The following is a 55866-nucleotide window of genomic DNA, read 5'->3' on the forward strand; positions in this document are numbered from 1 at the left end:
TTCGACCCCGAGGCACAGGCGATCAACGTGTCGGGGCTGGGTCTCTCGAGCGAGCTTGGCGAGGCCGAACTCGAGGGCAAGCTTCTTTTGACCGACCTGGTCAACGGCTGGCCGCAGGGCGTCGTCGCGCAGCTTCGCCTGAACCGCGCCGTTGTGCGCGACCAGCGCGTGTTCGACACGCCCGTGGAACTCCAGAGCGGCTATATCGACGCGAGGGTGAAGCTCGCGCCTTTCAAGCTCGACATCGGGCAAGCGGTGTTCTTTCACGATGCCACGCGGATCGAACTCTCGGGTGATATCGGGGCCACGAAGGACGAATGGGACCTGTCGCTCAACGTCCAGATCCCCGCGCTTGACGTGGCCGAGTTGAAGACCCTCTGGCCGAAGCCCCTTTCCCCAAATCCGCGCCGCTGGGTGTTCCAGAACGTCCGGAGCGGCGAGATTCGCGATGTTCAAGTGGCGCTGCGCGGCCCCTCTCTGGAAGACGCGCAAATGCTTCTGGGCGCGCGCCTGACCGATGCCGTCGTGAAGCCGATGCCGGCGCTTCCCAACGTGGTCGGGGCCTCCGGCTACCTGATGCTCGCCGAGCAACAGTTGACGATCCGCGCGAACGCCGGCCGCATGACTGCGCCCAATGGCGAACAGATCGACCTGTCCGGATCGACCTTCACCGTGCCCGACGTGCGCGACAAGCCCGGCGACGGGGTGGCGGACCTCGCCCTGCGGGGACCGCTTCAGGCCGGGCTGTCGCTTCTCGCGATGAAGCCTTTCGATGTGTTCAAGGACACGGACCTTGGTCCCGATCTGGCCGAAGGCCGGTTCGAGGCACAAGGACGGGTCGAATTTCCCATGCTGAAGGACCTGCCCTTCGAGCAGGTGAAATTCGAGGTGCGGGGCAAGGCCTTCGACGTGCGGTCAGAAAGGCTGGTCGAGGGCAGCGTGCTGACCGGGGCAGAGCTGGATTTCCGGGCCTCGCCGGACATGGTCGAAGTGTCCGGGCCCGGGCGACTGGGCGATGTGGCCGCCACTGCCACCTGGCGGCAATCCCTGCGGGCGGAGGACAAGGGGCAGGGGTCGACGGTGACGGGCACCGTGACCCTGAGCCAGGCGGCGGTAGAGGAATTCAACCTCGGGCTGTCGCCCGACATGCTGGGCGGCGAGGCGCCGGGTGCGTTTTCGCTTAGCCTCAAGCCCGACGAGGCCCCGCGTCTGACCTTGACCTCCAACCTGGAAGGCCTGAGCCTGTCGATCCCGGGCACCGGCTGGTCCAAGGGGCGTGGATCGCGCGGATCGCTCGAGGTCGAGGCCTTGCTGGGTCCACGTCCGACGGTCGAAACGCTCGCCATTTCGGCACCGGGGCTCACCGCCTCGGGCACGCTGACCACGCGGGAGGGCGGCGGTCTCGATCAGGCCCGTTTCGCACGTGTGCAGCTCGGAGGATGGCTCGATGCGCCGGTGACCCTGACCGGACGCGGCAACGGCATCGGCATCGCGGTCGAGGGGGGCACCGCGGACCTGCGCAAGGCCAGTTTTGGCAGCGGTCCGGCCGGCGGCGGTGGTGGCGGTGGGAGCTCGCAACCGCTTTCGATCCGCCTGAACAGCCTCACGGTCGCCGAAGGAATCGTCCTGAGCGACTTCCGGGGCAACTTCGATCTGAACGGCGGCCTGTCCGGCACCTTCCTTGCCAATGTAGAGGGCGGCGCACCGATCGAAGGGACCGTCGCCCAGACGCCCCAAGGCGCAGCCTATCGCATCAAGTCGGCGCAGGGGGGCGAGGTCTTGAACGGGATGGGCGTGTTCAACAAGGCGCGCAAAGGCAACCTCGAGGTCATTCTGGTCCCGACCGGGGTCTCGGGCACATTCGAGGGCACGCTGTCGCTGACGAGCACCTACCTCGTGGATGCGCCCGCCATGGCCGAGCTGCTGTCGGCGATTTCCATCGTGGGCCTGCTCGACCAGATGGACGGTCAGGGGATCTTCTTCTCCGAGGTGAAGGGCAAGTTCCAGCTCTCGCCCACGCGGCTCACGCTCTATTCGTCCTCGGCGGTCAGTTCCTCGCTCGGCCTGTCGATGGACGGCTACTACAATCTCGACCAGAAGACCCTCGACATGCAGGGGGTGCTGTCACCCTTCTACCTCATCAACTCCATCGGTCGTCTCGTCTCCGCGCGTGACGGCGAGGGGCTCGTGGGCTTCTCCTTCAACCTGACCGGGCCCGCGAGCGACATGAACGTGTCGGTAAATCCCCTGTCCATCCTGACCCCCGGTTTCCTGCGCGAGATCTTTCGCCGCCAGACGCCGCAACCCGACCAGACGTCACAACCCAATCAGTAGGTTCCCATGCCCCAGCACGACGACGGCACCCGGCTGTCGGATTACGATTTCGACCTTCCCGAAGACCTGATCGCGACCCGGCCTGCACGGCCCCGGTCGTCGGCGCGCCTTCTGGTGGCGACCGCCACTGCCATCCACGACCGGACCGTGACCGATCTTGTCGACTGGTTGCGCCCGGGCGACAGGCTCGTGCTCAACGACACCCGCGTCATTCCCGCGCGGCTCGAGGGCCTGCGCCGTCGGGGCGAGGCTGAGGCCCGGATCGAGGTCACGCTGCTCGAGCCCGATGCGGCACCGGGTGCCTGGCGTGCGCTGGTGAAACCCCTGCGCAAGGTCGCCGATGGCGAGGAGATCGTATTTGCCGCCGGGCTGTCGGCGCGGGTTCTGCGGCGCGAAGAGGGGCAGGCGGTGCTGGCCTTCAACCGGCAAGGGCCGGATTTCGACACCGCGCTTGTAGCCGCCGGTCGCATGCCGCTGCCGCCCTATATCGAGGCCAAGCGCAAGGCCGATGCCGAGGACCTGCGGGATTATCAGACGGTCTGGGCCCGGAACGCCGGAGCCGTCGCGGCGCCGACCGCTTCGCTTCATTTCGACGAGGATCTTCTGTCCGCGCTGGCCATTCGCGGCGTCGACACCACCCATGTGACCCTCCACGTCGGGGCCGGGACGTTCCTTCCCGTGAAGGTCGACGACGTCACTGACCACAAGATGCATTCCGAATGGGGCGAGGTGACCCCGGCCGCCGCCGCCGAGATCAACGCGACCAAGGCGGCAGGCGGGCGCGTGATACCGGTCGGCACCACCGCGCTGCGCCTGATCGAAAGCGCGTCAAAGGACGGCAGCATCGCACCCTGGCGGGGGCCCACCGATATCTTCATCCGGCCCGGCTATGCCTTCCAGATGGCCGACGGGCTGATGACCAACTTCCACCTGCCCAAGTCGACCCTGATGATGCTGGTCTCGGCCCTGATGGGGATCGACCGGATGCGCGCGGTTTATGACCATGCCATCGCGACGCGCTACCGCTTCTTCAGCTACGGCGACGCCTCGCTTCTTCTGCCGAACGAACCCTAATCCTTGCGGGCAAGCGGATGGTGCGTGAGGACAAGGTCTTTCAGCCGTTCGTCCAGAACATGGGTATAGATCTCGGTCGTCGAGATGTCGGCATGGCCCAGTAGCGTCTGGATAGCGCGAAGGTCCGCGCCGTTCGCCAGCAGATGTGTGGCGAAGGCATGGCGCAGGCGGTGCGGCGTGACTGAGGCGGGCGACACGCCGGCGGCCACGGCAATCTCCTTGATCAAGCCGTGAAAGCGGTGCCGGGTCAGGTGCCCCTCTTTCCCGGTCGAGGGAAACAGGAAACGCGAGGGCTTGCTGCCGGTCTCGACCCGGTGCCGGTCCTCGACCTCGTCGCGCACGGCGAGCCATTCCACAAGGGCGGCGCGGGCTGGTGGTGACAGCGGCACCATTCGTTCCTTGCCGCCTTTGCCAAGGACCAGAAGCATCCTCGTGTCGCCCCGCGCGGCATTGGCGGGCAGGGTGACGAGCTCGCTCACCCGCATCCCGGTGGCATAGAGCACTTCCATGAGGCAGGCGTTACGCAGGCGGTCCCCCGGCGTGCGTCCATGACTGCGCGCGGCGGTGAGCAGGGCGGTCACTTCCGCCTCCGACAGGGTCTTGGGGAGCGATTTCGACTTGCCGGGGCCCTTGATCCGCAGGGCGGGGTTGTCCGTCCGCCAGCCTTCCTCGAACGCGAAGCGAAAGAGTTGCTTGATCGCCGACAGCCGTCGCGCACGGGTCGACGCGGCGAGCCCCTGCGCCTCGCAATGGATGAGGTAGTCCTCGATCAACGCCCGGTCCGTCGTCTCAAGGTCCCGTTTCGCCGTCGCCACGAAGCCCGCGAAATCCTGCAGGTCGCGCCCATAGCCCAGGAGGGTGTTGCGGGCGGCATCGAGTTCTGCGGATTGCGCTTCGAGAAACGCCGAAATCCACCGATCCGACGACGCGCTCATCCGAGCCGCTCCAGGATAAGGACATCGAGCGCGGCGCGACGCGCCAGTTCCTCGAGCCCGATGCCGCGAAAGAACGCAATGGCCTGGGCCAGATCGGAAAAGTCGCCACGCATCCCGTTGTCGAAAAGCGCAAGCGCCTGGAGGATGGCCTCGCCCAGGCGGTCGGTTCGGGCCAGCCGGAGCAGGTCGTCCGGTGGCGCGGAGGTGAAACCTTCCGCCACCGCGCGGGCCGTTTCGTCATAGGGAGCGAGGCCGGCCACGTTGCCTTTGGCCACACCGAGGAGAAAACGCGTTTCGTCTGTCGCGCCCGATGCGGCAAGCGCCACCGTTTCGTAGTCGTCTGACAGGAGGCCCAGCTTCAGGGCGAGGTCGCTGCCCTCGGCCGGCAGATCCAGCGCCGCCAATTCCGCGCCGTGGATGCGCGCGATCACGGCGTCGGTCTCGACCACGGCGAGGCGGTCCCAGATCGCGGGCAGGGCGGCGGATATGGCCGCCTCGTCGCTTTCTGCCAGGGCGGTCTCGAGCGCCTGAACGGCAGCGACCCGGTCCCAGACGCCGCCCGAGGCCGAGGCCTTGCGCTCCATGTAGAGGCCATGCATCTGGTTGTCCGTCACAGCCCCGGTGCGGACGAGCCGTTCGCCGGCTTCGACCCGTGCCTTCCAGCCGATATTGGCCCTGAGATCCGCCTGCGCGAAAGCGACGGGCAGGCCCGAGGTGGGAACCGGTTCGCCCACCGCTTCGAGCATCCGAAAGGTCAGGGGGGTCAGGGGGCGCGGCACCGACAGGGGCGGTTCACCCTCGAAAAGGTCGGGGTCGAGGAACCGCGCGATGAGCGCGTCTTCCTCGTCGGTCGTCAGGTCAAGTGCCCGTGCGGTGCCCATGAGAAGCACCGCGCCGTCCCAGTCCCCCGCTCGCGCGAGGCAAAAGATGCGCGCGGGATACGTCGGGGACAGGTCGGTCCGCTCCTCCATCGCACGGCATACAGTATCCTCGTGGCCGATGAGGAGCGCGGTGTCGAACCAGCGGCGGGTGATCTCGGGTGTGATCGCCCCGGCGCGCGACAGAAGCTCATAGGCCGGATCGAGCGCCCCCATCTGAAGGAGCTTGTCGATGCGGGCCAGAAACAAAGTCTGGCCGGTGCCTCCCACGGGCGGATCGAGTTCGGCGAGGAGGAGTTCCTGAAGAAAGGCGGTGAGTGTGGGCGAAATCGCGGGACCTTCGGCGCTGATGAGCGCGGCAAGCGTCGTCGCCTCCGACTGCCCCCAGAGACCCACCGGCAGCCCGGTGATCGCGGGAGAGGTCAACCCGATCGCGTCTGCGCGGGGGACATCGGTCTGGTCCAGTCCTGTGACCGTCACATCGGGTGTCGTCGCGCCGCCGTCGACCGGAGGTTCGCCCCCGACGACTGCGCCAGTCTGGGTATCGGGGCGGGTGAGCGAATCCGACAACCAGTCGATCGCCGACATGGGTGCGTCCGTCTGCGCCCCGGCAGTCGGCGGCACCAGGGCGCCACCAATGAAGAACAAGGAAAGAAGAAGCCCTGTGGCCTTACTTGTGGCCCTAATTGCCATCCAGTGTCACCGTCAACGAATTCTGGCTCGCAGGCGGTGTGAGGTCGCCGACGAGCGCATATCCGGCTATCCCGATGGCTCCGACAACCACCACGAAGAGCACAAATTTGATAAGCCGCGCCAGCATGGTCCCTCGCTTTCAACTTCGACCGATCCGAACGTCTCGCGCGTTCGATTTCCGATCACGGGTTTTGCCCCGCGCGCACTTCATATATGGCATGTTCGGCAAGGTCACGCCACGGCGGTGTGACAATTTCGAGATCGGCAAGGCGCTGCCACTTTGGGCTACAAACTGAAAAAGCCGGTGACGGTCGTCGGCATGATGGGCGCGGGCAAGACAGCCGTGGGCAAATCTCTGGCCCAGCGGCTTGGCGTGCCCTTCGTCGACAGTGACGCCGAGATCGAGGCCGCCGCCGCCATGACCATCCCGGAGGTCTTCGAACGCGACGGCGAGATCTTCTTCCGCCAGCGCGAATCTGAAGTCATCGCGCGCCTTCTCGCGATGGGGCCCATGGTGCTCTCTACCGGGGGCGGGGCCTTTCTGGCGGAGCGCAACCGCGAAGAGATCTCGCGTGCCGGCGTGTCGCTCTGGCTCCGGGCCGACGTGGAACTCCTGTGGCAACGCGTGCGTCACAAATCAACGCGCCCCTTACTCAGGACGGCGGATCCCAAGCGGACACTGACCGATCTCTACGAGGCGCGGCGCGATATCTATGCCTTGGCCGATCTCGTGGTCGACAGTCACAAGAGCTATTCGATCACGACCATGACGGACCATGTAATCCGGGTCCTTCTGACCCGCCCCGATGTATTGGAGGAGCTGTGATGGAAACGGTTCACGTGGCGCTCGGCGACCGCGCCTATGACGTGCGGATCGGCGCCGGCCTTCTGGCGGACGCGGGCAAACATATGGTCGGACTCCTCAACCGCCCGCGGGTCTGGATCGTCACCGAGGAACGGGTCGCGGGCCTGCATCTTACCGCACTTCAGGCGGCGCTATCCGCCGCGGGGATCGAGAGCGATGCGCTGATCCTGCCGCCGGGCGAGGCGACGAAGGACTGGGCACATCTCACCCGGACCGTGGAATGGCTTCTCGCCCAGCGGGTCGAACGCAAGGATGTGGTGGTGGCCTTTGGCGGCGGCGTGATCGGCGACCTCGTGGGCTTCGCGGCTGCGATCCTTCGGCGCGGTGTGCGTTTCGTTCAGATGCCCACAAGCCTTCTGGCACAAGTGGACAGTTCCGTGGGTGGCAAGACCGGAATCAACTCGCCGCATGGCAAGAACCTGATCGGCGCCTTCCATCAACCCTCGCTCGTGCTGGCGGATATCGACGTGCTCGGCACGCTGGCGCCGCGCGATTTTCTGGCGGGCTACGGGGAAGTGGTGAAATATGGCGGGCTTGGCTCGCTCGACTTCTTCGAATGGCTGGAAACGAATGGCCCGGCCCTCGCCGCCGGAGACGTCGGGCTGCGCACCGAGGCGGTCCGGCGTTCGGTCCAGATGAAAGCCGATATCGTCGAGCGGGACGAGACCGAACAGGGCGACCGCGCGCTTCTCAACCTTGGCCACACTTTCGGCCACGCGCTCGAGGCCGCGACGGGATACTCCGACCGGCTCCTCCACGGCGAGGGCGTCGCCATCGGGTGCGCGCTGGCCTTCGAGACCTCGGCCCGGATGGGGCTCATGCCGCAGGAGTCGCCGTCGCGGTTCCGGGCGCATCTGGCCGAGATGGGGATGAAGCGCAACCTGTCGGACATTGCCGGTGATCTGCCGGACGCCGCCGGACTGATCGACCTCATGGGGCAGGACAAGAAGGTCGAGGCGGGCAAGATCAAGTTCGTTCTCGCGCGTGAGATCGGCGAGGCCTTCGTGTGCTCCGAAACGGACCTGGACGTCGTCCGGGACGTGCTCGACGAGGGGCTTTCCGGGCGCTGATGCGTCCGGGAGCCGTCCACTACTTCAGATGCTCCATCACGGTCTGCTGCGTCACGTAGCCGACCGTCTCTCCCGTGGCTGTCACGACGCCGACGCCGGAAGCCCGCTGCAAGAGCCGCAGGACCTGGCCCAGGGGCTGGCCCTCGCGCACATGGGCGACATTGCGCGCCATGACGTTTCCGACGAACTCGGCCCCACCCTGTTTCGCGTGGATGTCGAGCACATGTTTCTTCGTCACGAAGCCCACGATGCGCGACGTGGCGCTGTCGACGACGGGGAACTCCAGAACGTCATGGGAGTCGAAGGCGGCCTTGGCCTGATCGAGCGTGAGCGTGGGCGAGAGCGCGGTGAAATGGCTGCGCATCACGTCTTCGACCCGGGCGGTCCGGGCCAGATCGCGCAACCTGACATCCTGCGCCTCGGCCCGTGCCGCCATGAAGATGAAGACGGCGATGAGCGGATAGATGAAGCTGCCGATGTAAAGCCCGTAGATCCCGAACCCGATGGCGAGGGTCTGGCCGATGAGGGCCGCGATCCGGGTCGCGGTCACGCGTGTGGTCATCAGGGAAAGCACCGCGCGCAGCACGCGACCGCCGTCCATCGGGAAGGCGGGGATCATGTTGAAGCCGGCGAGGATCAGGTTCAAGAGCGCGATCTGCGCGGGAAGCTGCGCCAAGGTCATGCCGCCTCCGAGGGGCGCACCGTTGAAATCGGCGCTGCCCATGAGGAAGAGGATCCCGAAGATCACGACGTTCACGGCCGGGCCCGCCAGCGCGACGAGAATCTCCTGCACCGGGTTGTCCGGAATGCGTTGCAAGCGCGCGAGTCCCCCGATTGGGAGGAGCGTGATGTCCGGTGTCGGGATGCCGAAGGCCCGGGCGGTCAGGGCGTGACCGTATTCATGCGCGATCACGCAGGCGAAGAGCGCGAGCACATAGATGACGTTGATGACGGCCGCCGATGGACCGGCGGCCATCCAGGCGCTGCCGCCGATGAAGGCGAGCAGGAGGAGGAACGTGTAATGGACACGAAGCTCGGAGCCGAGAAGGCGACCTATCGGAAAAGACCAGCTCATGAGAAAGACATAAGTGCAGAGCAGGGCGCTTGCCAGCGCCCTGTCAGGTCTCGTCGGACCTTTTGCGCCACTCCGCCTCGTCAGAAGGGGATTTCGTCGTCGAAGCCGCCACCGGCCGGGGCGCGGTCGTTGCCACCGCCGGACCGGTCGTCATAGCCGCCGCGGTCGTCGTATCCGCCACGGTCGTCATAACCGCCGCCCGAGGACCCGCCCCCGTAGGTTCCGCCGCCGCCGCCTTCGCCGCGGCTGTCGAGGAGGGTCAGTTCACCACGGTAGGGGCGCAAGACCACTTCGGTGGAATAGCGGTCCTGACCGGACTGGTCCTGCCATTTGCGGGTTTCGAGCTGGCCCTCGATATAGACCTTGGACCCCTTGCGCAGATACTGCTCGGCAATGCGGCCGAGCGGTTCCGAAAAGATCGCGACGGAATGCCATTCCGTCTTTTCCCGGCGCTCGCCGGTATTACGGTCTTTCCAGTTCTCGGAGGTCGCAATGCGCAGGTTCACCACCTTGCCGCCGTTCTGGAACGTCCGCACTTCGGGGTCGCGCCCGAGATTGCCGACGATGATCACCTTGTTCACGGAACCAGCCATGGTGCCCCCCGAATCTGAAATTTCCGATTTCCTCGGTTACATCACCCGAGCGTGGTGAAGGAAAGGTTAAAGTGCCCCGGTCCGCGCGCGGTTTCGGTCCGACGCCCGGATGATCGGCGAGGGTGGCGAAAGGCGTGGAATTGGTCTAGTCTTCCCGGCGAACCTCTTCCACAAGGCGGAGACAGGGCGGTGAAGGACATTCTGGGGGGCGCTTTGGCGCTGACGCTCCTGACAGGCGCGCCGCTTATTGCGGACACGCTGTTTTCGTCGTCAAGCGGACGGGCGAATTTCGAGAACGCTTTGAAAGTGCTCGATAATCGGGCGGCGAGCCAATATCAGGGTTCGGTCCGCTACCAGCCCAACCCGCCCGCCCGCGATGCCGCGATCCCGCGCTACAACGGCAATTACAAGGGGACCTATCTGGCCGCCGCGAAAGAGGCGGCGCGCAAGCATGGTATCCCGGAAGACCTGTTCCTGCGACTCGTTCAGCAGGAATCGGGCTGGAATCCCTCGGCGAAGAGTCATGCGGGAGCCTTCGGCCTCGCGCAGCTCATGCCGGAAACCGCCGCGCGGCTGGGTGTGGATCCCGCCGACCCGCACCAGAACCTCGAAGGCGGCGCGCGCTACCTTCGTCAGCAATACAACCGGTTCCAAAGCTGGAAGCTTGCGCTGGCCGCCTATAACGCGGGTCCCGAGGCGGTTGCGAAATACGACGGCGTGCCGCCCTATGACGAGACGCAGGGCTACGTGAAGGCGATCCTCGGCGGTTGATCCGTCTCAGAGCTCGCGGTGGACGAAGTCTATGCCCCGGCGGCTGAACCCCATGAAAGACCAGGACGTCAGAAGCCGCGCGAAGAGCCCAAGCGAATAGCGCGGCAGGTTCTTGCAGTCATCCGGCAGGCGATCTCCGCCGACCCGGTCCCTGAGCATCACGCGCATTTCGGTCTTCGGTCGCTCCTCGGGCGGGAGCCGGTCGCGATAGATCGTGGCCCATCCACCCTTCGTGTAATCTAGGAACATGGGCGTGCCGCAACAGGTCGCAATGATACGGCGAGTCGCAGACTGTCTGGACAGCCGGTATTCGGCCAGATGCTCGGCCCCGCGCAGGCACCGGACGCGGTCCTTTCGCCAGACCACGTGATCGGTTCCGCCATCCTCATTCATGATGAGAATGCCGAAGCGATTTTCGAAGTGAAGTGCCGCAGTTTGACAATCAGAACAATAGCATGTGGTCGTGACGACCGGCGTTCCCCGCAAGTCCAGCACCACTTCCCCGCAACGGCATGTCGCCTGCACCGCGCTGTCTCCTCGTCCCTGAGCGGTGCCGATGTTACGGTCCGCTGTCCCAAGGCAAAGGTGTCGCGCGCAAAGCGCACGGCGTCAAGTAAAAGAGGGTGGTGGTCTCGGAAAACCCGTGGATCAGCCGCCGCGCCGGAACTGCGAGGGCGTGCGCCCGGTGTGCTGCTGGAACGCGCGGGTGAAATAGGCCGCGGAGGCGAAGCCGAGCGAGGAGGCGATGTCCTTGATCGGCATGTGAGTCTCGGTCAGCAGACGACGCGCTTCGTAATGCACGCGATCCGCGAGGATCGAAGAGGCCGGGCGACCGCAGGCCTTGTTGCAGACGCGGGACAAATGCGTGGGCGTGACACCAAGGTCCTTGGCGTAATCGCGCACCGTCTTGGCCGAATGGAAGTCCTGTTCCACCAGCGCGGTATAGGCGGCGGCCAGTCGGGAGGAGGCGTCCGCATCGGGTTCCTCGATGTCGAGCGACCGCATCTGCCGTTCGACCCAGACCGACAAGAGCCCGGCATGGCAAAGCATCGCGCGGTCGGAGGCGAGGTTGCCGCCCTCGAGCTCGGTCTGGAGATTGTCGATCAGGCGGTTGAGCTCGATATGCTGTTCGCTTTCGGGCAGGCGCATGTGCACGGTGTCTTCGGGTAGTTCGAGCTGCCGTTCGACGCCGACCGGAAAGACCACGATCATGCCCTGCACCGAGGAATTCATCTCGAATCCGTGCATCGTGCCGGCGGGAATGAAGATCGCATTGTGGGCGGTATAGCCCGCCGTCTTGCCGTTGACCGTGATTCGGCCCTGGCCACGGGTGAACCACAGAAGGACCGGCGCGCCATAGCTGCGCATCGCTTCAGTGCGCCAACGGCCACCATTCGCCAGTCGCGCAAGGGGAATCACACGAAACGGGGACGATAGCCTGTTGGTCTGATCCATGCGAAAATCTCTCCCATCCCTCGGAGGCTTCGACCGCTTGTCCTGGCTACTTACAGGCGAAATTTCCCTGTCGTTCACGGGGTGGACCGGGTGACCTCTCGTTCGTGTGAGGATACGGGTACCCGATTCCCGCTCACCTGTCGCCCCTAGCTATCCACAGGGTGCCGGTTTGCCTGTGGATAAGTCTGAGGCAATTTCCGTCTGTTTCCAAGAGGCCACAGTTTACCTTCAGACGTGTTCGCTCGGAATCGGGAAGTTGCACCATTTCGACATTCGGGCCCGGAACCAGGTCATTTGACGCTTTGCGTATTGTCGTGTTGCGACCACGGCGCTGTCGCGGGCATTTTCAAGCGTCATTTCACCCCTTAGATGGGCAATCAACTCCCGGGCACCGATCGCCTTGGACGAGGGGGCCGTGGGGGACCAGTCGGGCAGGTTCGCGCGGGCTTCCTCGAGCGCGCCCTGAGCGATCATGGCATCGAAGCGTCGGGTGATCCGGGAGAGGAGCCACTCTCTGTCTGGGAGAAGGCAGATCGGCGTCACGTCGTCCAATGGAAGAAGTGGCGCGGGCGTCGTGTCCTGCCAACTGGCCAGACCGTGTCCGGTCGTGCGCTGGACTTCCCAGGCACGGGCGACACGGGCCGGGTTCCGCTGGTCGATCCTTGCGAGGGTTTCCGGATCGAGGTCGTCGAGAAGAGCCTGAAGTCCGTTTCGGTCCAGAAGGGCTTCGCCTTCGGCCCTGATTTCGGCAGGGGTCTGCGGAATCTCCGCGAGGCCCTCGGTCAAGGCCGTCAGGTAAAGCCCAGTGCCCCCAACGATGATGGGGCGGTCAGGTCCGGCGAGGATCGGCGTGACATCCCGAAGCCAGTGTCCGACGGAATAGGCGGTGTCGCCGGACACATGTCCATAAAGCCTGTGCGGCGCGACCTCTTCCTCCGACAGGCTGGGGCGCGCCGTGAGGATGCGCCAATTGGCAAAGACCTGAAGCGCATCGGCGTTGACGACGACGCCGCCACCGTCGCGTGCGAGGGCAAGGGCGAGGGCGCTTTTTCCGCTCGCCGTCGGTCCGGCGATCAGGACCGGCCGGTCCGGCGGCACGTCCTTCAGAAGCGCGTCCAAGTCCATATCCGCGTGGCACCCCTCAGGTCCCGGCCATAGCGCATTGCGCCTCCGGGGTTTTTCCGACATTACAGGCGCGATCCATACATGAGCCCCGAGGACGACGCAAAGACATGACCGAGGCCACGCCGACCGCATCTTCATCTAAGACCAAATACAGCCGTGTCATGCTCAAGATCAGTGGCGAAGCGCTGATGGGCGACCAGGGATACGGGCTGCATCCACCCACCGTCGCGCGCATCGCGCAGGAGGTGAAATCGGTTCATGATCTGGGCGTCGAGATCTGCATGGTGATTGGCGGCGGCAACATCTTCCGGGGGCTTGCGGGTTCCGCGCAGGGGATGGAGCGGACCACGGCGGACTACATGGGCATGCTCGCGACGGTGATGAACGCACTCGCGATGCAGTCGGCGCTCGAAGCGCTCGGCGTCTTTACGCGGGTGATCAGCGCGATCCCGATGGATCAGGTCTGCGAACCCTATATTCGTCGCCGGGCCGTGCGCCATCTCGAGAAAAAGCGGGTCGTCATCTTCGCGGCCGGGACCGGGAACCCTTATTTTACAACCGACACGGCCGCGACGCTGCGCGCCAACGAAATGACCTGCGAGGCGATCTTCAAGGGCACCAAGGTCGACGGCGTCTACGACAAGGACCCGAAGAAATTCGACGATGCCAAGCGCTATGACACGGTGAGCTATGACGAGGCGCTCGCGAAACGTCTTGGTGTTATGGACGCCTCGGCCATTGCACTGGCACGGGACAACAACATGCCGATCATCGTCTTCAGCCTGGATGAGCCGGGCGGGTTCCGCACGATCCTCGCGGGCGAGGGGACCTATACGCTGGTCCATGGCGGCAAGACGGGCGCCTGATCCCGGGTCGCCGGGTCGGGAAAGCCGCGAAATGAGGGGGCGCCACCGCGTGCCCCCGAGACTATACAATAGCGCCGGATTAGGGATATACCGACGCAAACGAGCGGGCAGGGGACAGGTCCCCGCAAAAGCCCGGACAGCCAGGAGGTATGAGCCATGAGTGACGGTGATTTCGAGATTGACACCGATGACCTCGAACGGCGCATGGATGGGGCCATCTCGGCGCTACGCACGGAATTCGGGTCGCTTCGGACGGGGCGGGCCTCGGGCTCGATCCTCGAGCCGGTCATGGTCGAAGCCTATGGCCAGCGCACCCCGATCAACCAGGTCGGCACCGTGAACGTGCCGGAACCGCGCATGGTCACGATCAACGTCTGGGACCGTGGGCTCGTGGGTGCCGTGGAAAAGGCGATCCGGGAAAGCGGTCTGGGGATCAACCCCCAGACCAATGGCACCATCGTCATGCTGCCGATCCCGGAGTTGAACGAAGAACGCCGGCGCGAGCTGACCAAGGTGGCCGCGCAATACGCCGAGAGCGCCCGCGTCGCGATTCGCAACGTGCGCCGGGACGGCATGGAACAGCTCAAGAAGGCCAAGGCCGACGGCATGAGCGAAGACGACCACAAGGTCTGGTCCGAAGAGGTTCAGGAGCTGACCGACAAGTATATCAAGCTGGTCGACAAGTCGCTCGAGACGAAACAAGAAGAGATCATGCAGGTCTGAGGCCGGCATGACCCCGGGCATGGTCCGGGGCAGGACAACCGGGGGTCGCGTCGTGAACCAGCAAGGCAGCATCGAAGCGCGTGATGGGCTGCATGTGGCTTTCATCATGGACGGCAACGGCCGCTGGGCCAAAGCACGCCGCCGCCCGCGCCCCTTCGGCCATCAGGCCGGCGCAAAACGTGCGCGTGAAGTCGTGGCCGCCTGTCCCGATCTCGGCGTGAAATACGTCACGCTCTATGCCTTCTCGACCGAGAACTGGAAACGTTCCCGCGCGGAGATCACCGCGCTGATGGCGCTCTTTCGGCACTATATCCGCAAGACATCGCACGAGCTTCACGCCGAAGGCGCAAGGGTGCGGTTCATCGGCGACCGGGGGCCGCTCGACAAGAAGCTCGTCAAGCTCATTGGCGAACTCGAGGACCTCACCCGCGACAACGACCGTGTCCATGTGACCGTCGCCCTGAACTACGGCGGGCGCGACGAGATCCTGCGCGCGACGCGCAAGATGGCGGACGCGGTGAAGGCTGGAACGCTTGCCCCCGAGGACATCGGGGAGGATACCATGGCCTCTTATCTGGATACGGCGGGCATGCCCGACCCGGATCTCGTGGTGCGGACCTCCGGCGAAAGCCGGACCTCGAATTTCCTGACCTGGCAATCCGCCTATGCGGAATACGAATTCACCGAGACGCTCTGGCCGGACTTCGGGAAAGAGCAGTTCGCCCAGGCGCTCGACAAATTCGGCCTGCGCGAACGGCGTTACGGTGGCGTGAGCTGATGGCGGAGGCCGCCGCTTCGGCCAGCAAGTGGTCCGACCTTGGCACGCGCGTCCTGTCGGCCGGCGTGATTGTCGCGCTGGCGCTCGGTGCGCTTTATGGCGGCGCTCTGGCCTGGTCGGTCTTCGTCCTCGTCATTTATGTCTTGATGCTGCGCGAGCTGGCGAAGCTCTGCGAGCCCGAGATCACGACGCTTCGGCGCTGGTCCATCGCGCTGGTGCCCCTCGGGGTTCTGGTGATCGCGCTGCTCATGCAGAACAGCGGCGACGTCCGCGCCGAAGAGCTTTGGGACATCTACCGTCTCGGCATCCTGCGCGCGGCGTTGGTTGTGCTGGTGCCCATCGCGGTGGGGCTTCTGGTCTTGCGGGACGGGCACAGGATCTGGCTCGCCTACGGGATGCTCCTCGCGGCGGCCGCGCTCGCGCTCGATTTCGGCCACGCCGTGATCGGGCCCCGGTCGATCCTGATCCTCGTAGGAATCGTGGTCGTGTCCGATGTGCTTGGCTATTTCGCGGGCCGCATGTTTGGCGGACCCAAGTTCTGGCCCCGCATCAGCCCCAAGAAGACCTGGAGCGGGACCGTCGCCGGCTGGATCGGCGCGGGGATTCTTGGCGCCGTGTTCGGGCCCGAGGTCTGGCCGGTGAACGCCGGGGTGGCCGCCTTGGCCGCCGTGGTGCTGGCCTTTGCCGGGCAAATGGGCGATATCGCCGAAAGCTGGATGAAGCGCAGGGCAGGGGTGAAGGACAGTTCCACCCTCATTCCCGGTCACGGGGGCGTTCTGGATCGCCTCGATGCGCTGGTGGCAGTGGCGGCGCTTGCCGGTGTTGCCGGGTTTGTTGCGGGAATTTTCTGAGATGGCACGCAGGGTTTCGATCTTCGGCTCCACGGGGTCGATCGGGGTGTCGACCATCGACCTGATCGCGCGCGATCCGGACGCCTATCACGTCGTCGCCCTGACCGGAGGCCACAACGTCGCGAAACTGGCCGAACAGGCCAAGACGCTTCGGGCCGAGATTGCTGTGACCGCACATGAGGAAAACCTGCCCGCGCTGCGCGACGCGCTGGCCGGCAGCGGGATCGAGGCGGCCGCAGGCGAAGCGGCAATCGAAGAGGCCGCGCGTCGTCCGGCCGACTGGGTGATGTCGGCCATCGTTGGCGCGGCGGGGCTTCCGCCGGGTCTTGCGGCGCTGGAAAGCGGGGCCTGCCTCGCACTCGCCAACAAGGAAAGCCTCGTCACGGCGGGGCCCCTCATCCTCGCCACCGCGCAGAAGCACGGCAGCCGCATCCTGCCCGTGGACAGCGAACATTCCGCCGTCTTTCAGGCCCTTGTTGGCGAAGACCTGGCGGCGGTCGAACGGGTCGTCATCACGGCTTCCGGCGGGGCCTTTCGTGACTGGCCGATCGAGGACCTGCCGAACGCGACCCTCGCGCAGGCCTCGTCGCATCCGAACTGGGACATGGGACAGCGGATCACCATCGACTCCGCCTCGATGTTCAACAAGGCGCTCGAGCTGATCGAAACGCGTGAGTTCTTCGGCGTCGATCCGAAGATCATCGAGGTGATCGTTCATCCGCAAAGCCTCGTCCATGCGCTGGTCGGCTTCAACGACGGCGCGCTCATGGCGCACGTCGGCCCGCCCGACATGCGCCATGCCATCGGCTATGCGCTACACTGGCCAGAGCGCCGCAAGCTGCCGGTGGACCGCCTCGACCTCGCGCGGGCGGGCACCTTCGAGTTTCGCGCGCCCTGCGACGACCGTTATCCCGCGTTGCGACTGGCGCGCGACGTGATGGACCAGCACGGCATGTCGGGGGCGATCTTCAACGCCGCCAAGGAGGCCGCACTCGACGGCTTCATCGACCACAGGATCGGCTTCATGCGCATGGCTGAAGTCGTGGAAGAGGTTCTCACGGATTTGTCGGGTGACGCGGGCCTGATCAATGCCGCATTCACCCTTGATAACGTGCGCGCGGCCGACCAGATGGCACGCAGACGAGCAGTAGAGATTATTGGCGGGGCCTAACCCGCCAGAAGGAGCGACCTTGGACATGACCGGGCTCATCCCAGACTTCGGCAATCTGGCCTTCACGCTGTTGGCCTTTGTCGTCGCGCTGACGATCATCGTCTTCATCCATGAATACGGCCATTACATCGTCGGCAAATGGACGGGCATCAAGGCGGACGTCTTCTCCATCGGGATCGGTCCGGTCCTGTTCAAACGCACGGACAAGCACGGGACCCAGTGGCAGGTCGCGGCCTTCCCGGTGGGCGGATACGTCAAGTTCCGGGGCGACGCGAATGCCGCCTCTGCCGGCGCGGACGAAGACGCGATTCGCGGCCTTACGCCCGAGGAACGCCGCGCGACGATGCCCGGGGCCCCAGTCTGGGCGCGGGCGCTTACGGTGGCGGCGGGGCCAGTGTTCAACTTCGTGCTCTCGGTCCTGATCTTCTTCGGCATGGCCTATTACCAGGGGATCGCTACCGATCCGCTGACCGTGAAGCAGATGGTGCCGATCTCCGGCGTCGAAAACACGCTCGAGCCGGGTGACCAGATCCTGTCGATCGCGGGCCAGACCACGCCACCGCTCGAGGAGTTCGGGGCCTATGTCGAAACGCTCCCCGACGACAGTCCGCTCCACTATGTCGTTCTGCGGGACGGCGCGGAGGTCGAGGTCACGACCCTGCATCCCTATCCGGCCTTTGTCGGATCGGTCACGCCCCAGACGGCGGCCGCGGACGCGGGGCTGGAGAAGGGCGACCTGATACTCGCGGTCAACGGCACGCCGACGGCGACCTTCGAGGATCTGAGGGGGATCGTGGGCGAAGGGGATGGCGAGGCCCTGACGCTGACCATCGTTCGCGATGGTGAGCAGTCAGACGTCACCCTGACGCCGCGGCGCATGGACCTTCCGCTCCCGGAGGGCGGCTTCGAGACCCGCTGGCTCATTGGGATCGGTGGCGGGCTGATCTTCGAGCCGGCGACCCGTGCGCCCAGCATCGGCGAGGCGATCACCGGCGGCGTGTCCCAGGTGCAATACATCATCACCTCGTCGCTGTCGGGCCTGTGGCACATGATCACGGGTGCCATTTCGTCGTGCAATCTGCGTGGGCCGATCGGGATCGCGGAGACCTCGGGGGCCGCGGCAAGCCAGGGCATGCCGGACTTCATCTGGTTCATCGCCGTTTTGTCCACGGCGGTTGGACTTCTGAACCTGTTCCCCATCCCGGTGCTGGATGGCGGACATCTGGTCTTTCATGCCTACGAGGCCGTCGTGGGGCGCCCGCCCGGCGACCGCGCCATGCGCGTTCTGCTTGCGGCGGGACTGGCGATCATCCTGTCGATCATGGTGCTCGGGATCACGAACGACCTGTTCTGCCCCTGAGGAAAGGGGATGCCGCAATAATGCCCCACTTCAGGGCAGCTTTGGACACAGAACCGGGCGACGGTCGGCCCGGGATCTGGCGAGGTAGGCATCATGGAACGGATCGAGCAGGGTTACCGCGGTCTCCACCTGTTGGTGGACCTGAACTGGGACCGTATCCTCTATGTGGGAACGCTTGTCGCGGCGCTTGGCTGCGGCGCGCTTCTGGGTGGTTTCTTCCACTAGCGAGCGCAGCGCGCGCCGGCCATAAAAGAAAGTTCGCGAACGTGGCCTAGTTGCCACGCCGCAAGCCCCGGATTTTGCGTCAATAAATCATCTTGCCTCATGGGCCGCGTCACAGCGGCCCATTTGTGTTTCACATGCTTTGACAACCCATCGCGTAGCCGTTACTCACACAAGGGACTGGGATGTCAGAGCGGATGATAACAAGATGACGTATAACGAGCAGCGCAAAGCCCGGACGGCAAGCATGCGCAAATCCGTACTCAAGCCGGCTGCCACGGCGATTTTCTTCGGGATGACAGGACTGGCGGTCCTGGCGCCGGCGTCGGTTCAGGCGCAGTCCTACAATTTTCAATCCGTCCAGATCGTCGGCACCGACAAGGTCGAAGCCTCGACCGTGCTGTCCTACCTTGGCTTCGGCAAGGGGCAAACTGTCTCGGCCGGGCAACTCAACGACGCCTACCAGCGGCTCGCCGGCTCCGGTCTGTTCAACACCGTCGAGCTTCAGCCGCGCGGCAATACGCTGATCGTCCGGGTTCAGGAATACTCCGTCATCAGCCGTATCAACATCGAAGGCAACCGTCGCAAGGATGACGAGGACCTTCTGGCCCTGATCCAGTCGCAGCCGCGCCGGGTGTTCTCGCCCTCCGTGGCGGAACGCGATGCCCAGATCATCGCCGAAGCCTATGCTGCCGACGGTCGCATCGCCGCCGAGGTCACGCCGCGGATCATTCGCCGGGGCGGTGGCCGCGTCGACCTCGTTTTCGAAGTGATCGAGGGCAAGAACGCGGAGATCGAAAGCCTGACCTTCAACGGCAACCGCAGCTTCTCGGACGCGCGTCTGCGCCGGGTCCTCACCTCGAAACAGGCCGGGCTCCTGCGCACCTTCGTCCAGGTGGACACCTTCGATCCCGAACGGCTCGAGTTCGACCGTCAGGTGCTGGGCGATTTCTATCGCTCGCGCGGCTTTGTCGATTTCGAGGCACAGGCGCTGGTTGCCGAGCTTCCCGAAAGCCGCGATGGCTACAAGGTCACCTATCAGATCGTCGAAGGTCAGCAGTTCTCGCTGGGCCGGGTCAACACGATCTCGGAAGTCGACGGCGTCGATCCGGCCGAGTTCGAGCGTGTCGCGCGGCTTCGGACCGGTGCGGTCTATGACCCCACGGACATCGACAATGCCATCGCGCGGATGGAACGTCTCGCGATCCAGAAGGGCCTTAACTTCATCACCGTCGAGCCGCGTGTGACACGCAACGACCGGGAAGGCACGCTGGACATCGAACTCGCGATCACGCGCGGTCCCCGGGTCATCGTGGAGCGCATCGACATCGAGGGGAACCAGACCACGCTCGACCGCGTGGTGCGTTCGCAGTTCACTACTGTCGAAGGCGACCCCTTCAACCCGCGCGCCATCCGCAACGCGGCGGAACGCATCCGTGCGCTCGGCTATTTCTCGGACGTGCAGGTGGAAGCGCGCGAAGGCTCGGCCTCGGACCGTGTCGTCGTCGACGTGGATGTGGAAGAGCAGGGCACGGGGTCGCTGTCCTTCGGTGCGTCCTACTCGACCGCCACCGGCCTTGGGCTCAATGCGAGCTTCGTGGAAACGAACTTCCTTGGCCGCGGTCAGTATATCTCGGCCGAGTTCTCGGGCGGCGCCACGACCCGCAACTATTCGTTCAGCTTTGCCGAACCGAACCTGCTCGGGCGTGACCTGACGCTCGGGATCGACGCGTTCTATTACACCACGACCTCCTCGACGATCGCGATGTATGACACCGCGCAGTTCCAGGTTCTGCCCTATGTCGAGTTCCCGATTTCCGCATCGAGCCGCGTGAGCCTGCGGGTCGGGGCCGGCGGGTCCAACATCACCAACGTCGACCCGGCGTCCTCGGCCGTGCTCATGGCCGAAGCCGCGCGTGGCTGGCAGTACGGGGCACAGGCGGGGCTCACCTACAAGTTCGATACCGCCTACAACGCCATCGACCCGACCTCGCGCCTGTTCCTGCGCTTCGACGGGGATATCGGCGGGCTGGGGTCCGACAATACCTGGCTTCGTGCCACGGCACTGGCGCGGGCGCAGACCCGGGTCCTGAATGACGAAGTGACCCTCCGGGCCGAGGTCGAAGGCGGTGCGCTCTATTCGCTCTCAGGCGCGGGCAGCCGTGTCACCGATCGCTTCCAGCTTGGCACCGACAAGGTGCGAGGCTTCGCACCCTACGGCGTCGGGCCGCGCGATCTTCTGGCCGGCAACCAGGACGCGCTTGGCGGCAACTTCTACGCGGCCGCACGGGTCGAGGCACAGTTTCCGCTCGGACTTCCCGAGGAATACGGTATTTCGGGCGGCGTCTTCGCCGACGTCGGCAGCCTCTGGGGCCTCGACAACACGCTGGGCGGCGCGATCGACGACTCGGCCTATCTGCGGTCCTCGGTGGGCGCCTCGCTCTTCTGGGAAACGCCGATCGGCCCGCTGCGCTTCAACTACTCGGTCCCGGTCGTGAAACAGGGCTATGACCGCGAAAACCGCTTCGAGATCACGATCTCCACGTCGTTCTGACATGGTGATCCGGGATTGCCTGTGCGGGGGCCTTCTGGCCCTCGTTCTCGCGGTCGGCACACAGGCCGCATCCCCCGCCTTGTCCCAGTCGCTTGGCCAGGTCGTGAGCGCGGTCGTGGTGATCGACCGCGATGCGCTTTTCTCCGGCACGGCCTTTGGTCAGCGGGTGAACGAGGAACTGGACAGCGAACGTGCCTCGCTTGCCGAGGAAACCCGCAAGATCGAGACCGCGCTTGAACAGGAAGAACGCGCCCTGACGGAAGAGCGGGCGAACCTGACCCAGGAAGAGTTCCGCGCGAAAGCCGATGAATTTGACGAACGGGTTCAGGCACTACGGACCGACCGCGACCGGGCCCAGACCACCTATGTCCAGAAATACGAGGCCGCGCAGCGGGATTTCTATGCGCGGGTCGGTCCCATCATTGGCCAGCTGATGACGGACCGCGGTGCGGTCGTCGTGCTCGACAAGCGCATGGTGCTTCTGTCGAACAGTGCGGTGGACGTGACCGAGGAAGCGATTTCCCGGATCGATGCCGTCCTGGGTGACGGGTCCGCCGAAGACCTTCCAGAAACCGCGCCCGAAGGCGAGAACACGGACGTCATCCTGCCGCCTCTCGACATGGGAACCGAGGCCACGGAACCCGTGGAACAATAGCGCGCCCGATGTGATATGCCTGTGATGCCCGCGCGGCGTCGCTTGAACGAATGCCAATGCCCGCCCAGGAAAGGGACCACGAGATGACCGACGCAACCCCCGCGACCGACAGACCTACGAGCGCGGATATCCATCTGATCCAGCGCTGCATTCCGCATCGCTACCCCTTCCTCCTCGTGGACAAGGTCGTCGATATCGTCGCGGGCGAAAGTGCCGTCGGGATCAAGAACGTGACCTTCAACGAACCGCATTTCCAAGGCCATTTCCCAACGGCTCCCATTATGCCCGGCGTGACGATCATCGAAGCGATGGCGCAGACCAGCGCGGTGATGGTGGCCATCACGCTCGACCTCGTCGACAAGGAGCCGCTGGTCTACTTCATGGGGATCGACAAGGTGAAATTCCGGCGCAAGGTCGTTCCGGGCGACGTGCTGCGCATGGACATCAAGACCCTGCGTGGCGGATCGAAGATCTGGAAATTCGAGGGCGTCGCCACGGTCGACGGAGAGGTCGCCTGTTCCGCCGAGTTCTCGGCGATGATCGACCTGTCCAAGAACGCCTGAGCGGCCTAGCGGCGGCCGGCCCAGATCCAGCCGCCGCCAAGCACCCGGCTGCCCTCGTTGGCATAGAAGACGCAGGCCTGTCCCGGGCTCACGCCTTCCTCGGGGGTGATAAGCTCGACCTCGGCTTCGGTGTCGGACAGCGGTCGGATGATCGCTTCACGCGGCGGGCGCGTCGAGCGCACCTTGACCGATACGTGCCATTCGGACTGCGACGTGAAGGGCGCATCGCCCAGCCAGTTGATTTCGCGCACGGGAACGGTCCTCGTGGCGAGCATTTCCTTGGGTCCCACGATCACGCGGCGCGCATCGACGTCGAGCTTCACGACGTAAAGCGGATCGGCGAGCCCGCCAATGCCAAGCCCGCGCCTTTGCCCGATCGTGTAATGAATGACGCCCTCATGCTGACCCAGCACGCGCCCGTCGGTGTGCACGATCTCGCCCGGTTCCGCGGCACCGGGGCGGAGTTTCTCGATCACCCCGGCATAGTTGCCGTCGGGCACGAAGCAGATGTCCTGACTGTCGGGCTTGTCCGCGACCATGAGCCCGAACTCCCGCGCGAGCGCACGCGTTTCGTCCTTGGTCGCAAGATGGCCCAGCGGGAAGCGCAGGAAGCCGAGTTGTTCCGGCGTTGTCGAAAACAGGAAATAACTCTGGTCGCGCGCGGGATCGGCGGCGCGGTGCAACTCGGGTCCGGTCGCGCCCTCGAAGCGCTGGATGTAGTGACCCGTCGCCATGCAGTCGGCATCAAGGTCACGCGCGGTGGCGAGCAGGTCCTTGAACTTCACCCGTTCATTGCAGCGGATGCAGGGAACCGGGGTCGCACCGCCGAGGTAGCTGTCGGCAAACTCCTCGATCACCGCTTCGCGAAAGATGTTCTCATAATCGAGCACGTAATGCGGGAAACCCATCTCGTCGGCCACGCGGCGCGCGTCGTGAATGTCGATGCCCGCGCAACAGGCGCCCTTCTTGGCCAGTGCCGCACCGTGGTCATAGAGCTGGAGCGTGACGCCGATGACGTCGTAGCCTTCGGATTTGAGCTTCGCCGCCACGACGGACGAGTCGACGCCGCCCGACATCGCCACGACGACGCGCGTGTCCTCGGGGCGCTTCGCAAAGCCCAGTGAATTGACGGTCATCTTGCTGTCCAACGCCATGGTCGTGCTCCTGAAGAGCTAGGGAATATAGGAAAATTGCAGATATCTGCAAGGCCGGGGTTCACCCATCCTTAAATCCCTTGGGCGAAGAAGATGCCACCTTTGACCGAGGGACGAATGATGTATCTGAAAAAAGTGGACGGCCCCCGTGCTGTGAAGTTGCCGGACGGGACGCATATGACCCGCGCCGACCTGCCGCCTGCGACCACGAAACGCTGGGTGGCCTCCCGCAAGGCCGCTGTTGTTCGCGCGGTGAAATACGGGTTGATCACGCTGCCGGAGGCTCTGACGACCTTCGGCCTGTCCGAAGAGGAACTGGCCGAATGGTCCCATGCGGTCGAGGAGCATGGCGAGGCGGCCCTGAAGGCCACCGCCTTGCAGAAATATAGACAACCATAGGTAGAAAACCCTATAGCGGTCTGAATAGTAACCGAACATTAACTAATTGCCCCGAAAGTGTTGACGAACAGAACGGGAACTATTCAGGAGATTGACCTTTGCGTATCCTGCTTGTCGAAGACGATCCGACGACCTCGCGGTCGATCGAGCTCATGCTCACCCATGCGAACCTGAACGTCTATTCCACCGATCTCGGGGAAGAGGGCATCGACCTCGCGAAGCTCTATGACTACGATCTGATCCTTCTCGATCTCAATCTGCCGGACATGACCGGGCACGAGGTCCTGCGCCAGCTCCGGATGGCCCGGATCGCGACACCGATCCTGATCCTGTCGGGCGCGGACGACCCGGAGAACAAGCTCAAGGGCTTCGGCTTCGGTGCGGACGACTACATGACGAAGCCCTTCCACCGCGACGAGCTCGTGGCGCGGATCCATGCGATCATCCGCCGCTCCAAGGGGCATTCCCAGTCGATCATCCAGACCGGACGCGTCTCGGTGAACCTCGATGCCAAGTCGGTCGATGTCGGGGGCAAGCCCGTGCATCTGACCGGCAAGGAATACCAGATCCTGGAACTGCTCTCGCTGCGCAAGGGCACCACGCTCACGAAGGAGATGTTTCTCAACCATCTCTACGGCGGGATGGACGAGCCGGAGCTGAAGATCATCGACGTGTTCATCTGCAAGCTGCGCAAGAAGCTCGCCGAAGCCACCGACGGCGACAACTATATCGAAACCGTCTGGGGCCGGGGCTACGTGCTGCGCGATCCCGCACCCTCGGTGATGGACAGCCAGATCGCGCTCGGGGCCTGATCCCTGCGGGCCATTCCTGCGTGGTAACCCCCGCATGAGAGGTATGGACCCGCTCCACCCTGACGCCTAGATTTCGCCGGAACAGGCGGAGTTGAACGTGCCCGAAGACAAGCAAAAGCCCGTAGAGGACCTGACCGAAACCGAAGCGGCCCGCGAACTTGCGCGTCTTGCCGATGTTCTCGCACGCTCCAACGTCGCCTATCACACGGAAGACGATCCTTTTCTGAGCGATTCGGATTATGATGCGGCGAAGCAGCGCAACGCGCGGATCGAAGAGCTTTTCCCTGACCTGAAGCGGGACGACAGCCCGACCGAACAGGTGGGAAACGCCCCGTCCGAGGCCTTTGCCAAGGTCCGGCACCGCGTGCGCATGCTGTCGCTCGCGAATGCTTTCGAGGACGCGGACATCACCGATTTCGACCGGCAGGTCCGGTCCTATCTCGGTCTTGATGCCAGTGCGCCGCTTGCCTTCACGGCGGAACCCAAGATCGACGGCCTGTCCCTGTCCCTGCGATACGAGCGCGGCGCGCTTGTCGAAGCGGCGACTCGCGGCGACGGGGCCGAGGGCGAGAACGTGACCGCGAATGCGCTCACCATCTCCGACATTCCGAGGCAGCTGAAGGACGCGCCGGAGGTCCTGGAAGTCCGCGGCGAGGTCTATATGAGCCGGAGCGACTTTGCTTCGCTGAATGAACGGCAATCGGAGCGGGGCGGAAAGGTCTTTGCCAACCCTCGCAACGCCGCGGCCGGATCGCTGCGCCAGCTTGATTCGGCCGTCACCGCCGAGCGGCCACTGAAGTTCTTCGCCTATGCCTGGGGCGAGCTTTCGGCACCGCTCGCCGACACACAGTCCGGCGCCATCGAGCGCCTCGCAAGCATGGGCTTTCGCACCAATCCGCTGACGGTCCGGGTCACGTCACCCGACGAAATGCTCGCGCATTATCACGCGATCGAAGGACAGCGCGCGACGCTCGATTACGACATCGACGGTGTGGTCTACAAGGTGGACGACCTCGCCCTGCAAGCGCGGCTCGGATTCCGGTCGACGACGCCCCGTTGGGCCATCGCGCACAAGTTCCCGGCCGAGCTCGCCTGGACCCGGCTCGAGGCCATCGACATCCAGGTGGGACGCACCGGGGCCCTGTCGCCGGTCGCGCGGCTTCTGCCCGTGACCGTGGGCGGCGTGGTGGTGTCCAATGCGACGCTGCACAACGAGGACTACATCGCCGGACGCGACAGCAAGGGCGGTGAGATTCGCGGCGGCAAGGACATCCGCGTCGGCGACTGGGTGCAGGTCTACCGCGCCGGCGACGTCATTCCGAAAGTGGCTGACGTCGACCTCGCGAAGCGCCCCGCCGACACCGAACCCTATCGCTTCCCGGACCATTGCCCGGAATGCGGCTCCGAGGCGATCCGGGAAGAAGGCGACGCGGTTCGTCGCTGTACCGGCGGGATGATCTGCCCCGCGCAGGCGGTGGAAAAGCTAAAACATTTCGTCTCCCGCGCGGCCTTCGACATCGAAGGTCTCGGCGCCCGGCAGGTCGAGATGTTCTACCATGACGACCAGCTTCCAATCCGCGAGCCCGCCGACATCTTCACCCTGGCGAACCGCGATGCCGAGAACCTGACCAAGCTGCGCAATCGCGATGGATATGGCGATAAGTCGGCGTCCAACCTCTTCGCCTCCATCGAGGAGCGGCGCCGGGTGCCGCTCAACCGGGTCATCTTCGCGCTCGGGATCCGCCACGTGGGCGAGAGCGCGGCCGGACTGCTCGCGCGGCACTACGGCGACTGGCCCCGGTTCGAGGTGGCCATGACCGAGGCATCGCCCGAAGGGGGCGAAGCCTGGGACGAGCTCTTGTCCATCGACGGCGTTGGTGCGGTGATGGCGACGTCGCTCGTGACCACCTTCCAGCAGCAGAACGAACGCGAGTCGATCGACCGTCTGGTGGCCCAGCTCGACATCCAGCCCGTGGACATGCCCTTGACCGAGGGTTCGCCGGTCGCCGGCAAGACCGTCGTCTTTACAGGAACGCTCGAAAAGATGACGCGCGCCGAAGCCAAGGCCCGGGCGGAAGCGCTGGGTGCCAAGGTCGCGGGGTCCGTCAGTGCCAAGACCGATCTGGTCGTGGCCGGACCGGGCGCCGGCTCCAAGGCCAAGAAAGCCAAGGAGCTGGGCGTCGAAACCATTGACGAAGACGGTTGGCTCGAGCTGATCAAGGGCGCATGAGCACACGGCCCGAAATCCTTTATCCGCTCTTCGCGGAGCTCGAGACGCTTGGCGGCATCGGTCCGAAGTCGGCGAAGCTTTTCGAGAACCTCGGGGTCACGCGCCCGCGCGACCTGTTGTTCTTCCTGCCGCATTCCGGGGTTGACCGGAGGTTTCGTGCCAGCGTCGCCGAGGTGACACCGCCCGCGACCGCGACGGTCGAAGTGACCGTGGGGCGCCACCATGTGCCCTCGGCACGGAACCGGCCCTACCGGGTCGAGCTGACCGATGCCCTGACCACCTTCCACGCCGTGTTCTTCCACGGCAATCCGGACTGGATCTCAAAGCAATTGCCGACGGGGCAGAAGCGGATCGTGTCGGGCAAGGTCGAGCATTTCGACGGGATCGCCCAGATGGTGCATCCCGATCATATCCTGAAGCCGGGCGAAGCGGATCAGATCCCGGATTTCGAACCGGTCTACAGCCTCACGCAGGGGCTGACCCAGAAGGCGGTGATGCGCGCGGTGGGTGAGGTTCTGACGCGGATCCATCCGCTGGCGGAATGGGTCGATCCCACGCTGAAGGCGCAGGAGCATTGGCCGGACTGGCACGATGCCGTCCTCAAGGCGCATATGCCCCATGGTCTCGACGACCTGTCACCCCATGCGGCGCCGCGCCGGCGTCTTGCTTATGACGAGTTCTTCGCCCATCAACTCACGCTGGCGCTGGCCCGGTCCCACATGCGCCGCGGCAAGGGAATCGCCACGGTGGGGACGGGGGTGCTACAGGCCAAGGTGCGCGCCGCGCTTCCCTATGCACCGACCGGGGCACAGGAACGCGCCGTGGCCGAGATTGTCGCCGACATGGCGAGCGGGCAGCGGATGAACCGGCTCCTGCAGGGCGATGTCGGCGCTGGCAAGACGCTCGTCGCGACGCTGGCGCTCCTGATCGCGGTCGAGGCGGGTGGGCAGGGGGTGATGATGGCCCCGACCGAGATCCTCGCGCGGCAACATCTGGAAAGCGTCCGCCCGCTTGCCGAAGCCGCGCAGGTCGTCGTCGAGGTCCTGACGGGGCGCGACAAGGGGGCGGAACGGCGGGCCAAGCTCGAGGCGCTGAAGGCGGGCAAGATCCATATCCTCGTCGGCACCCATGCGGTCTCTCAGGATGACGTGGAATACCGCGACCTGCGGCTTGCCGTGGTGGACGAACAGCACCGGTTCGGTGTGGCGGAGCGGATGCGGCTGGGCAAGAAGGGGCAGGCGGCAGATGTGCTGGTGATGACCGCGACCCCGATTCCCCGGTCGCTCTCGCTCGCGCAATACGGCGACATGGATGTCTCGGTGCTCGACGAAAAGCCGCCCGGGCGCAAACCGATCACCACTTCGGCGCTCTCCACGAGCCGGATCGGCGACGTGGTTGAGCGCCTGCGCAGCGTGACGGCAAGCGGGCGTCAGGCCTATTGGGTCTGTCCTCTTGTGGGTGAGAGCGAAGTGAGTGAACTGACCGCCGCCGAGGAACGGTTCAAGCTCTTGCGGGCCGCGCTTGGCGAAGGCGTCGTGGGGCTGGTCCACGGCCAGATGCCGCCAGCCGAGAAGGACGCCGCAATGGCGGCCTTCCAGCGCGGCGACACGAAGGTCCTGGTGGCGACCACGGTGATCGAGGTCGGCGTCGATGTGCCGAATGCGACGATCATGGTGATCGAACGGGCCGAGCACTTCGGCCTGGCCCAATTGCACCAACTGCGCGGGCGCGTCGGGCGGGGGTCGGAGGCCTCGACCTGCGTGCTTCTCTATCAGGCGCCGCTCAATGAAAGCGGGGAGAAGCGGCTCGCGATCATGCGAGAGACCGAGGACGGGTTCCGGATCGCCGAGGCCGATCTGGAGATGCGCGGCGCGGGCGACCTGATCGGGACCGCACAATCCGGGCTGCCGAAGTTCATGGTGGGCGACCTTGAGCATCAGGCCGGGCTGATGGCGGTGGCGCAGAAGGATGCGCGCAAGCTCCTCGCCGACGATCCCGATCTGACGAGCCCGCGGGGCGAGGCCGCGCGTGTTCTCCTCTGGCTCATGCGGCAGGACGAAGCGATCCGTTTGATATCAGTGGGTTAGGGGAGTCCTTGGCGAAATTTCGCAGAAAGTTCGCATTTGTTCTCAAAAAGTTCTTTACAGCGCGGGGCTCGTTGTGAGAACAAAGCGTTAACAAAGAACAAACGCAGCACATTGAGAACAGGAGCGCCTCGATGATCAAGGATATCCAAGCCGTATTCGCCCGGTCCCGCGCCACGATCTGGCAGGACCTTGCCGGCGGCGCCGCTCTCATGATCGGCCTCATGGCTGCGCTTCATCTTCCAGGAGTCCTCTGACCCCACACGAGTTTCTGCCTGCGGATCAGGGTCCCGGCATCTGTCCCCAACTCGATGCCGACGTTTACCCAAGCGTCACCTGTCCTGCCCGGAGTTCTGCCTCTTTCCCCGGGTCCGACCCAACCGCATACCTTCCGCCGCCTCCCATGGAGTGCGGCGGTTTTTTTTGTTCAGCAGGGGGCGGGGTCAGGCGGCCGCCTGTGCCTCGTCCATGGCGGCGAGGGTGGCTTCCCAGGCGAGCAGGATCGAGGGGTGCCGGTTCTTGAAGTCGCGCGCCGGGCGCAGTACCTCGAGGTCCTCGAAGGGCGCGGGCGGGGTCGGCCCGTCCTCGCGCAGCATCTTGATGAGCGCGTCGCGCGCGGCCTCGACGGTGGCGCGGTCCTGCCCGATCACATGCGCGCCCAGGATCGAGGAGGACGCCTGACCCAGGGCGCAGGCCTTCACGTTCTGGGCGAAGTCGGCGACCTTGCCATCCCGCACGACGACCTGCGCGGTGACAGTCGATCCACAGAGGGGCGAGCGCTGCTTGGACATGCCTTCGGGCGCATCGAGGCTGCCCAGATGCGGAATATCGGCGGCCAGCGCCAGAATGCGTTTGGAGTAGAGCTTGATCAGGTCGCTGTCGCTCATCACTTTCCCTCCGGTAGTCTTCCCCCTAGATAGGACGGAAATCTTGCTTTGGGAAGGAAGTGCCATGTCATTCGATGTCACGACTTTGGTCTACGACGACAAGGGGCTTGTCCCCTGCATCGCGCAGGCGGCGGGCACGGGCGAGGTTCTCATGATGGCCTGGATGAATGCCGAAGCGGTGGAGAAGACGCTCGAGACGAGACGTGTGACCTATTGGAGCCGCTCGCGGCAGGCCTTCTGGGTCAAGGGCGAGACATCGGGTCACACGCAGAGGCTGGTGGAGTTGCGGGTGGACTGCGACCGGGATTGCCTGCTGGCAATCGTGGAGCAGGAGGGGCCGGCCTGTCACACCAACCGGCGGTCGTGTTTCTACACGGGCGTGGAGACGGGCGAAGAGGTGGAACTGTCCCGGCCCATGGTCTGAGGTTTCGCGCCGGGCTGCGCCCGCCACGACCCGCTGGGGGAGGCCAGCCTCCCCCAGACCCTCTCCGGGATATTTATGAACCAGAGAAGAGGGGACCCGGCCTAGACTCCGATGAGGCTCCAGATGTCGTCGGGTGTGAGACCTTCTTCGCGGTAACTCGCGATGGCGCGGCTCTTGTCGATCTTGGCAAGGCGTTGGCCCCGGGGATCGCGCACGAGGTCGTGGTGGTGATACATGGGGGTCGGCCACCCCATGACGGCTTGCAGAACGACATGCAGGAACGTCGCGTGCCAGAGGTCGGCACCGCGGATGACATGGGTCACGCCCTGCGCCGCATCGTCATGGGGGCAGGCGAGGTGATAAGCCGGATCACCGGTCTTGCGCCAGAGTACGGGGTCGCCGATGTGGGTGAGAAGGTCGGCGGGGCCGGGCCGGTGGTCGCCCGCGAAGAGCGGGCCGGTTTCGGTGAAGGCGAGCGGTCCGATCCCCGACAGCGCCGCGGCGAGGTCAAGACGCACCGCATCGCGGGGGCCCCGGTCGGACATGGGCCGCGCGCGGCAAGTGCCGGGATAGACGTAGCCGTCCCAGCCGATGGCAGGAGCATGGGCGGCGATGTCTGTCCGTGTGCAGGAACAGGGATAGACGAGGCCTCTTTCGTCCAGCGCCGCCAGCGTGGCGCGGTAGGCGTCGAGGTTGGTGGATTGCCTGAGAACCGGCTCCAGCCAGTCGAACCCGAGCCAATGCAAGTCGTCGCGGATCGCCTGGTCATAGACTGGCCGACAGCGTTCGCTGTCCACGTCCTCGATCCTGAGAAGCACCGTGCCGCCGGCCCCACGGGCCAGTCGCCAGACCTCAAGGGCCGAAAACGCGTGGCCCAGATGCAGGAGGCCGGTGGGGGATGGGGCGAAACGGGTGATCATGCGCAAGCTATGCGAAATCGCTCGCGCAAGGTCCAGACGCCGCGCGGCGGCTCAGGCGTCGGGATCGTAGCGCCGCATCCGACGATCTTCCCGTGACTGGAAGATGATGATCCAGGCAAGGATGATGAACATCGGGTGCGTGAGCCCGCCCGAGAAGATGAGCGCAGGGACCCAGATCAGGAACACGATGATCGCGAGGATCGGGCGCCCCGTGAGGAGGATCGAAACAGGCGGCAGCAGGAGAGCGAGGATGTAATTCATGCGACGACAACGCGCGAGGCTTCAAGCCAGTTCCGCCAGTCCGCCTTGGCCCGGTCCGTATAGGCCTGGTAGCGATCCTTGCGGCCCCGACGACCACCCTTGAGCCCCTCGACGGGCGGGAAGAGACCGAAGTTCACGTTCATGGGCTGGAAGGTCTTGGCATCGGCCCCGCCGGTGATGTGGGTGACGAGCGCCCCCATGGCCGTGGTCTGCGGCGCGGGAGGCAGGCTCTCGCCGGTCAGCTCGGCAACGGCGAAGCGCGCGGCGAGAAGCCCCATCGCCGCGCTTTCGACGTAACCTTCAACCCCGGTGACCTGCCCCGCGAAACGGATGTTGGGCCGCTGGCGCAGGCGCATTTCATTGTCCAGAAGCGTGGGCGAGTTCATGAAGGTATTGCGATGGATGCCACCCAGCCGCGCGAAGCTGGCGTTCTCCAGCCCGGGGATCATCTTGAACACCTCGGTCTGCGCGCCGTATTTCATCTTGGTCTGGAAGCCGACGATGTTGAAGAGCGTGCCGAGCGCATTGTCGCGGCGCAGCTGCACCACGGCATAGGGCTTGTGTTCCGGATCATGGGCATTGGTGAGACCGATGGGTTTCATCGGCCCGAAGCGGAGGGTTTCGCGGCCGCGTTCCGCCATGACCTCGATCGGAAGGCAGCCGTCGAAATATCCCGCCGTCTCGCCCTCATGAAACTCGGTCTTGTCGGCAGCCAGTAGCGCGTCGATGAAGGCCTCGTATTGGTCTTTCGTCATCGGGCAGTTGAGATAGGCTTTCTGCTCTTCTTCCGTCTCGCCCTTGTCATAACGCGACTGCGCCCAGACCACGTCCATGTCGATCGACTCGGCATAGACGATGGGGGCGATGGCATCGAAAAAGGCGAGCCGGTCGGCGCCGGACATCTCCTGGATCGCCTGACCGAGCGCGGGCGAGGTAAGTGGACCCGTAGCGAAGAGCCAGTGGCCCTCAGCGGGCAGCGTCGTCACTTCTTCATCCACGACCGTCACGTTGGGCAGGGCGCGCAGCGTATCGGTCACGGTCTGTGAGAAGGGTTCGCGGTCAACGGCGAGGGCTCCACCGGCGGGCAGGCGGTGCTTGTCCGCCGTGGCCATGATGAGCGAGTTCGCGGCGCGCATTTCCCAATGGAGGAGGCCGACGGCGTTCTGTTCGTCGTCGTCCGAGCGGAAGGAGTTGGAACAGACCATCTCGGCCAGCTTGCCGGTCTGATGCGCGAAGGTTTCGACCTTGGGGCGCATTTCGTGGATCACCACGTCGAGCCCGGCATTCGCGGCCTGCCAGGCGGCCTCGGACCCGGCCATGCCACCGCCGACGATATGTAATGTCTTATCCATAGGCGGGAGATAGGCGGTCGCGGGTCAAAAGGAAAGCGGGGGCGCCAAAGAAAAGGCCCGCTCGGAAGAGCGGGCCAGTTGCACCCTTAGCAAGGCATTCCAGTCAGGCGGAATTGGTCAGATCTCGTCTCATGCGGGTGAGGGGGCGCGGTGTGCCGGGCCGCCCTCGTTGGGTTGAGATTGTTATGGCTGGCAATTCGGGCGGGATTGCGAAACGGGCGCGGTGATTGTTGGGAATGAAAAAGAAATCCCGGCGCGGGGCCGGGATTGTCTGATTTTGCGAAACGATTTCGGAACGTCTATTCTTCCGCGGCTTCCGCCGCTTCCACGACGTCGTCGGCCTCTTCGCTGGCTTCGGCGATCCAGGCCACCGAGACGACGCGTTCGCCCTTGCCGGTGTTGAAGACCTTGACCCCGCCGGCGCCGCGCGAGCGGAAGGAAATGCCATTGACCGGGCAGCGGATCGACTGGCCCTTAGAGGTCGCGAGCATGACCTGATCGTCCATCCCGACCGGGAAGCAGGCGACGAGGTCGCCCCCCGGCATCGCCTTGGTGAAGGCCGTCACGCCCTGACCGCCGCGACCCCGGACCGGGTAGTCGTGCGAAGAGGAAAGCTTGCCCAGACCCCGTTCGGTGATGGTGAGGATCAGTTCCTCGGCGGCCTGCATGGCGTCGAACCGGTCTTGCGTGATCGCGCCTTCGACCTGTTCTTCTTCGTCGTCCGTGCTCTCCGTGTCGTCCACGCCGGCCATCTGGCGGCGCATCTTGAGATAGGCGGTCCGTTCTTCCGAGGTGGCGTCGAAATGGCGGATCACCGACATCGACACGACCTCGTCGTCCTTGCCCAGAAGCCGGATGCCGCGCACGCCGGTCGAGGCACGGGAGTTGAACACGCGCACGTCGGTGACCGGGAAACGGATCGCGCGACCCTTGTTCGTGACGAGCATGACATCGTCGCCCTCGTCACAGATCCGCGCGTTGATGAGACGGGTGTTCTCGTCCTCGCCCTCGAACTTCATTGCGATCTTGCCGTTCGCCTTGACGTTGGTGAAGTCAGACAGGCGGTTGCGGCGAACCGAGCCTTTCGAGGTCGCGAAGACGATCTGGAGATCGTCCCAGTCGAGCTCGTCCCGGTCGATGGGCAGGATCGACGAGATGCCGACACCGGTAGGGATCGGCAGGATATTCACGAGCGGCTTGCCCTTGGCCGTGCGCCCGCCCAGCGGCAGGCGCCAGGTCTTGAGCTTGTAGGCCATGCCGTCCGTCGTGAAGATCAAAAGCTGGGTATGGGTGTTGGCCACGAAGAGCGTGGTCACCACGTCCTCATCCTTGGTCGCCATGCCCGAAAGCCCCTTGCCGCCGCGTTTCTGTTCGCGGAAGTCGATAAGCGGCGTGCGCTTGGCCCAGCCCGACTGGGTGATCGTGACGACCATATCCTCGCGTTCGATCAGGTCCTCGTCGTCCATGTCACCCGACCAGTCGACGATCTCGGTGCGGCGCGGCACGGCGAATTCGTCCTTCACCGCCGTCAGCTCGTCCGAGATGATGCCCATGATCCGTTCGCGCGAGCGCAGGATTTCAAGGTATTCCTTGATCTTGCCCGCCAGTTCGGCCAGCTCGTCAGTCACCTCCTTGACACCGATCTGGGTCAGGCGTTGCAGCCGCAGGTCGAGGATCGCACGGGCCTGCGTTTCCGACAGGTTGTAAGTGCCGTCGTCGTTCATCGTGTGGCTCGGGTCGTCCACGAGCCGGATGTAGTCGGCGATATCCTCGGCAGGCCAGCGCCGATCCATCAGCTTGAACCGCGCTTCGGCGGCATCTGCAGAGGCGCGGATGGTCGCGACCACCTCGTCCACGTTCGACACGGCCACGGCCAGACCGCACAGGATATGCGACCGGTCGCGCGCCTTGCGCAGCTCGAACGCCGTGCGCCGCGCGACGACTTCTTCCCGGAAGGTGATGAAGTGGCGCAGGAAATCCCGAAGCGTCAATTGTTCGGGCCGACCGCCGTTGAGGGCGAGCATGTTGCAGCCGAACGAGGTCTGAAGCTGCGTGAAGCGGTGAAGCTGGTTCAGAACCACCTCGGGTGTAGCGTCACGTTTCAGCTCGATGACGACACGCACGCCCAGGCGGTCGCTTTCATCCGCGATCGAGGAGATGCCTTCGAGTTTCTTGTCGCGCACAAGCTCTGCGATCTTTTCGATCATCAGCGCCTTGTTCACCTGGAACGGCACCTCGTCGACGACGATGGCGTAGCGTTCCTTGCGGATCTCCTCGACCCGGGTCTTGGCCCGCAGGATGACCGAACCACGGCCTTCGAGATAGGCCTTGCGCGCACCGGCGCGGCCAAGGATGACGCCGCCGGTGGGGAAATCGGGGGCCGGGATGATCTCCATCAACCGCTCGTCCGAGATGTCGGGGTTCTCGATCATCGCGAGCGTGGCGTCGACGACTTCGCCCAGGTTGTGCGGCGGGATGTTCGTGGCCATGCCGACCGCGATGCCGCCGGCCCCGTTGACGAGCATGTTGGGAAAACGCGCAGGGAGCACCACGGGCTCGCGTTGCTTGCCGTCGTAGTTGTCCTGAAAATCGACCGTATCCTTGTCGATATCCATGAGAAGCGCCTGCGCGGCCTTCTCCATGCGGACTTCGGTGTAACGGAAGGCGGCCGGTTTGTCGCCGTCCATCGAGCCGAAGTTGCCCTGGCCGTCGAGAAGCGGCAGCGACATCGAAAAGTCCTGCGTCATCCGGGCGAGCGCGTCATAGATCGCGCTGTCGCCATGCGGGTGATACTGGCCCATCGTGTCGGCCACGGGGCGCGAGGATTTGCGGTAGGGCTTGTCGTGGGTGTTGCCCACCTCGTGCATCGCGAACAGGATCCGGCGGTGCACGGGCTTCAGCCCGTCACGCAGGTCCGGAATAGCCCGGCTCACGATCACGCTCATCGCGTAATCGAGATAAGAGGTGCGCATTTCCTCTTCGATGGTGATCGAGGGGCCAGCGAAGGTCGGCCGTTCGGGAGGCATATCGCCCCCGTTTTCAGGGGTATCCGGAGTATCGCTCAAGGTGTCCGCCGTGCGTTGTTATAGGTTCTGATCACGGGTGGCGTCACGCCACATCTTGTCTGGGCACTCTATACCAAACCCAAGCCGTGGGGTGCAATCGGAAGGGCGCAGAAAGGGGCGGAAAAGCGGGTTTATCCTTCACTTTTCCGGGGCCATCCCCCATGTTCCGCAAAACCAGAAAATTCGGGGGTGAGCCATGTCCCAAAAGCGCAGCATTTTCGAAGAGGTGGACCACGATGCCGCCGCGCGGACCCCGCGCGAAACGGGTATGATCGACGCCGGAACGCGGAGTGGCGCGCGGCGCTTTCTGCGCGGCTGGCTCATTGCGCTCTTCGCGCTGATTACGGTGATGATCGTCGTCGGTGGCCTGACGCGGCTCACGGACTCCGGCCTTTCGATCACCGAATGGAACCTCGTGGGCGGCTCGCTTCCCCCGATGAACGCCGAGGACTGGGCGTCGGAATTCGACAAATATCGCGAAAGCCCGCAATACCGGAACATGAACGCGGGCATGGACCTCGCGTCTTTCAAGGCGATCTACTGGTGGGAATGGGGACACCGGCAGCTTGGCCGCTTCATCGGCCTCGTCTGGTTCGCCGGTTTCCTTGGCCTTCTCGCGACCCGTCGGATGCCTAAGGGCTGGACCAGCCGGACCCTGACCGTGGGCGCCCTGATCGGCGTGCAGGGGGCCGTGGGCTGGTGGATGGTGCACTCGGGGCTGCAAGGGGAAATGACCAGTGTGGCCTCCTATCGACTGGCCACGCATCTGGGCCTCGCCTTCGCCATTCTGGGGCTGATCCTGTGGTACATCCTGCTTCTCGGCCGAACCGAGGCGCAGAACATTCAGGCGCGTCGTCTCCGTGAGCGAAGCCTCTTCGGCATGGGCACGGGGCTCATGCACCTCGCGTTCCTCCAGATCTTGCTGGGCGCGCTGGTGGCCGGCATCGATGCGGGGCGGAACTTCGTAGACTGGCCTTATATGGCGGGGCAGGTCTTTCCGCCGGACGCCTTCTCGATCATGCCGGTCTGGCGCAACTTCTTCGAGAACCCCGGACTCGTGCAGTTCTTGCACCGGATCGCCGGCTATCTCCTGTTCCTCTTCGCCATCGGCGTCTTCTTCCGGGGTCGCATGGCCGCTTCCCCTTCGACGCGGCTCGCCTTCACTCTCGCGGCGGCGATGATCGTGGTTCAGATGGTGCTGGGAATCGTGACCGTGCTCAACGCAGCACCACTTCATATCGCGATCACCCATCAGGCCGGTGCCATCCTGACATGGGCGCTCATCATCGTCGCGCGGTTCCGCGCAGGCTATCCCACTGCAACTTCCGTCCGGGGCTAAGACCATGACCGCATACGATGACCTCATGGCGTTCGAGCGCCAGACCCAGGCCCTTGGTCAGGTGGCCGGGCGGCTCGGCTGGGATCAAGAGACCGTCATGCCGCGCGGGGCTGGTCCGCAGCGGGCGGAGGAAACGGAAGCTCTGGAGCATGTCCTTCACGAGCGCCGCACCGACCCGCGCGTGGGCGACTGGCTCGACGACATCGACACGACCGCGCTGGACGCGATCGGGCAGGCCAACCTGCGGCAGATCCGCCGCCGCTACATCCGGACCAAACGCGTTCCGATCAAGCTCGCGGGCGAGATCGCGCGGGTGACCTCCTCGGCGCAGGGCATCTGGGCGGACGCGCGGGCCAATAACGATTTCACCATGTTCAGGCCGATACTCGAGACGGTCGTCGCGTTGAAACAGGCCGAGGCGCAGGCGCTGGCGGACGGGGGCGACCCCTATGACGCGCTACTGGACGACTACGAGCCGGGAGCGACCTCAGCGCAGCTCGAAGCGATGTTCGACGCGCTTCGTCCGCGCCTCGTATCTCTGCGGGACCGGATCATGGGCGCGGCACATCAGCCCGCGCCCCTCGTGGGCACCTTCAGCGAAAACGCCCAGATGAAGCTCACGCGCGAGATCGCCAAGGCCTTCGGTTATGACATGGCCCATGGCCGCATCGACAAAGCGGTGCATCCGTTTTCGTCTGGCTCCGGGCTCGACGTCCGGATCACGACGCGGACCAATGCAGCGGACCCCTTCGGCTCGATCTATTCGACGGTGCATGAGGTCGGCCATGCCTGCTACGAGCAGAACATTGACCGTGAGCATCTTCTCACGCCGCTGGGTGCGGGGGTGTCAATGGGGGTGCACGAGAGTCAAAGCCGCATCTTCGAGAACCAGCTTGGCCGTTCGCGGGCCTTTACCGGCTGGCTCTTCGCGCGGATGGGCGAGACCTTTGGTCCGCTCTCCACGCCCGACGCCGAGGCGTTCTACGGGGCCGTCAACCGGGTCACGCCGGGGTTCATCCGGACCGAGAGCGACGAGGTCCAGTATAATCTCCACGTCCTCCTGCGCTTCGATCTGGAGCGCGACATGATCGCCGGTCGCCTGGCCGTCGCCGACCTCGAGGAGGCCTGGAACACGCGGTTCGAGAAGGATTTCGGCGTCGCGGTGGACCAGCCGTCGCACGGTTGTCTGCAGGACGTCCACTGGTCGGTGGGGCTCTTCGGGTATTTCCCGACCTATTCGCTGGGCAACGTCTATGCCGGCTGCCTGATGAAGGCGCTTCGGGCCGAGGTGCCGGAGGTCGACGATCACCTTGCAGCGGGCGAACCCGGCAAGGTCACGCGATGGCTTGCCGAGAACCTTCAGCGTCACGGCGGTCTTTACGAGCCGCGCGAGGTGATCACGCGGGCCTGTGGCGGCGAGGCGCCGTCCGAGGTGCCGCTTCTTGAGTATCTCGAAGAGAAGTTCGGGGGCATCTACCGGCTGTAGTGCAAGGACCCGCAGGTGCCGGTCCTTGCCACGCGGCAGGGGCCGGGGTCAGACGCCGTTGGCCTTGCGCAGCTGCGCGATGAGTTCGAGCGCGCGCATCTCGGCGCGACGTACACGGACGGCGGTCATATAGGCCTCTTCCAGCGTCTGCGACGAGGTGCCGATGACTTTCTTAACCTCGTCGATCAGATCGACGTTCCCGGTCTCGTCCACCAGTTTCAGAACCTCGATCGCGACCCGGTCGGCGACGTCGTCGATAAGCTGCATCGGGCGGCTCCCTTAGCGCGTATTCTCGGTCAGACGGCGGCGCACATATTCGTCCACGGCGCCGATCATCGTGTCCATATGCGCACCTTCATAGAAGTGCCCGGCACCGTCCACCTCGGTATGGGTGATGGTAATGCCCTTCTGTTCATGAAGCTTGTCGACGAGCGAATGGGTATCGGCCGGCGGCGCGACACGGTCGGCGGTGCCGTTGATGATAAGACCCGAGGACGGGCAGGGGGCGAGGAACGAGAAGTCATACATGTTCGCAGGCGGCGAGACCGAGATGAAACCGGTGATCTCGGGCCGGCGCATGAGAAGCTGCATCCCGATCCAGGCACCGAAGCTGAAACCCGCGACCCAGCAATGTTTGGCGTTCTGGTTCATCGACTGGAGGTAATCGAGCGCGGAGGCGGCATCGGACAGCTCGCCGATCCCCTGGTCGTATTCGCCCTGCGACCGGCCGACGCCCCGGAAGTTGAACCGGAGCACGGTGAAGCCCATCTTGTAGAAGGCGTAATGCAGATTGTAGACGACCTTGTTGTTCATCGTGCCGCCGAACTGCGGATGCGGGTGGAGCACGATGGCTATGGGAGCGTCACGGTCCTTCTGCGGGTGGTAGCGGCCTTCGAGCCGGCCTTCGGGGCCGGGAAAAATCACCTCGGGCATATTGTCTCGGTCTCTCCCTCGGAACCCGGTTTTCTTGACGGCGAAGCCCGGGCTGAATAAAAGCGGTCCGTCCACGGTGCGACATCCAATGTCGTCATGGTGAACGGGTTCCACGTCACCTAAAGCCGCGATGCGGTTTCGTCAATGTTTCGGGGGGATATATGAAGCTGTCGACCAAGGGACGTTACGCGATGGTGGCCCTGAGCGACCTCGCCCTCCAACCGGAGGGCGCGCGGCTCTCGCTCACGGAGCTTTCCGAACGGCAAAAGATATCGTTGCCCTATCTCGAACAGCTCTTCGTCAAGCTGCGCCGGGCCGAGCTTGTCCAGAGCGTGCGGGGGCCGGGCGGCGGCTACATGCTGTCACGACCGGCGAGCGAAATCCGGGTGGCCGATATCCTCGCCGCCGTGGATGAAACTGTGAGCGCGATGCATATGGGCGCCGGCGCCTCCGGCGGGGTCAGCGGCACGAGGGCACAGTCGATGACCAACCGCCTGTGGGAGGGGCTGTCGGCCCATGTCTATGTCTTCCTGCATCAGACCCGGCTTTCGGACGTCGTGAAGAACGAACTCGCGCCCTGTCCCGCCGTGCCGCACCTCTTCGAGGTGGTGGACGAGTAATCCTTCTGGTCCGGGCGGGCGTATCCCCGGAAAGTGAAAGGGGAAGCGTTTGGCGCGGACCTATCTCGATTTCAACGCGACGATGCCGCTCCGGCCCGAAGCGCGCGACGCCATGGTCGCGGCCATGGACCAGTTCGGCAATCCGTCCTCCGTCCACGCCGAGGGGCGCGCGGCCAAGGGGATCATTGAAACCGCACGTCGGCAGGTGGCCGCGCTGGTCGGATGTCAGCCCCGCGAGGTTGTCTTCACCTCCGGCGCGACCGAGGGGGCCTCTGTCCTCGCGCACCTGCGCCCTGCGATGGACGTCCGGGTGGATGCCACCGCCCATGATGCGCTCTGGGCCCATGCGACCTCGGACGCTTCGCCGCAGCCCTCGGGCGACCGTCCGCAGGCCTTCGCGCTTGGACTTGGCAACAGCGAGACCGGTGTTCTCGCTGGCATGCCGGACAAGGTCGACGGCACGTGGCGGATCGAGGGGGGCGAGGCGGATCTGCTCCTCCTCGACGTGACGCAGGCGGTCGGGCGCGTGCCCTTCGCCTTTTCCTGGAGCGGCGCGGACCTTGCCGTGCTCTCGGCCCACAAGATCGGCGGGCCGAAGGGCGTCGGTGCGCTCATCGTGCGTCAGGGCCTTGATATCGAGGCGCTCGCCGTCGGCGGCGGGCAGGAAATGGGGCGGCGTTCAGGCACCGAAAACGTGATGGGGATCGCGGGATTCGGCGCGGCTGCCGAGGCGGCGATGCGCGACCTGGACGTTGGTCTATGGGACAAGATCCGCGAATTTAGAACTTTTCTAGAAAAAGCCCTTTCCGAATCCGCAAAAGAAACTATTTTTGTCGGGAAAGACGCGAACAGGCTCCCCAATACGTCCTGCTTCATAACGCCGGGCTGGAAAGGGGAGACACAGGTGATGGTGATGGATCTGGCCGGGTTCGCGGTCTCCGCGGGCTCCGCTTGTTCATCGGGCAAGGTCCGTGCAAGCCGGGTCTTGCAGGCGATGGGTTATGACGAGGGGCTCGCGGCGAATGCGCTGCGGGTGTCCTTGGGTCCCACCACCACGAAGGACGAGGTCGAACGCTTCTGCGAAGCATGGCTTCGTGAACACGAGAAATTCCGCGCCCGGTCCATGTGATCGGCGGCGGCGAAACAGGAAGGCACACATGGCCCAGGATCATGACGTTGTCGTCAAGACCAGTGATCACGACGTAGTCGTCAAGGAGGGTGTCGAACAGGACACTGTCGATGCCGTCAAGTCGTTGGGCGACAAGTACAAATACGGTTGGGAAACCGATATCGAAATGGAATATGCCCCGAAGGGGCTGACCGAGGATATCGTTCGCCTGATCAGCCAGAAGAACGAAGAGCCGGAGTGGATGACCGACTGGCGGCTGTCGGCTTACCGGCGTTGGTTGCTGATGGAAGAACCCGACTGGGCGATGGTCGACTACCCCGAGATCGACTTCCAGAACCAGTATTATTACGCCCGCCCGAAAAGCATGACGGAAAAGCCCAAGTCGCTGGACGAGGTCGACCCCAAACTGCTGGCGACCTATGAAAAGCTCGGCATTCCGCTGAAGGAACAGATGATCCTCGCGGGCGTCGAGGGGGCCGAGGAGGTTCCCGCCGACGGCGCGAATTCCGAACGTAAGGTCGCGGTGGACGCGGTCTTCGATTCTGTTTCGGTGGGCACGACCTTCAAGAAAGAGCTCGAGAAGGCCGGGGTCATCTTCTGCTCGATTTCCGAGGCGATCCGCGAGCATCCCGAACTTGTGAAGAAGTATCTGGGCAGCGTCGTGCCGCCCACCGACAACTTCTATGCCACGCTCAATTCGGCGGTCTTCTCGGATGGCTCCTTCGTCTACATCCCGCCGGGCACCCGTTGCCCGATGGAGCTGTCGACCTATTTCCGGATCAACGCCGAGAACACCGGCCAGTTCGAGCGCACTCTGATCATCGCGGACCGCGAAAGCTATGTGAGTTACCTTGAGGGCTGCACCGCGCCCCAGCGCGACACCGCGCAGCTTCACGCCGCCGTGGTCGAGATCGTCATCCTCGAGGATGCCGAGGTGAAATATTCCACCGTTCAGAACTGGTATCCCGGAGACGAGCAAGGCAAGGGCGGTATCTACAACTTCGTGACCAAGCGCGCCGATTGCCGGGGCGACCGGGCCAAGGTGATGTGGACGCAGGTGGAAACCGGCTCGGCCGTCACGTGGAAATACCCCTCCTGCATCCTGCGCGGTGACGATAGCCAAGGTGAGTTCTACTCGATCGCCATCACCAACAACAAGCAGCAGGCCGATACCGGCACCAAGATGGTGCATCTGGGCAAGAACACAAAGTCCCGGATCGTGTCCAAGGGCATTTCTGCGGGCAAGTCGAACAACACCTATCGGGGCCTCGTCTCGATGCACCCGAAGGCGACCAATTCCCGCAACTACACCCAGTGCGACAGCCTGCTCATCGGGGACAAGTGCGGGGCGCACACGGTGCCTTACATCGAGGTCAAGAACCCGTCCTCGCGGGTCGAACACGAGGCGACGACCTCCAAGGTCGATGACGACCAGATGTTCTACTGCCGCCAGCGCGGCATGGACGAGGAGGAAGCCGTCGCGCTCATCGTGAACGGCTTCGCCAAGGAGGTGCTTCAGGCGCTCCCCATGGAATTCGCGATGGAGGCCCAACAGCTCGTCGCGATTTCGCTCGAAGGTTCGGTGGGCTAGGGCAGATGGCCAAGGACGCGGCAAAGCTCGGGCCGGATGCGGCGCGCACGGAGTTTCTCCTGCGTGTTCTCGACCCTGCGCGGCGTCTGGTCATTGCCGACGTTGGGGCGCGGAAGATTTCCACGCCGCCGCCCTATGACGAATTGCGCGCCAAGAACGGCTGCGAGGTCGTGGGTTTCGAGCCGAACGAGGCCGCCTTTGCCGTGCTCCATGCCGAGAAGTCGCCGAACTCGACTTTCTACAACGTGGCCGTGGGCGAGCCGGGGCCGGCGACCTTCTACAATCACCCGATAGGGTCGATTTCCTCGCTGTTTCCGATTTCGGAAAAGGCCGCGGTCTTCATGGCCAAGTTCCACTGGATCAACCGGCCGGAACTCGAGAAGATCCCGCTGACGCTCACCGCGCTGGACGACGTGGAGGGGCTCGACCACCTCGACGTGCTCAAGATCGACATTCAAGGTGGCGAATTGGGCGCGATCAGATCGGGGAAGAAGCTCCTCTCCGAGGCGGTCGCGATCATCACCGAAGTCGCCTTCCACCCGGTCTACGAAGGCGCACCGCAATGGCGCGACGTGGATGCGCTGCTCGTGGACATGGGCTTTGTGCTCCACAAGATCACCACGACCCATCACGCCATGGTCCGCAACTCGCAGCGCAAGAGCTTTGCCCACAAGGCCCACCAGAGCCAGCTCATCGACGGAGACGCCGTTTATGTGCGTTCCGCCAATGCCTTGGGCGAGCTAAGCGATTTGCAACTCAAACATCTGGCGCTCGCCGCCGACACGATGTTCCAGAGCTTCGACCTGGTCATCGCCTGTCTCGATGAACTTGTCACGCGGGGGGCCATTCCCGACGGCGTCCCGCACCGCTATTTCAAGAAACTGCCCGACGCGCTCAAGGCTGAGGCCTGAGTGCGCAAGGAGAAAAAGATGCTGAAAATCAAAAACCTGCACGTGAAACTTGAGGAAGAGGACAAGCAGATCCTCAAGGGCGTTGATCTCGAAGTGCCCGCCGGCAAGGTCCATGCGATCATGGGGCCGAACGGGTCGGGCAAGTCGACGCTGTCCTATGTGCTATCGGGCCGCAATGGTTATGAAGTCACCGAGGGGACGGCGACGCTCGACGGGCAGGACCTGTTGTCGCTCGAAGCCGAGGAGCGCGCTGCTGCCGGTCTGTTCCTCGCTTTCCAATACCCGGTGGAGATCCCCGGCGTCGGTAACATGACCTTCCTGCGCACTGCTGTGAACGCCCAACGCAAGGCGCGCGGGCAGGAGGAGATGTCGGCTGCCGATTTCCTCAAGTTCATCCGTGCCAAGGCCAAAGAGCTCAAGATCGACGCCGAAATGCTGAAACGTCCTGTGAACGTGGGGTTCTCGGGTGGTGAAAAGAAGCGCAACGAGATTCTTCAGATGGCGATGCTGGAGCCGAAAATGTGCATCCTCGACGAGACCGACTCCGGGCTCGACGTCGACGCAATGAAACTGGTGTCGGACGGTGTGAACGCGTTGCGCGATGAAAACCGGGCTTTCCTCGTCATCACGCACTACCAGCGTCTCCTTGATCATATCCAACCGGACGTCGTGCACATCATGGCCAATGGCCGGATCATCAAGTCGGGTGGCCCGGACCTCGCCCTCGAAGTGGAACGGAACGGTTACGCCGATCTTCTCGCGGAGACGGCGTGATGGCGGGTGTCGCAAAAGGAACGGCCAAGCAGACGGCGCTCGCGAAGAAGCAGGAGGTTCTGTCTCAAAGGCTCGCCGCGCTGACGATGCCGGAAGGCGGCGTCTGGGCGACCGAGGCGCGCAAATCCGCGCTCGCGCGTCTGAACGGGATGGGGCTTCCGGCCCCGCGTGACGAATACTGGCGCTTCACACGCCCACATGGGCTCAACGCCCCAGAAGCAGAACGCGCGGCAATCTTCCATGCGGATGAGCCGCCGTTGTTCGGCGCCTTTGACAGCCTGCGCATCGTCTTTGTCGACGGCGTCTTCTCGGCCGAAGACTCGAGCGACCTGACCGGCGAGGGCGTCGTGATCGAGCGTCTGTTGGACGCGGCGCGCAAGGACATCCATTGGGTCAAGGACCTGTATGGCGTGCTCGAGGCCCGGGGCCAGACCCCCGTCGAACGGCCCCATGCGGCGCTCAACACCGCCTTTGCCACTGATGGGGTGGTGGTGCGGGTGACAGGCAAGGCGACCAAACCCATCCATCTGACCTATCGGCACGAGACCGAAACCTCGGACGCTTACCTCCACAACGTGGTGAAGCTGGAACCCGGGGCCGAAATGACGTTGCTTGAGAACGGCCCCGCCGCCGCGCGGTTCAACAAGGTGCTCGAGGTCGAGGTCGGAGACGGTGCCCGGTTCCACCACATCCGGGCACAGGGCCGGGATCACGAACGTCAGGCCTTCACGGCCATGTTCGCCCGCCTGGGCACCGAAAGCCTGTTCAAGTCCTTCACGCTCACCGCCAATGGCAAGCTCACACGCAACGAATGCGTGATCGAGATGACCGGCGACGACGCTTCCGCCCATGTGGCAGGGGCGGCGCTGGGACATGGTGACTTCCACCACGACGACACCGTCTTCATCACCCATGACGCCGAGCGCTGCGAGAGCCGTCAGGTCTTCAAGAAGGTGCTGCGCAAGGGGGCCGTGGGCACGTTCCAAGGCAAGATCCTCGTCAAGCGTGGGGCCCAGAAGACCGACGGTTACCAGAAGTCGCAGTCGCTTCTTCTGGACGATACCGCCAACTTCCTGGTGAAACCCGAGCTCGAAATCTATGCCGACGACGTGGCGTGTTCGCATGGCTCGACCTCCGGCGCGATCGACGAGGACATGCTGTTTTACCTGCGCGCGCGGGGGATCGACCGCGACACCGCGATGGACCTTCTGGTCCTCGCCTTCGTGGCAGAGGCGATCGAGGAGATCGAGGACGAAGGTCTTGCCGCCGAGATGACCGGACGGCTGGAAGGCTGGCTGATGCGGCGGCGCGGTGCTTGATGTCGGCCGCGCGTGACATCATCGGCGCCTACCGCGCGCCGCGCCGCGTCTTCGCGCGACGGCTCGCCGCCACGGGCACCGAGGCGCAGGCGCTCGTCATTCTTATGACCGCCTGTCTCCTGGTTTTCGTGTCGCAGGCGCCGGTGCTCCAGCGGCAGGCCATCGCCACCGGCGAAGACCTCAACCCTCTGCTCGGCGGGGCGCTTTTCGCCTGGCTCTTCATCATGCCGCTGGCGGCCTATGCCATTTCGTGGATCAGCCATCTGATCGCGCGGGCCATGGGCGGGCAGGGATCGCCGCTCGCCTCCCGGCTGGCGCTCTTCTGGGCGCTACTCGTCGCGGCGCCGCTTTGGATGCTGAACGGTCTCGTGCTCGGGTTCCTGGGCGAGAGCGCCGAGGCCAACATCGTCGGGGCCATCGCGCTCGGAGCCTTCGTGATCCATTGGGCGGTGAACCTCGTCACGGCGCAAAGCCCAAGGGAGCTCGCCGCGTGAGGTACGAGCCGGGGTATCTGATCGGCATGGTGCTCCAGTCGGTCCCGGAGCCGCGCAAGGTGGCGCGCGATCTTTTTGATGAAGGCTATCCGCGCAACACGCTCTGGGCGCTTCTGGCGCTCATTCTTGTTCTGGGCGCAATGCTCGGCGTCATATCGGGGATGATCTTCCCGGTTGCGCCCGAGCTGCAGGGCACAATCATCGCAAATCCGATGATGGTCGCCATCGCGGAGGCCTCGATCGCGGTCCTGACCACGTTCTTCATCTACTGGGTCAGCCGCGCGGCCGGCGGGCAGGGACGGTTCGAAGACGGGCTGATCACCGTGATCTGGGTGAACTTCGTCCTGCTCATCGTGCAGACCGGCGTTCTGCTTTTCACCCTCGTCGCCCCCGGGCTTGCGGTGCTCCTGTGGATCGGGGGCAGTTTCGCCGGGGTCTGGATCATGTCGCACTTCATTGCCGAGGCCCATGGCTTCGCCTCTGCGGGCAAGGTCTTTCTCGGCATCATCATGACGGGACTGGTCGCGGCGCTGGTGCTGTCGATCATCCTGACACTCCTCGGCGTTATGGCCGGGGCCGATTTGACGGAACTCTCCAATGTATGACGTCGCGAAAATTCGCAGCGACTTCCCGATCCTCGCGCGGGAAGTCAACGGACAGCCGCTCACCTACCTCGACAACGGGGCCTCGGCCCAGAAGCCGCAGGTGGTGATCGACGCGATCACGCGCGGCTATGCCGAGGAATATGCGAACGTCCATCGGGGGCTGCATTACCTGTCCAACCTCTCGACCGAGCGATACGAGGCGACGCGCGGCGTCGTCGCGCGGTTCCTGAATGCGGCGAGCGAAGACGAAATCGTGATGAACACCGGCACCACGCAGGGGATCAACATGGTCTCCTATGCCTGGGCCGCGCCACGTATGGGCGAAGGCGACGAAATCGTCCTTACGGTGGCCGAGCATCACGCGAACATCGTGCCCTGGCATTTCCTGCGGGAACGCCAAGGGGTCAAGCTCGTCTGGGTCGAACCCGACGCCGACGGGTCGATCCCGGCGGAGAAGGTGCTTGCGGCCGTGACCGAGCGCACGAAGCTCATCGCCGTGACGCAGGTCTCGAACGTGCTGGGCACCGTGGTCGACGTGAAGGCGATCTGCTCGGGATCGGGCGACGTGCCGGTGCTGGTCGATGGTTCGCAGGGCGCGGTTCATATGCCGGTCGACGTGCAGGACATCGGCTGCGATTTCTACGTGATCACCGGGCACAAGCTCTACGGTCCTTCGGGATCGGGCGCGATCTTCGTCAAGTCCGAGCGGCTTGCCGAAATGATCCCCTTCCTTGGCGGGGGCGACATGATACGCGAGGTGACCCGGGAGACCGTGACCTATGCCGACCCGCCGATGAAGTTCGAGGCAGGCACGCCCGGCATCGTGCAGACCATCGGTCTCGGGGTGGCGCTGGAATATCTCATGGACATCGGTATGGCGAACATCGCCGCGCATGAACAAGGGCTCGCGGCCTATGCGACCGAACGTCTGTCGGGGCTCAACTGGCTTCACCTGCAAGGCACGGCCCCCGACAAGGCCGCGATCTTTTCCCTGACCATCGACGGCGGCGCCCATGCGCATGACCTGTCGACGGTGCTCGACAAGAAGGGCATCGCGATCCGCGCGGGCCATCACTGCGCCCAACCGCTCATGGACTGGCTCGACCTGCCGGCGACGGCGCGCGCCAGCTTCGGGATGTATAACACACAGGAGGAAGTCGACCGGCTGGTCGATGGCCTCGAGCTGTGTCACAGGCTCTTCGGCTGACCTGATTTCGACTTCCGCTGGCGCGAAAGCCGACCCGCTGGGAGGGCTTTGCCCTCCCAGACCCTCCCAAGGTATTTGTGAAGCAGTGAAGGAACGCCGTTCGCCTTAGGCGTCGGGCTTGATCAGGCCAAGACCACGCAGATAGACGCCGATCCCGGTTTCGAGCAGATCCTCGGGCGGGAAGGGTGATTTGGTCCCCGGCGAGCCACGCGCGAAAAGCTCGACCACTCCATGCGACATGGCCCAGATATGGGCCGAAACCATCCGCGCAGGCGGGCGTTTGTCGTCGGGCAATTCTGCCATCAGGGCCGAGGCGGCCCGTTCCAATGTGCCGAAGGCGCGGTTCGCGACATGGGCGAGGTCGGGGTTCCGGTTCACCGAGACGCCGCTTTCGAACATCGAAATGTAATGCCCCGGAAACTTCCGCGCGAAAGCGAGGTAGGCGCGTCCCGTCGCCTCGAACGAGGCGAGCGGAGACGGCTGACCCTTCTCGAAGGCATGTTCCATGAGGTCGGCGAAGATCTCGTAGCCCTGGCGGGCGGCTTCGGCGATGAGGTCCTCGCGCCCCGCGAAATGGCGGTAGACGGCGGCCGGGGTGACCCCGGCCTGTTTCGCGGCCTCCGAAAGGGTGAAGCCGGTCGGACCCTTTTCTTCGATCAGGTCCAGCGCGGCTTCGACCAGCGCCTGACGCAGGTTGCCGTGATGATAGCCGCGCTTCTTCGTGGTCATTTGGGGCGTTCGTCCCACAGGCCGGGACCGCCTGCGATGGCGCTGTCAGGTGAACAGGCGATTTCCGGGATCTTGCCGGCGTAGTCGAGCCCGCACAAGACCGCGCGGATCGAGGCGATCCGGGCACGCCGTTTGTCGTCGGACTGGATCACGGTCCAGGGCGCATAGGAGAAATGGGATTTGTCGAGCGTTTCGGCGATGGCATCGGTGTATGCGTCCCACAGGGAGAGGCCCTTCACGTCAATCGACGAGAGCTTCCACTGCTTGAGCGGGTCCTGCTCGCGCGACAGGAAGCGGCGCAATTGCTCGGCGCGTCCCACGTTGAGCCAGATCTTCACGAGGTGTATGCCGTCGTCCACGAGCATGCGTTCGAAGTCTGGCAGTTGCCGGAAGAAGGCCGCGCGCTGGTCATCGGTGCAGAAGCCGAAGACCTTTTCGACCACGCCGCGGTTGTACCAGGAGCGGTCGAATAGCACCATTTCACCCTTGGTCGGAAGCTCGTCCACGTAGCGCTGGAAATACCATTCCCCGGCCTCCCGGTCCGAGGGCTTCGGCAGTGCCACGACGCGTGCCACTCGGGGATTGAGGTTTTCGCGCATCCGCTTGATCGAGCCACCCTTGCCGGCGGCGTCGCGCCCCTCGAACACGACGACGATGCGCTTGCCCGTAGCCTGCACATCGGCCTGAAGCCGGACGAGTTGCCGTTGCAAGGCCTCGAAGCTGACTTCGTAGTCGTCCTTGTCCAGCCAGCTGTCGTAGGGATAACCTGGGTCGATGATCTCTTTCTTCTCGCCCTCGCGGATCGCCTCGCGCACCTCTTCGGGTGCCTCTTCGGCGAAATAGCGGCTTATCGCGCCGTCGAAGGGAAGGTCGGTGGTCGTCGCTTTGCCGTCTGCCATGGATCGTTCCTGCCGTGCTCCTGCCAGTATGGCTACTTTGCACCGGCGCGCAACGCCGCGCGGTCGATGGCGGCGATGACCTCGTCCATGGCGACATGCTGCGGCATATGCCCGACGCCGGGCAGCACGGTAAGGTTCGCGCCCGGCACCTCTTGCGAGAGCGGGATCGAATGGATGGACAGACCCACCGTGGTATCGGCGTCGCCGTGAATGATCTCGAGCGGCACGTCGACCTGCGGATAAAGGGCCATCTGTGCTGGTAGCTGGTCGAGCAACGCATGTCGTTGCTGTGCGTTCGCGACGAATTGTTCCGGAAGGAGGATGATACCCGCGCCGATATGGTCGGCATATCCCGGCACCGGGTCATTGGGCGCGAAGACACTCTCGATCTGGGCCTCGAGGTAATCCTCCGGGAGCCATGCGGCGATGAGATGGGCCAGAACCGGTCCCACGACAGGCTGCGCGAGGATCCGGTAAAGGAGCGCGCGCCCTGTGTCCCAGGTGTGGGTGGCGCCCGAGATATCGACGGCGGCCGCCATGTAATCGGAGTGGCGCACGGCCCAGTTCATGAGGACCGCGCCGCCGAAGCTCTGACCCGCGACGACCGGGCTCTCCACCCCGACGGCGCGTGATGCCGCCACCAACAGGTCGGTCTGGTCATCGAGCGTGACCCCCGATGAAGCGAGCGGGGGCGTGTATCCAAGCCCGGGTCGGTCGAAGATGGTGACGCGATAACGGTCGGCCAGCACCGGCGCGATGTCGAAGGTCCAGTCGCGTGTCGAGCCCGAGGCCCCGTGGATCAGGACAAGGTCGGGACCTTCGCCTATCTGCACCACATGCACCGGATGCCCGTCCACTTGGACGAACCGCCCCTCCGGTGGATGTGTGCGGTAGGCGGCAAGGCGATGGTTCTCGACCCGGATCATGGTCCAGACCGCGAAAAGCGCGAGGATCAGGGCGAGACTAACGACCAATTTCATCGAGATCGTAGGGCGTCGTCTGGTAGATTTCGTTGATCCAGTTGCCGTAGAGCAGATGGGCGTGGCTGCGCCAGCGGTTCTTCGGCGGCTGCGATGGATCATTGGACGGATAGTAGTTCACCGGCACTTCGATCGGGGTGCCGGCAGCGACATCGCGGTCGTACTCCTGCTTCAACGTGTCCGAGTCGTATTCGAAGTGGTTGAAGATATAGAGCGCACGGTGGGCCGGGTCCTCGACAAGGCAGGGGCCTGTTTCCGGCGATCCCAGTAGGGTTGTCAGGCCATCGGCCGCGTCGATGTCGTCCTGTTTCATTTCTGTCCACCGGCTGACCGGGATCATGCAAACGTCCGAGAAGCCACGCAGATAGGGCGAGGAAGGTTTCAGGTTCTCCTGCGGGAAAAGCCCGAAGCTCTTAACCGGCAGGATATGTTTCGGCACCCGATGGAAGTGATAGATCATCGCCATGCCGCCCCAACAGACGCCGAAGGTCGAATGGACGTTGGTCTGGGTCCAGTCCAGAACCTCCTTCATTTCGTCCCAATAGGTGACGGCCTCGAAGTCGAGATGCTCGATGGGCGCGCCGGTGATGATGAGCCCGTCGAACTTCTGGTCCCGCACCTCCTGGAAGGTCCGGTAGAAGGTTCCCATGTGCTCCTCGGGCGTGTTCTTCGAGAAGTGCTCGGTCATCTTGATGAGCGTCAGTTCGATCTGGAGCGGTCCTGCACCGATCAGCCGCGCGAATTGCGTCTCGGTCTGGATCTTCTTCGGCATGAGGTTCAGCAGGCCGATCTTCAGCGCACGGATGTCCTGCCGCGCCGCCTGGTTTTCCGGCATGACCATCACGCCCTCGTCACGCAGGACGTCGGTCGCGGGCAGGTCGGCTGGGATCTTGATGGGCATGGTCGGCTCCGGATGGGGCCCCGGACGGGGCTTTTGGAGATAGGGTGTTCCTCAGCGCGCCTCAAGGGCCGCGCAGATCATGACGTTGAAGTCCTCGAGCGTGCGGATACGGGCCACGTCATCGGCGGAGACGGTGATGCCCCAGTGTTCGGCCATGGCTGCGTAGCGCGGCTGGCGATGGGCGAGCGCTGCGGCATAGGTCCAGCGGATGAAGTCGTCCGGGTCGACCGCCTCCTCCGCGACGCGCTTTTCGTCCAGATAGGCGCCCCAGCTGTCCTCGAGGAAGCTCTCCATGTAGCACATGGGCTTGGGCGCACGGTCGAAGCGGCGCACGAGTTCCTCGGTATGGGCGGCGTCGCCCTTGATCCAGACCATGAGCGTTCTCGACGCAAGCTCGGTCAGCACCGGGTCGTTCGCATCCTCGGGCTCCACCCATTCGCAGATCGACCCGCCGGTATCGCAGACGAAATGCGGATAGCCGTAAAGCGCCTGTGCCCGGTCGATGAAATGCCCGGTGTCCATGAGCGCCGCGATTTCGGCGCGTTTGAACTGTTCGAGCCGCCGCTTGTATTCGGCGTAAGGCAACCCGCCCTTGGCCGGATCGCCGGGCTTGCCCAGATAGGTCGAGACGGGCTTGAGGTTGTCGAAGGTGATATTGGACGCGATATAGACGCTGTCGGTCAGCAAGAGTTCCCGTAGGAACGGGTTCTTCATGGCTTCGCGCTTGAAATTGTCGGCGATGTATTCGCCCATGTAGCGCGTCCCGATCCGGTAATCGACCGAGTAGTGGAACCAGTCGCCCGACCGCCGCAGAAGGTTTGACACATGGGTCTTTCCAAGGCCCGACATCCCGAAGAACAGCACACGCTTGTTCTCCGCCCCGAGCCAGTCTTTCGCGGTCTTGTAGATCATCGCTTACCCCGTTGAACCCGCGCCCGTCCTAACCGCTCCCGGCGGGACCGGCAAGTTGCCTAGGCGCCGCGTGCCTCCCGGGCGCTGGCGCGCAGGTTGATCCAGTTCGCAAGCAGGATCAGGGCTGCCCCGGCAATGAGCGCTACACCGACCGTTTCGCCGTAGAAGTAGAAGCCGAGGACCGCGATCAGGGGCAGCCGTGCGAAGTCGATGGGCATCACCACGGTCGCCGGGGCCAGCTTGAGCGCCGAGGTCAGGCAGAAATGCGCGAAGAGCCCGGCAAGCCCGATCAGCACGAGCCACGGCCCGGTCACGGACGTCGGCAGTTGGATGTCGCCGTCGAACCCGGCAAGGACCAGCCCGAAGACCGCCTGCATGACCGTGAGGTAGAAGAGGATCGCGACCATGGTCTCCGTCCGGGTCAGGAGCCGGGTGAACACGGCGGATCCCGCGAAACCGATGGCGGCACAGGCGGCGGCTATGGTGCCTGCCGATAGCGTGGCCGAGAAGGGCTGGGTCAGCACAAGGATGCCGCAGAACCCGATCCCGGCCGCCATGGCACGGACCGGGGTCACCCTCTCGCCCAAGATCAGCGGGGAGAGGAGCAGCGCCCAGAGCGGGGCTGTGAACTCGAGCGAAAAGACCTGCGCGAGAGGGATCACGCCCACCGCGAAGAACCACAGGTTCTGTCCCGTGAAATGCGACACGTTACGCAGGAAATGAAGACCGATCCGGTTGAAAGTGACCTCGTGCCAGCGCCGGCCGAACGTGGCGACCGCGACGATGATCACGACGCCCACGCAGGAGCGAAAGAACATCACTTCGAAGGTGTCGTGGGTGCCGGAAACCGTCCGCCCCGCAATCGCCATGAGCGAAAAGCTCAGGATCGCGCCGACCATCCAGAGCGCCGCCACGAGGGCGTGATTGTCGCGTTTCGCGGGTTCTACGGGAAGGGTATCGACCATGCGTCTGGATAGACCGGGCACGACGGCCCTTCAAGCCGGATCAGCACAGCCGAACGGGCCGTGTCATTCCCACTCGATCGTGCCCGGCGGCTTCGACGTGATGTCATATGTGACGCGGTTGATCCCCTTGACCTCGTTGATGATCCGGGTCGCGGTTTCGCCCAGGAAATCGTGGCTGAACGGGTAGTAGTCCGCCGTCATGCCGTCCACGCTCGTCACGGCCCGCAGCGCGCAGGCATAATCATAGGTGCGCCCGTCGCCCATCACGCCCACGGTCCGCACCGGAAGGATCGCGACGAAGGCCTGCCAGATCTCGTCGTAAAGCCCATGCTTGCGGATCTGGTCGATATAGACCGCGTCCGCTTCCCGCAGGATGTCGAGCTTTTCCCGAGTGATCTCGCCCGGGCAACGGATTGCGAGGCCCGGACCGGGGAAGGGATGGCGCCCGATGAAACTTGCCGGAAGGCCCAGCTCGTGCCCCAGAGCGCGCACCTCGTCCTTGAAGAGTTCGCGCAGCGGCTCGACCAGTTTGAGGCCCATCTTCTCCGGTAGCCCGCCCACGTTGTGGTGCGACTTGATCGTCACGCTCGGGCCGCCCGAGAAGCTCACGCTTTCGATCACGTCCGGGTAGAGCGTGCCCTGCGCCAGGAACTCGGCGCCCTCGATCTCGCTCGCATATTTCTGGAACACGTCGATGAAGAGGCGACCGATGGTTTTGCGCTTGGTCTCGGGGTCCGAGACGCCCTCGAGCTCGCCAAGGAACAGGTCGGCTTCATCCGCGTGTATGAGCTTCATGTTGTAATGATCACGGAACATCGTGACCACTTCCTCGGCCTCTTTCTTGCGCAGGAGCCCATGGTCGACGAAGACGCAGGTCAGCTGGTCGCCGATGGCCTCGTGCAGGAGGACCGCCGTCACGGAGGAATCCACGCCCCCCGACAGCCCGCAGATCACATGGCTGTCGCCGACCTGCTCGCGGATCACGCGGATCGCTTCTTCGCGATAGGCCCCCATGGTCCAGTCGCCGTCAAAGCCCGCAAGCCGCACGAAGTTTTCGTAAAGCGTCTTGCCGTTGGGGGTGTGGTGCACTTCCGGGTGGAACTGCACGGCGAAGAAATTGCGGCTGAGATCGGCGGTGATGGCAAAGGGCGCGTTGGGCGAGGTGCCATAAACCTCGAACCCCGGCGCGATGCGCGACACGTGGTCGCCGTGGCTCATCCAGACCTGTTCGCGCCCCGAGCCATCCATGAACCAGCCATTGAGTATGTCGAGCCGGGTTTCGGACGGGGTCACATAGGCGCGCCCGAACTCGGCGGTGCCGTGGCCGCGTTCGACCTTGCCGCCCAGCATCTCCATCATGACCTGCTGGCCGTAGCAGATGCCGAGGATCGGCACGCCCAGATCAAAAACGCCCGCGGGCGGGCGCGGCGAGCCTTCGTCGATCACGCTCGCGGGTCCGCCGGAGAAGATCACCGCCTTTGGCGCGAAGTCGGTCAGGAAATCCTCGGTCACGTTCTGGAACGGGTGGATTTCGCAATAGACGTTCAGCTCCCGCAGGCGCCGCGCGATAAGCTGCGTGACCTGGCTGCCGAAGTCGATGATGAGAAGGCGGTCGTGGGAGGTCTGTGTCATGAGCGGTGATTAGGCTGCAGGCGCAGGGCTGACAAGGGGCCAAGAGGCGGGGGACGGCCTCGGAGGTGGTTTTTTCAGCCCTGGCGCGGGCCGGGCCGGAGGGCGCCGGAAAAGGCGACGATGACGAGGGCGATGACGGCGACCAGCCCGAACGACAACCGAAGCGAAGTCGCATGGGCCACGAACCCGATCACGGGTGGGCCCAGAAGCAGCGCGCCGTAGCCCAGCGTGGCCACCGACG

55 protein-coding genes and 1 pseudogene (2 of these 56 cut by a window edge) are annotated in these 55866 nt (G+C 64.4%); 33 read left to right on the plus strand and 23 right to left on the minus strand.

Annotated elements, in window-relative coordinates; all coding sequences use genetic code 11:
* Together KJP29_RS12380 and queA are read left to right on the plus strand one after the other, a co-directional pair.
* A protein-coding gene (locus KJP29_RS12380; protein WP_218463849.1) for a DUF3971 domain-containing protein crosses the window boundary here: on the plus strand, positions 1–2334 show its 3' portion. Its footprint begins 984 nt before the window's first position; only the last 2334 of its 3318 coding nucleotides appear in the window; its start codon lies off the left edge, out of view; its stop codon occupies positions 2332–2334.
* Positions 2335–2340: 6 nt separating this feature from the next.
* Positions 2341–3408 (plus strand): tRNA preQ1(34) S-adenosylmethionine ribosyltransferase-isomerase QueA, encoded by a 1068-nt coding sequence (queA, locus tag KJP29_RS12385; protein ID WP_218463850.1) that lies wholly within the window; start codon positions 2341–2343, stop codon positions 3406–3408.
* Here the strand turns inward: queA and KJP29_RS12390 are convergent.
* Positions 3405–4343 (minus strand): site-specific tyrosine recombinase XerD, encoded by a 939-nt coding sequence (locus tag KJP29_RS12390; protein WP_218463851.1) that lies wholly within the window; start codon positions 4341–4343, stop codon positions 3405–3407. The two genes, queA and KJP29_RS12390, sit on opposite strands and share 4 nt — an antisense overlap.
* The gene (locus KJP29_RS12395) at positions 4340–5809 is read right to left on the minus strand and encodes a hypothetical protein (RefSeq protein ID WP_218463852.1); all 1470 of its coding nucleotides are present in this window, start codon (positions 5807–5809) and stop codon (positions 4340–4342) included. Before KJP29_RS12395 ends, KJP29_RS12390 begins: the two co-directional genes overlap by 4 nt.
* Positions 5810–5858: 49 nt before the next feature.
* Here KJP29_RS12395 and KJP29_RS12400 point away from each other — a divergent pair, with 49 nt between their 5' ends.
* From KJP29_RS12400 to aroB, 3 genes and pseudogenes are all read left to right on the plus strand, one after another.
* On the plus strand, positions 5859–6164 hold the full coding sequence (locus KJP29_RS12400) for a hypothetical protein (RefSeq protein ID WP_218463853.1): 306 nt from the start codon (positions 5859–5861) through the stop codon (positions 6162–6164).
* 15 nt (positions 6165–6179) lie between these two features.
* Positions 6180–6740: pseudogene (locus tag KJP29_RS12405) on the plus strand (shikimate kinase); the annotation flags it as partial.
* Positions 6737–7849: a 3-dehydroquinate synthase gene (aroB, locus tag KJP29_RS12410; protein ID WP_218463855.1), complete on the plus strand. Its 1113-nt coding sequence runs from the start codon at positions 6737–6739 to the stop codon at positions 7847–7849. The pseudogene KJP29_RS12405 and the gene aroB, both read left to right, overlap by 4 nt.
* A 19-nt stretch (positions 7850–7868) precedes the next feature.
* Here the strand turns inward: aroB and KJP29_RS12415 are convergent, their stop codons facing one another.
* Both KJP29_RS12415 and ssb read right to left on the minus strand, forming a co-directional pair.
* Positions 7869–8924: a site-2 protease family protein gene (locus tag KJP29_RS12415; protein WP_218463856.1), complete on the minus strand. Its 1056-nt coding sequence runs from the start codon at positions 8922–8924 to the stop codon at positions 7869–7871.
* An 80-nt stretch (positions 8925–9004) separates the two neighbouring features.
* A complete protein-coding gene (gene ssb, locus KJP29_RS12420; RefSeq protein ID WP_218463857.1) occupies positions 9005–9517 on the minus strand; it encodes a single-stranded DNA-binding protein in 513 nt (170 codons plus the stop codon).
* Positions 9518–9706: 189 nt separating this feature from the next.
* Between ssb and KJP29_RS12425 the strand changes: the two genes are divergently transcribed.
* On the plus strand, positions 9707–10288 hold the full coding sequence (locus KJP29_RS12425) for a lytic transglycosylase domain-containing protein (protein WP_218463858.1): 582 nt from the start codon (positions 9707–9709) through the stop codon (positions 10286–10288).
* A 6-nt stretch (positions 10289–10294) separates the two neighbouring features.
* Here KJP29_RS12425 and KJP29_RS12430 read toward each other — a convergent pair whose 3' ends face one another.
* The 3 genes from KJP29_RS12430 to miaA all read right to left on the minus strand — a co-directional run bounded on the left by KJP29_RS12430 (position 10295) and on the right by miaA (position 12931).
* Positions 10295–10681: a hypothetical protein gene (locus KJP29_RS12430; protein ID WP_218463859.1), complete on the minus strand. Its 387-nt coding sequence runs from the start codon at positions 10679–10681 to the stop codon at positions 10295–10297.
* A 255-nt stretch (positions 10682–10936) separates the two neighbouring features.
* Positions 10937–11743, minus strand: a complete 807-nt coding sequence (locus KJP29_RS12435; RefSeq protein WP_218463860.1) for an AraC family transcriptional regulator — start codon at positions 11741–11743, stop codon at positions 10937–10939.
* Between the two features lie 228 nt (positions 11744–11971).
* On the minus strand, positions 11972–12931 hold the full coding sequence (miaA, locus tag KJP29_RS12440) for a tRNA (adenosine(37)-N6)-dimethylallyltransferase MiaA (RefSeq protein ID WP_218463861.1): 960 nt from the start codon (positions 12929–12931) through the stop codon (positions 11972–11974).
* A 44-nt stretch (positions 12932–12975) separates the two neighbouring features.
* Here miaA and pyrH point away from each other — a divergent pair, with 44 nt between their 5' ends.
* The 10 genes from pyrH (at position 12976) to fabZ (ending at position 22611) form a co-directional block, all read left to right on the plus strand.
* Positions 12976–13734, plus strand: coding sequence for a UMP kinase (gene pyrH, locus KJP29_RS12445; RefSeq protein WP_218463862.1), 759 nt, complete (start codon positions 12976–12978; stop codon positions 13732–13734).
* Between the two features lie 156 nt (positions 13735–13890).
* Complete coding sequence (frr, locus tag KJP29_RS12450; protein WP_218463863.1) at positions 13891–14457, plus strand: ribosome recycling factor; 567 nt, start codon at positions 13891–13893, stop codon at positions 14455–14457.
* 106 nt (positions 14458–14563) lie between these two features.
* Positions 14564–15235, plus strand: a complete 672-nt coding sequence (uppS, locus tag KJP29_RS12455; RefSeq protein ID WP_370630890.1) for a polyprenyl diphosphate synthase — start codon at positions 14564–14566, stop codon at positions 15233–15235.
* Positions 15235–16086: a phosphatidate cytidylyltransferase gene (locus tag KJP29_RS12460; protein ID WP_218463864.1), complete on the plus strand. Its 852-nt coding sequence runs from the start codon at positions 15235–15237 to the stop codon at positions 16084–16086. Before uppS ends, KJP29_RS12460 begins: the two co-directional genes overlap by 1 nt.
* Before the next feature lies 1 nt (position 16087).
* Positions 16088–17257 (plus strand): 1-deoxy-D-xylulose-5-phosphate reductoisomerase, encoded by a 1170-nt coding sequence (gene dxr, locus KJP29_RS12465; protein ID WP_218463865.1) that lies wholly within the window; start codon positions 16088–16090, stop codon positions 17255–17257.
* A 19-nt stretch (positions 17258–17276) separates the two neighbouring features.
* Positions 17277–18617 (plus strand): RIP metalloprotease RseP, encoded by a 1341-nt coding sequence (gene rseP / locus KJP29_RS12470; protein ID WP_218463866.1) that lies wholly within the window; start codon positions 17277–17279, stop codon positions 18615–18617.
* Between the two features lie 93 nt (positions 18618–18710).
* The gene (locus KJP29_RS19325) at positions 18711–18842 is read left to right on the plus strand and encodes a hypothetical protein (protein ID WP_255553603.1); all 132 of its coding nucleotides are present in this window, start codon (positions 18711–18713) and stop codon (positions 18840–18842) included.
* A 244-nt stretch (positions 18843–19086) separates the two neighbouring features.
* A complete protein-coding gene (bamA, locus tag KJP29_RS12475; RefSeq protein WP_255553604.1) occupies positions 19087–21393 on the plus strand; it encodes an outer membrane protein assembly factor BamA in 2307 nt (768 codons plus the stop codon).
* A 1-nt stretch (position 21394) separates the two neighbouring features.
* Positions 21395–22048 (plus strand): OmpH family outer membrane protein, encoded by a 654-nt coding sequence (locus tag KJP29_RS12480; RefSeq protein ID WP_218463868.1) that lies wholly within the window; start codon positions 21395–21397, stop codon positions 22046–22048.
* An 83-nt stretch (positions 22049–22131) separates the two neighbouring features.
* Positions 22132–22611: a 3-hydroxyacyl-ACP dehydratase FabZ gene (fabZ, locus tag KJP29_RS12485; protein ID WP_218463869.1), complete on the plus strand. Its 480-nt coding sequence runs from the start codon at positions 22132–22134 to the stop codon at positions 22609–22611.
* Between the two features lie 5 nt (positions 22612–22616).
* Here the strand turns inward: fabZ and mnmA are convergent, their stop codons facing one another.
* A complete protein-coding gene (gene mnmA, locus KJP29_RS12490; RefSeq protein ID WP_218463870.1) occupies positions 22617–23765 on the minus strand; it encodes a tRNA 2-thiouridine(34) synthase MnmA in 1149 nt (382 codons plus the stop codon).
* Positions 23766–23885: 120 nt separating this feature from the next.
* Here mnmA and KJP29_RS12495 point away from each other — a divergent pair, with 120 nt between their 5' ends.
* The 5 genes from KJP29_RS12495 (at position 23886) to KJP29_RS19330 (ending at position 29547) form a co-directional block, all read left to right on the plus strand.
* The gene (locus KJP29_RS12495) at positions 23886–24164 is read left to right on the plus strand and encodes a DUF1153 domain-containing protein (RefSeq protein ID WP_218464943.1); all 279 of its coding nucleotides are present in this window, start codon (positions 23886–23888) and stop codon (positions 24162–24164) included.
* 98 nt (positions 24165–24262) lie between these two features.
* Complete coding sequence (gene ctrA / locus KJP29_RS12500; RefSeq protein WP_218463871.1) at positions 24263–24976, plus strand: response regulator transcription factor CtrA; 714 nt, start codon at positions 24263–24265, stop codon at positions 24974–24976.
* A 97-nt stretch (positions 24977–25073) separates the two neighbouring features.
* A complete protein-coding gene (gene ligA, locus KJP29_RS12505; RefSeq protein ID WP_218463872.1) occupies positions 25074–27206 on the plus strand; it encodes an NAD-dependent DNA ligase LigA in 2133 nt (710 codons plus the stop codon).
* A complete protein-coding gene (gene recG, locus KJP29_RS12510; protein WP_218463873.1) occupies positions 27203–29293 on the plus strand; it encodes an ATP-dependent DNA helicase RecG in 2091 nt (696 codons plus the stop codon). The genes ligA and recG overlap by 4 nt, the downstream gene beginning before the upstream one ends.
* 131 nt (positions 29294–29424) lie before the next feature.
* Positions 29425–29547, plus strand: coding sequence for a hypothetical protein (locus KJP29_RS19330; protein WP_255553605.1), 123 nt, complete (start codon positions 29425–29427; stop codon positions 29545–29547).
* A 186-nt stretch (positions 29548–29733) separates the two neighbouring features.
* On the opposite strand, the gene KJP29_RS12515 is transcribed toward KJP29_RS19330, so the two are convergent.
* Positions 29734–30177, minus strand: a complete 444-nt coding sequence (locus KJP29_RS12515; RefSeq protein WP_218463874.1) for an iron-sulfur cluster assembly scaffold protein — start codon at positions 30175–30177, stop codon at positions 29734–29736.
* A gap of 64 nt (positions 30178–30241) precedes the next feature.
* Between KJP29_RS12515 and hisI the strand changes: the two genes are divergently transcribed.
* Positions 30242–30601 carry a phosphoribosyl-AMP cyclohydrolase gene (gene hisI, locus KJP29_RS12520; RefSeq protein ID WP_218463875.1) on the plus strand — a complete coding sequence of 120 codons (360 nt, stop codon included), beginning with the start codon at positions 30242–30244 and terminating at the stop codon, positions 30599–30601.
* A 101-nt stretch (positions 30602–30702) separates the two neighbouring features.
* Here the strand turns inward: hisI and gluQRS are convergent, their stop codons facing one another.
* The 4 genes from gluQRS to gyrA all read right to left on the minus strand — a co-directional run bounded on the left by gluQRS (position 30703) and on the right by gyrA (position 36199).
* A complete protein-coding gene (gluQRS, locus tag KJP29_RS12525) occupies positions 30703–31521 on the minus strand; it encodes a tRNA glutamyl-Q(34) synthetase GluQRS (protein WP_218463876.1) in 819 nt (272 codons plus the stop codon).
* A gap of 51 nt (positions 31522–31572) precedes the next feature.
* Positions 31573–31782, minus strand: a complete 210-nt coding sequence (locus tag KJP29_RS12530; protein WP_218463877.1) for a hypothetical protein — start codon at positions 31780–31782, stop codon at positions 31573–31575.
* Positions 31779–33134 carry a methylenetetrahydrofolate--tRNA-(uracil(54)-C(5))-methyltransferase (FADH(2)-oxidizing) TrmFO gene (gene trmFO / locus KJP29_RS12535; protein ID WP_218463878.1) on the minus strand — a complete coding sequence of 452 codons (1356 nt, stop codon included), beginning with the start codon at positions 33132–33134 and terminating at the stop codon, positions 31779–31781. The genes KJP29_RS12530 and trmFO overlap by 4 nt, the downstream gene beginning before the upstream one ends.
* Positions 33135–33433: 299 nt before the next feature.
* The gene (gene gyrA / locus KJP29_RS12540; RefSeq protein WP_218463879.1) at positions 33434–36199 is read right to left on the minus strand and encodes a DNA gyrase subunit A; all 2766 of its coding nucleotides are present in this window, start codon (positions 36197–36199) and stop codon (positions 33434–33436) included.
* Positions 36200–36395: 196 nt separating this feature from the next.
* On the opposite strand from gyrA, the gene ctaA reads away from it, so the two are divergent.
* Both ctaA and KJP29_RS12550 read left to right on the plus strand, forming a co-directional pair.
* Positions 36396–37538: a heme A synthase gene (gene ctaA / locus KJP29_RS12545; protein ID WP_218463880.1), complete on the plus strand. Its 1143-nt coding sequence runs from the start codon at positions 36396–36398 to the stop codon at positions 37536–37538.
* A gap of 4 nt (positions 37539–37542) precedes the next feature.
* Positions 37543–39024, plus strand: coding sequence for a carboxypeptidase M32 (locus KJP29_RS12550; RefSeq protein ID WP_218463881.1), 1482 nt, complete (start codon positions 37543–37545; stop codon positions 39022–39024).
* A 48-nt stretch (positions 39025–39072) separates the two neighbouring features.
* On the opposite strand, the gene KJP29_RS12555 is transcribed toward KJP29_RS12550, so the two are convergent.
* Positions 39073–39291 carry a hypothetical protein gene (locus KJP29_RS12555; protein ID WP_218463882.1) on the minus strand — a complete coding sequence of 73 codons (219 nt, stop codon included), beginning with the start codon at positions 39289–39291 and terminating at the stop codon, positions 39073–39075.
* A 12-nt stretch (positions 39292–39303) separates the two neighbouring features.
* Positions 39304–39957: an alpha/beta hydrolase gene (locus tag KJP29_RS12560; protein ID WP_218463883.1), complete on the minus strand. Its 654-nt coding sequence runs from the start codon at positions 39955–39957 to the stop codon at positions 39304–39306.
* A 161-nt stretch (positions 39958–40118) separates the two neighbouring features.
* Here KJP29_RS12560 and KJP29_RS12565 point away from each other — a divergent pair, with 161 nt between their 5' ends.
* Genes KJP29_RS12565 through KJP29_RS12605 form a run of 9 tightly spaced genes read left to right on the plus strand, consistent with a single transcriptional unit; the run spans position 40119 to position 48607 of the window.
* Entirely contained in the window at positions 40119–40577 is a 459-nt protein-coding gene (locus KJP29_RS12565) for an Rrf2 family transcriptional regulator (RefSeq protein WP_218463884.1), read from the plus strand.
* Positions 40578–40626: 49 nt separating this feature from the next.
* The gene (locus KJP29_RS12570) at positions 40627–41706 is read left to right on the plus strand and encodes a cysteine desulfurase family protein (protein ID WP_218463885.1); all 1080 of its coding nucleotides are present in this window, start codon (positions 40627–40629) and stop codon (positions 41704–41706) included.
* Positions 41707–41734: 28 nt separating this feature from the next.
* Positions 41735–43297 carry a Fe-S cluster assembly protein SufB gene (sufB, locus tag KJP29_RS12575; protein WP_218463886.1) on the plus strand — a complete coding sequence of 521 codons (1563 nt, stop codon included), beginning with the start codon at positions 41735–41737 and terminating at the stop codon, positions 43295–43297.
* 5 nt (positions 43298–43302) lie between these two features.
* The gene (locus KJP29_RS12580; protein WP_218463887.1) at positions 43303–44208 is read left to right on the plus strand and encodes an FkbM family methyltransferase; all 906 of its coding nucleotides are present in this window, start codon (positions 43303–43305) and stop codon (positions 44206–44208) included.
* An 18-nt stretch (positions 44209–44226) separates the two neighbouring features.
* Positions 44227–44982, plus strand: coding sequence for a Fe-S cluster assembly ATPase SufC (gene sufC / locus KJP29_RS12585; RefSeq protein ID WP_218463888.1), 756 nt, complete (start codon positions 44227–44229; stop codon positions 44980–44982).
* The gene (sufD, locus tag KJP29_RS12590) at positions 44982–46301 is read left to right on the plus strand and encodes a Fe-S cluster assembly protein SufD (protein ID WP_218463889.1); all 1320 of its coding nucleotides are present in this window, start codon (positions 44982–44984) and stop codon (positions 46299–46301) included. The genes sufC and sufD overlap by 1 nt, the downstream gene beginning before the upstream one ends.
* Entirely contained in the window at positions 46301–46795 is a 495-nt protein-coding gene (locus KJP29_RS12595; RefSeq protein ID WP_218463890.1) for a YIP1 family protein, read from the plus strand. Before sufD ends, KJP29_RS12595 begins: the two co-directional genes overlap by 1 nt.
* Complete coding sequence (locus KJP29_RS12600; RefSeq protein WP_218463891.1) at positions 46792–47400, plus strand: Yip1 family protein; 609 nt, start codon at positions 46792–46794, stop codon at positions 47398–47400. Before KJP29_RS12595 ends, KJP29_RS12600 begins: the two co-directional genes overlap by 4 nt.
* Complete coding sequence (locus KJP29_RS12605; RefSeq protein WP_218463892.1) at positions 47393–48607, plus strand: cysteine desulfurase; 1215 nt, start codon at positions 47393–47395, stop codon at positions 48605–48607. Before KJP29_RS12600 ends, KJP29_RS12605 begins: the two co-directional genes overlap by 8 nt.
* A gap of 105 nt (positions 48608–48712) precedes the next feature.
* On the opposite strand, the gene KJP29_RS12610 is transcribed toward KJP29_RS12605, so the two are convergent.
* The 8 genes from KJP29_RS12610 to KJP29_RS12645 all read right to left on the minus strand — a co-directional run.
* Positions 48713–49336: a TetR/AcrR family transcriptional regulator gene (locus KJP29_RS12610; RefSeq protein WP_218463893.1), complete on the minus strand. Its 624-nt coding sequence runs from the start codon at positions 49334–49336 to the stop codon at positions 48713–48715.
* Positions 49333–50235, minus strand: a complete 903-nt coding sequence (ppk2, locus tag KJP29_RS12615; RefSeq protein ID WP_218463894.1) for a polyphosphate kinase 2 — start codon at positions 50233–50235, stop codon at positions 49333–49335. Before ppk2 ends, KJP29_RS12610 begins: the two co-directional genes overlap by 4 nt.
* A 32-nt stretch (positions 50236–50267) precedes the next feature.
* On the minus strand, positions 50268–51215 hold the full coding sequence (locus KJP29_RS12620; RefSeq protein WP_218463895.1) for an alpha/beta fold hydrolase: 948 nt from the start codon (positions 51213–51215) through the stop codon (positions 50268–50270).
* Positions 51199–52116, minus strand: coding sequence for a homoserine O-succinyltransferase (metA, locus tag KJP29_RS12625; protein ID WP_218463896.1), 918 nt, complete (start codon positions 52114–52116; stop codon positions 51199–51201). The genes KJP29_RS12620 and metA overlap by 17 nt, the downstream gene beginning before the upstream one ends.
* 51 nt (positions 52117–52167) lie before the next feature.
* Complete coding sequence (locus tag KJP29_RS12630) at positions 52168–53028, minus strand: ATPase (RefSeq protein ID WP_218463897.1); 861 nt, start codon at positions 53026–53028, stop codon at positions 52168–52170.
* A 59-nt stretch (positions 53029–53087) separates the two neighbouring features.
* On the minus strand, positions 53088–53993 hold the full coding sequence (locus tag KJP29_RS12635; RefSeq protein WP_218463898.1) for a DMT family transporter: 906 nt from the start codon (positions 53991–53993) through the stop codon (positions 53088–53090).
* Between the two features lie 63 nt (positions 53994–54056).
* Positions 54057–55625 (minus strand): glutamine-hydrolyzing GMP synthase, encoded by a 1569-nt coding sequence (guaA, locus tag KJP29_RS12640; RefSeq protein WP_218463899.1) that lies wholly within the window; start codon positions 55623–55625, stop codon positions 54057–54059.
* Between the two features lie 74 nt (positions 55626–55699).
* Positions 55700–55866, minus strand: partial view of an MFS transporter gene (locus KJP29_RS12645; RefSeq protein ID WP_218463900.1) — the 3' portion only. Its footprint extends 982 nt past the window's final position; the window shows 167 of its 1149 coding nt (coding positions 983–1149); its start codon lies off the right edge, out of view — the gene reads right to left on this strand; its stop codon occupies positions 55700–55702.

This window comes from Maritimibacter sp. DP1N21-5 (assembly GCF_019218295.1).
Classification (GTDB): domain Bacteria; phylum Pseudomonadota; class Alphaproteobacteria; order Rhodobacterales; family Rhodobacteraceae; genus Maritimibacter.

Excerpts from the sequence above, each read along its gene's own strand:
- sufB (WP_218463886.1), top strand. The coding sequence starts at position 41,735 with ATGGCCCAGGATCATGACGTTGTCGTCAAGACCAGTGATCACGACGTA.
- mnmA (WP_218463870.1), bottom strand. The coding sequence starts at position 23,765 with ATGGCGTTGGACAGCAAGATGACCGTCAATTCACTGGGCTTTGCGAAG.
- metA (WP_218463896.1), bottom strand. The coding sequence starts at position 52,116 with ATGCCCATCAAGATCCCAGCCGACCTGCCCGCGACCGACGTCCTGCGT.
- bamA (WP_255553604.1), top strand. The coding sequence starts at position 19,087 with ATGCGCAAATCCGTACTCAAGCCGGCTGCCACGGCGATTTTCTTCGGG.
- fabZ (WP_218463869.1), top strand. The coding sequence starts at position 22,132 with ATGACCGACGCAACCCCCGCGACCGACAGACCTACGAGCGCGGATATC.
- KJP29_RS12480 (WP_218463868.1), top strand. The coding sequence starts at position 21,395 with ATGGTGATCCGGGATTGCCTGTGCGGGGGCCTTCTGGCCCTCGTTCTC.
- KJP29_RS19325 (WP_255553603.1), top strand. The coding sequence starts at position 18,711 with ATGGAACGGATCGAGCAGGGTTACCGCGGTCTCCACCTGTTGGTGGAC.
- KJP29_RS12400 (WP_218463853.1), top strand. The coding sequence starts at position 5,859 with ATGAAGAACAAGGAAAGAAGAAGCCCTGTGGCCTTACTTGTGGCCCTA.
- uppS (WP_370630890.1), top strand. The coding sequence starts at position 14,564 with ATGGACGGCAACGGCCGCTGGGCCAAAGCACGCCGCCGCCCGCGCCCC.
- pyrH (WP_218463862.1), top strand. The coding sequence starts at position 12,976 with ATGACCGAGGCCACGCCGACCGCATCTTCATCTAAGACCAAATACAGC.
- hisI (WP_218463875.1), top strand. The coding sequence starts at position 30,242 with ATGTCATTCGATGTCACGACTTTGGTCTACGACGACAAGGGGCTTGTC.
- KJP29_RS12555 (WP_218463882.1), bottom strand. The coding sequence starts at position 39,291 with ATGCAGCTTATCGACGACGTCGCCGACCGGGTCGCGATCGAGGTTCTG.
- KJP29_RS12495 (WP_218464943.1), top strand. The coding sequence starts at position 23,886 with ATGTATCTGAAAAAAGTGGACGGCCCCCGTGCTGTGAAGTTGCCGGAC.
- KJP29_RS12515 (WP_218463874.1), bottom strand. The coding sequence starts at position 30,177 with ATGAGCGACAGCGACCTGATCAAGCTCTACTCCAAACGCATTCTGGCG.
- KJP29_RS12430 (WP_218463859.1), bottom strand. The coding sequence starts at position 10,681 with ATGAATGAGGATGGCGGAACCGATCACGTGGTCTGGCGAAAGGACCGC.
- KJP29_RS12530 (WP_218463877.1), bottom strand. The coding sequence starts at position 31,782 with ATGAATTACATCCTCGCTCTCCTGCTGCCGCCTGTTTCGATCCTCCTC.
- sufD (WP_218463889.1), top strand. The coding sequence starts at position 44,982 with ATGGCGGGTGTCGCAAAAGGAACGGCCAAGCAGACGGCGCTCGCGAAG.
- KJP29_RS12550 (WP_218463881.1), top strand. The coding sequence starts at position 37,543 with ATGACCGCATACGATGACCTCATGGCGTTCGAGCGCCAGACCCAGGCC.
- KJP29_RS12620 (WP_218463895.1), bottom strand. The coding sequence starts at position 51,215 with ATGAAATTGGTCGTTAGTCTCGCCCTGATCCTCGCGCTTTTCGCGGTC.
- gluQRS (WP_218463876.1), bottom strand. The coding sequence starts at position 31,521 with ATGATCACCCGTTTCGCCCCATCCCCCACCGGCCTCCTGCATCTGGGC.
- KJP29_RS12565 (WP_218463884.1), top strand. The coding sequence starts at position 40,119 with ATGAAGCTGTCGACCAAGGGACGTTACGCGATGGTGGCCCTGAGCGAC.
- KJP29_RS12560 (WP_218463883.1), bottom strand. The coding sequence starts at position 39,957 with ATGCCCGAGGTGATTTTTCCCGGCCCCGAAGGCCGGCTCGAAGGCCGC.
- KJP29_RS12595 (WP_218463890.1), top strand. The coding sequence starts at position 46,301 with ATGTCGGCCGCGCGTGACATCATCGGCGCCTACCGCGCGCCGCGCCGC.
- KJP29_RS12395 (WP_218463852.1), bottom strand. The coding sequence starts at position 5,809 with ATGTCGGCGATCGACTGGTTGTCGGATTCGCTCACCCGCCCCGATACC.
- KJP29_RS12435 (WP_218463860.1), bottom strand. The coding sequence starts at position 11,743 with ATGGATCAGACCAACAGGCTATCGTCCCCGTTTCGTGTGATTCCCCTT.
- miaA (WP_218463861.1), bottom strand. The coding sequence starts at position 12,931 with ATGTCGGAAAAACCCCGGAGGCGCAATGCGCTATGGCCGGGACCTGAG.
- KJP29_RS12630 (WP_218463897.1), bottom strand. The coding sequence starts at position 53,028 with ATGATCTACAAGACCGCGAAAGACTGGCTCGGGGCGGAGAACAAGCGT.
- guaA (WP_218463899.1), bottom strand. The coding sequence starts at position 55,625 with ATGACACAGACCTCCCACGACCGCCTTCTCATCATCGACTTCGGCAGC.
- ssb (WP_218463857.1), bottom strand. The coding sequence starts at position 9,517 with ATGGCTGGTTCCGTGAACAAGGTGATCATCGTCGGCAATCTCGGGCGC.
- KJP29_RS19330 (WP_255553605.1), top strand. The coding sequence starts at position 29,425 with ATGATCAAGGATATCCAAGCCGTATTCGCCCGGTCCCGCGCCACGATC.
- dxr (WP_218463865.1), top strand. The coding sequence starts at position 16,088 with ATGGCACGCAGGGTTTCGATCTTCGGCTCCACGGGGTCGATCGGGGTG.
- KJP29_RS12605 (WP_218463892.1), top strand. The coding sequence starts at position 47,393 with ATGTATGACGTCGCGAAAATTCGCAGCGACTTCCCGATCCTCGCGCGG.
- frr (WP_218463863.1), top strand. The coding sequence starts at position 13,891 with ATGAGTGACGGTGATTTCGAGATTGACACCGATGACCTCGAACGGCGC.
- ctaA (WP_218463880.1), top strand. The coding sequence starts at position 36,396 with ATGTCCCAAAAGCGCAGCATTTTCGAAGAGGTGGACCACGATGCCGCC.
- queA (WP_218463850.1), top strand. The coding sequence starts at position 2,341 with ATGCCCCAGCACGACGACGGCACCCGGCTGTCGGATTACGATTTCGAC.
- KJP29_RS12610 (WP_218463893.1), bottom strand. The coding sequence starts at position 49,336 with ATGACCACGAAGAAGCGCGGCTATCATCACGGCAACCTGCGTCAGGCG.
- KJP29_RS12580 (WP_218463887.1), top strand. The coding sequence starts at position 43,303 with ATGGCCAAGGACGCGGCAAAGCTCGGGCCGGATGCGGCGCGCACGGAG.
- KJP29_RS12635 (WP_218463898.1), bottom strand. The coding sequence starts at position 53,993 with ATGGTCGATACCCTTCCCGTAGAACCCGCGAAACGCGACAATCACGCC.
- recG (WP_218463873.1), top strand. The coding sequence starts at position 27,203 with ATGAGCACACGGCCCGAAATCCTTTATCCGCTCTTCGCGGAGCTCGAG.
- trmFO (WP_218463878.1), bottom strand. The coding sequence starts at position 33,134 with ATGGATAAGACATTACATATCGTCGGCGGTGGCATGGCCGGGTCCGAG.
- KJP29_RS12460 (WP_218463864.1), top strand. The coding sequence starts at position 15,235 with ATGGCGGAGGCCGCCGCTTCGGCCAGCAAGTGGTCCGACCTTGGCACG.
- KJP29_RS12390 (WP_218463851.1), bottom strand. The coding sequence starts at position 4,343 with ATGAGCGCGTCGTCGGATCGGTGGATTTCGGCGTTTCTCGAAGCGCAA.
- sufC (WP_218463888.1), top strand. The coding sequence starts at position 44,227 with ATGCTGAAAATCAAAAACCTGCACGTGAAACTTGAGGAAGAGGACAAG.
- KJP29_RS12415 (WP_218463856.1), bottom strand. The coding sequence starts at position 8,924 with ATGAGCTGGTCTTTTCCGATAGGTCGCCTTCTCGGCTCCGAGCTTCGT.
- ppk2 (WP_218463894.1), bottom strand. The coding sequence starts at position 50,235 with ATGGCAGACGGCAAAGCGACGACCACCGACCTTCCCTTCGACGGCGCG.